42 protein-coding genes, 1 tRNA gene and 2 pseudogenes are annotated in these 47,516 nt (G+C 59.1%); 15 read left to right on the top strand and 30 right to left on the bottom strand.

The window, feature by feature from the left end; translation table 11 throughout:
* Positions 1–290 precede the first annotated feature (290 nt).
* A complete protein-coding gene (locus KBY85_RS08200; protein ID WP_254961010.1) occupies positions 291–1,169 on the bottom strand; it encodes a LysR family transcriptional regulator substrate-binding protein in 879 nt (292 codons plus the stop codon).
* Between the two features lie 231 nt (positions 1,170–1,400).
* On the opposite strand from KBY85_RS08200, the gene KBY85_RS08195 reads away from it, so the two are divergent.
* On the top strand, positions 1,401–1,946 hold the full coding sequence (locus KBY85_RS08195) for a hypothetical protein (protein ID WP_254961009.1): 546 nt from the start codon (positions 1,401–1,403) through the stop codon (positions 1,944–1,946).
* On the opposite strand, the gene KBY85_RS08190 is transcribed toward KBY85_RS08195, so the two are convergent.
* The 9 genes and pseudogenes from KBY85_RS08190 to KBY85_RS08150 form a co-directional block, all read right to left on the bottom strand.
* Positions 1,943–2,176, bottom strand: a complete 234-nt coding sequence (locus KBY85_RS08190; protein ID WP_254961008.1) for a DUF3136 domain-containing protein — start codon at positions 2,174–2,176, stop codon at positions 1,943–1,945. The genes KBY85_RS08195 and KBY85_RS08190 overlap by 4 nt on opposite strands.
* A 113-nt stretch (positions 2,177–2,289) precedes the next feature.
* The gene (locus tag KBY85_RS08185) at positions 2,290–2,976 is read right to left on the bottom strand and encodes a response regulator transcription factor (RefSeq protein ID WP_254961007.1); all 687 of its coding nucleotides are present in this window, start codon (positions 2,974–2,976) and stop codon (positions 2,290–2,292) included.
* 53 nt (positions 2,977–3,029) lie between these two features.
* A complete protein-coding gene (gene hypE / locus KBY85_RS08180; RefSeq protein ID WP_254961006.1) occupies positions 3,030–4,025 on the bottom strand; it encodes a hydrogenase expression/formation protein HypE in 996 nt (331 codons plus the stop codon).
* Positions 4,022–4,120: pseudogene (locus KBY85_RS08175) on the bottom strand (hypothetical protein); the annotation flags it as partial. The pseudogene KBY85_RS08175 and the gene hypE, both read right to left, overlap by 4 nt.
* Positions 4,121–4,165: 45 nt before the next feature.
* Positions 4,166–4,699: pseudogene (locus tag KBY85_RS08170) on the bottom strand (acylphosphatase); the annotation flags it as partial.
* Between the two features lie 16 nt (positions 4,700–4,715).
* Entirely contained in the window at positions 4,716–5,285 is a 570-nt protein-coding gene (hypB, locus tag KBY85_RS08165) for a hydrogenase nickel incorporation protein HypB (protein WP_254961014.1), read from the bottom strand.
* Between the two features lie 229 nt (positions 5,286–5,514).
* Entirely contained in the window at positions 5,515–6,327 is an 813-nt protein-coding gene (locus tag KBY85_RS08160; RefSeq protein WP_254929941.1) for an SDR family NAD(P)-dependent oxidoreductase, read from the bottom strand.
* A 242-nt stretch (positions 6,328–6,569) separates the two neighbouring features.
* Positions 6,570–6,797, bottom strand: coding sequence for a hydrogenase maturation nickel metallochaperone HypA (locus tag KBY85_RS08155; RefSeq protein ID WP_254929942.1), 228 nt, complete (start codon positions 6,795–6,797; stop codon positions 6,570–6,572).
* Positions 6,798–7,459: 662 nt separating this feature from the next.
* Complete coding sequence (locus KBY85_RS08150; protein WP_254929944.1) at positions 7,460–8,203, bottom strand: carbonic anhydrase; 744 nt, start codon at positions 8,201–8,203, stop codon at positions 7,460–7,462.
* Positions 8,204–8,512: 309 nt separating this feature from the next.
* On the opposite strand from KBY85_RS08150, the gene KBY85_RS08145 reads away from it, so the two are divergent.
* A complete protein-coding gene (locus tag KBY85_RS08145; RefSeq protein ID WP_254929945.1) occupies positions 8,513–8,833 on the top strand; it encodes a hypothetical protein in 321 nt (106 codons plus the stop codon).
* 271 nt (positions 8,834–9,104) lie between these two features.
* Here the strand turns inward: KBY85_RS08145 and KBY85_RS08140 are convergent, their stop codons facing one another.
* From KBY85_RS08140 to KBY85_RS08115, 6 genes are all read right to left on the bottom strand, one after another.
* Positions 9,105–9,443, bottom strand: coding sequence for an NAD(P)H-dependent oxidoreductase subunit E (locus tag KBY85_RS08140; protein WP_254961005.1), 339 nt, complete (start codon positions 9,441–9,443; stop codon positions 9,105–9,107).
* Positions 9,427–9,693, bottom strand: coding sequence for a hypothetical protein (locus tag KBY85_RS08135; RefSeq protein ID WP_241518144.1), 267 nt, complete (start codon positions 9,691–9,693; stop codon positions 9,427–9,429). The genes KBY85_RS08140 and KBY85_RS08135 overlap by 17 nt, the downstream gene beginning before the upstream one ends.
* Positions 9,694–9,851: 158 nt before the next feature.
* Entirely contained in the window at positions 9,852–10,007 is a 156-nt protein-coding gene (locus KBY85_RS08130) for a hypothetical protein (RefSeq protein WP_254961004.1), read from the bottom strand.
* Positions 10,008–10,162: 155 nt separating this feature from the next.
* On the bottom strand, positions 10,163–11,131 hold the full coding sequence (gene gluQRS, locus KBY85_RS08125; RefSeq protein ID WP_396121832.1) for a tRNA glutamyl-Q(34) synthetase GluQRS: 969 nt from the start codon (positions 11,129–11,131) through the stop codon (positions 10,163–10,165).
* A gap of 90 nt (positions 11,132–11,221) precedes the next feature.
* Positions 11,222–11,497 (bottom strand): HU family DNA-binding protein, encoded by a 276-nt coding sequence (locus KBY85_RS08120; RefSeq protein WP_006911342.1) that lies wholly within the window; start codon positions 11,495–11,497, stop codon positions 11,222–11,224.
* A gap of 192 nt (positions 11,498–11,689) precedes the next feature.
* Positions 11,690–12,361, bottom strand: a complete 672-nt coding sequence (locus KBY85_RS08115) for an MBL fold metallo-hydrolase (protein WP_254961003.1) — start codon at positions 12,359–12,361, stop codon at positions 11,690–11,692.
* A gap of 202 nt (positions 12,362–12,563) precedes the next feature.
* Here KBY85_RS08115 and KBY85_RS08110 point away from each other — a divergent pair, with 202 nt between their 5' ends.
* Entirely contained in the window at positions 12,564–14,630 is a 2,067-nt protein-coding gene (locus KBY85_RS08110) for a glycogen-debranching protein (protein WP_254961012.1), read from the top strand.
* Between the two features lie 101 nt (positions 14,631–14,731).
* Complete coding sequence (locus KBY85_RS08105; RefSeq protein WP_254961002.1) at positions 14,732–16,741, top strand: tetratricopeptide repeat-containing sulfotransferase family protein; 2,010 nt, start codon at positions 14,732–14,734, stop codon at positions 16,739–16,741.
* Between the two features lie 175 nt (positions 16,742–16,916).
* Here KBY85_RS08105 and KBY85_RS08100 read toward each other — a convergent pair whose 3' ends face one another.
* Complete coding sequence (locus KBY85_RS08100; protein ID WP_254961001.1) at positions 16,917–17,180, bottom strand: hypothetical protein; 264 nt, start codon at positions 17,178–17,180, stop codon at positions 16,917–16,919.
* Positions 17,181–17,384: 204 nt separating this feature from the next.
* Here KBY85_RS08100 and KBY85_RS08095 point away from each other — a divergent pair, with 204 nt between their 5' ends.
* Positions 17,385–19,838, top strand: coding sequence for a hypothetical protein (locus tag KBY85_RS08095; RefSeq protein WP_254961000.1), 2,454 nt, complete (start codon positions 17,385–17,387; stop codon positions 19,836–19,838).
* Here KBY85_RS08095 and KBY85_RS08090 read toward each other — a convergent pair.
* Genes KBY85_RS08090 through KBY85_RS08080 form a run of 3 tightly spaced genes read right to left on the bottom strand, consistent with a single transcriptional unit; the run spans position 19,835 to position 25,134 of the window.
* Positions 19,835–21,211, bottom strand: coding sequence for an HlyD family secretion protein (locus KBY85_RS08090; RefSeq protein WP_254960999.1), 1,377 nt, complete (start codon positions 21,209–21,211; stop codon positions 19,835–19,837). The genes KBY85_RS08095 and KBY85_RS08090 overlap by 4 nt on opposite strands.
* Before the next feature lie 6 nt (positions 21,212–21,217).
* Entirely contained in the window at positions 21,218–24,367 is a 3,150-nt protein-coding gene (locus KBY85_RS08085) for an ABC transporter transmembrane domain-containing protein (protein WP_254960998.1), read from the bottom strand.
* On the bottom strand, positions 24,364–25,134 hold the full coding sequence (locus KBY85_RS08080) for a peptidylprolyl isomerase (RefSeq protein WP_254960997.1): 771 nt from the start codon (positions 25,132–25,134) through the stop codon (positions 24,364–24,366). Before KBY85_RS08080 ends, KBY85_RS08085 begins: the two co-directional genes overlap by 4 nt.
* A gap of 7 nt (positions 25,135–25,141) precedes the next feature.
* On the opposite strand from KBY85_RS08080, the gene KBY85_RS08075 reads away from it, so the two are divergent.
* The gene (locus KBY85_RS08075; RefSeq protein WP_254960996.1) at positions 25,142–25,675 is read left to right on the top strand and encodes a hypothetical protein; all 534 of its coding nucleotides are present in this window, start codon (positions 25,142–25,144) and stop codon (positions 25,673–25,675) included.
* Positions 25,676–25,692: 17 nt separating this feature from the next.
* Here KBY85_RS08075 and KBY85_RS08070 read toward each other — a convergent pair whose 3' ends face one another.
* Both KBY85_RS08070 and KBY85_RS08065 read right to left on the bottom strand, forming a co-directional pair.
* Positions 25,693–28,188, bottom strand: coding sequence for a hypothetical protein (locus tag KBY85_RS08070; RefSeq protein ID WP_254960995.1), 2,496 nt, complete (start codon positions 28,186–28,188; stop codon positions 25,693–25,695).
* 205 nt (positions 28,189–28,393) lie between these two features.
* The gene (locus KBY85_RS08065; protein WP_254960994.1) at positions 28,394–33,067 is read right to left on the bottom strand and encodes a hypothetical protein; all 4,674 of its coding nucleotides are present in this window, start codon (positions 33,065–33,067) and stop codon (positions 28,394–28,396) included.
* Positions 33,068–33,291: 224 nt separating this feature from the next.
* Between KBY85_RS08065 and KBY85_RS08060 the strand changes: the two genes are divergently transcribed.
* Positions 33,292–33,507: a DUF6447 family protein gene (locus tag KBY85_RS08060; protein WP_254960993.1), complete on the top strand. Its 216-nt coding sequence runs from the start codon at positions 33,292–33,294 to the stop codon at positions 33,505–33,507.
* A gap of 447 nt (positions 33,508–33,954) precedes the next feature.
* A complete protein-coding gene (locus KBY85_RS08055; protein ID WP_254960992.1) occupies positions 33,955–35,562 on the top strand; it encodes a Calx-beta domain-containing protein in 1,608 nt (535 codons plus the stop codon).
* A gap of 554 nt (positions 35,563–36,116) precedes the next feature.
* On the opposite strand, the gene KBY85_RS08050 is transcribed toward KBY85_RS08055, so the two are convergent.
* Positions 36,117–36,187: transfer RNA gene (locus tag KBY85_RS08050), tRNA-Gly, on the bottom strand.
* A 97-nt stretch (positions 36,188–36,284) separates the two neighbouring features.
* On the opposite strand from KBY85_RS08050, the gene KBY85_RS08045 reads away from it, so the two are divergent.
* From KBY85_RS08045 to KBY85_RS08020, 6 genes are all read left to right on the top strand, one after another.
* The gene (locus KBY85_RS08045; protein ID WP_254960991.1) at positions 36,285–37,649 is read left to right on the top strand and encodes an MFS transporter; all 1,365 of its coding nucleotides are present in this window, start codon (positions 36,285–36,287) and stop codon (positions 37,647–37,649) included.
* Between the two features lie 14 nt (positions 37,650–37,663).
* Positions 37,664–38,410 (top strand): ABC transporter permease, encoded by a 747-nt coding sequence (locus KBY85_RS08040; protein WP_254961011.1) that lies wholly within the window; start codon positions 37,664–37,666, stop codon positions 38,408–38,410.
* On the top strand, positions 38,410–38,844 hold the full coding sequence (locus KBY85_RS08035; protein WP_254960990.1) for a DUF3119 family protein: 435 nt from the start codon (positions 38,410–38,412) through the stop codon (positions 38,842–38,844). The genes KBY85_RS08040 and KBY85_RS08035 overlap by 1 nt, the downstream gene beginning before the upstream one ends.
* Positions 38,837–39,751 (top strand): DUF3086 domain-containing protein, encoded by a 915-nt coding sequence (locus tag KBY85_RS08030; RefSeq protein WP_254929950.1) that lies wholly within the window; start codon positions 38,837–38,839, stop codon positions 39,749–39,751. The genes KBY85_RS08035 and KBY85_RS08030 overlap by 8 nt, the downstream gene beginning before the upstream one ends.
* Positions 39,752–39,762: 11 nt before the next feature.
* A complete protein-coding gene (plsY, locus tag KBY85_RS08025) occupies positions 39,763–40,446 on the top strand; it encodes a glycerol-3-phosphate 1-O-acyltransferase PlsY (RefSeq protein WP_254960989.1) in 684 nt (227 codons plus the stop codon).
* Between the two features lie 84 nt (positions 40,447–40,530).
* Complete coding sequence (locus KBY85_RS08020; protein WP_254960988.1) at positions 40,531–41,940, top strand: hypothetical protein; 1,410 nt, start codon at positions 40,531–40,533, stop codon at positions 41,938–41,940.
* 13 nt (positions 41,941–41,953) lie between these two features.
* On the opposite strand, the gene proC is transcribed toward KBY85_RS08020, so the two are convergent.
* From proC to KBY85_RS07985, 7 genes are all read right to left on the bottom strand, one after another.
* Positions 41,954–42,769, bottom strand: a complete 816-nt coding sequence (gene proC / locus KBY85_RS08015; protein ID WP_254929954.1) for a pyrroline-5-carboxylate reductase — start codon at positions 42,767–42,769, stop codon at positions 41,954–41,956.
* Positions 42,753–43,304 (bottom strand): cell division protein SepF, encoded by a 552-nt coding sequence (locus tag KBY85_RS08010; protein WP_254929955.1) that lies wholly within the window; start codon positions 43,302–43,304, stop codon positions 42,753–42,755. Before KBY85_RS08010 ends, proC begins: the two co-directional genes overlap by 17 nt.
* A gap of 93 nt (positions 43,305–43,397) precedes the next feature.
* Entirely contained in the window at positions 43,398–44,036 is a 639-nt protein-coding gene (locus KBY85_RS08005; RefSeq protein ID WP_254929956.1) for a YggS family pyridoxal phosphate-dependent enzyme, read from the bottom strand.
* 4 nt (positions 44,037–44,040) lie between these two features.
* Entirely contained in the window at positions 44,041–44,307 is a 267-nt protein-coding gene (locus KBY85_RS08000) for a PipX family protein (RefSeq protein WP_254929973.1), read from the bottom strand.
* 51 nt (positions 44,308–44,358) lie between these two features.
* Entirely contained in the window at positions 44,359–45,297 is a 939-nt protein-coding gene (locus KBY85_RS07995; protein ID WP_254960987.1) for a CbiQ family ECF transporter T component, read from the bottom strand.
* A gap of 13 nt (positions 45,298–45,310) precedes the next feature.
* Complete coding sequence (gene der / locus KBY85_RS07990) at positions 45,311–46,675, bottom strand: ribosome biogenesis GTPase Der (protein WP_106502008.1); 1,365 nt, start codon at positions 46,673–46,675, stop codon at positions 45,311–45,313.
* A 59-nt stretch (positions 46,676–46,734) separates the two neighbouring features.
* Entirely contained in the window at positions 46,735–47,214 is a 480-nt protein-coding gene (locus KBY85_RS07985) for a DUF1823 family protein (RefSeq protein WP_254960986.1), read from the bottom strand.
* A 28-nt stretch (positions 47,215–47,242) separates the two neighbouring features.
* Here KBY85_RS07985 and KBY85_RS07980 point away from each other — a divergent pair.
* Positions 47,243–47,516: tRNA-dihydrouridine synthase (locus tag KBY85_RS07980; protein ID WP_254960985.1), on the top strand; the 274-nt coding region annotated here is incomplete at its 3' end.

The following is a 47,516-nucleotide window of genomic DNA, read 5'->3' as shown; positions in this document are numbered from 1 at the left end:
TGCGACTCAAGCGACTCACACTGGACTGACCGATCTGAAGCCTGGCCTCAACCTGATGGCCAGTGCGCAGCCAAATCAGACCGTCTAAGGCAGCTAGCCAATCAAGCTCAACCACCCCCGCCCCAGCAAACCGGGATAAATTTAACGCAAAAAAGCAAAAACACCAAGTGGGGGATAGCAAATCACGCAGAGTTCTGCAGTTTTTGCATAATTAATCATTTGCGGCCTCACTGTGCAGCCGGCAACAACTCAGCACGTCAGCAATTGCGCCAGCCACGAAAACAGAAAAACTAGTAATTGTTGAGCAGCTGAATACCGCCGTGTCGCTCAGCTATGCCAGCGAGACGGGAAAGCAGCAAAGCCTGTAAGGAAAGCAAACGAGGATGATCAATAAAATCCCGGCGACATACAAGCACCTCCCCAGAGGCAAATGGCAACTCCAGGGGCAGCTTGACTAAATCACCCCCAGAAACTTCCATACTGAGCGAAGTGGCATAGCCGATAGTGAGCTCCGCCTCCGTTTTGCCCTCCCAATTTTCGCGCTTATAGCGAAACATTCGCACATGATCGTTCCAGAAGCCGAGCTTCTTTAAGCAAGCCTCAACCCTGGGATAGGAGCCTAGCTGCAGACCAAGGGTTGGATATTGGGCAATATCATCAAAAGACAGCTGGGCTTGATTAATCAAAGGATGACCCGGCCTAACAACAAAAAATATAGGCATCTTCGACAGGGTAATCGAGGTCAGCTCGGGGTCATCGGCAGGGGGGTAATCAGGTAAGCCGGTGAGGCAGACATCAACAATCCTCTCCCTAACTAGCTGAAAATTACGCGGCACTCCAACAATATTGGCAAGGCCAAGAATCCAATTGTCTGGCACAGGAGTGCACAACAAGGGGCCTGACCAATAGGTCGCCTCCAGGCGCAGGGGCCTACGCCCCTGCCACCTAGCCACTTGATGAACGCAGCGCTCCAGCGCCAAGATCGTCGAATCGCCAACGGTGTTCCACTCGCCCTGGATGCGCTGGAGGTCAAGGCCAAAAAGATCCAGACATTTTCGCGATTGCCTGCTGACGGTGGTCTGACTTAGGCCGAAGCGCTTAGAGACCTCTTCACACGTACGCAGCCACTGCAGGGCATCGAGCGCCGTAAGCGCATCAAGATCAACCAATTCCGCGAAAACTGACGGTTGATTTTAGGCCAGGCCTGAGCCATGAAGCGCAATCTCATTCCCTTCGCCATTACCACCCGCTCTTACCTCCGTACTGCCGATGGGGTTTTCAGACGATTCCCTTCAGACCTACTTGGGCATGAAATTCGAGTTGCCAACTGAGCTACCACCAGGCATCTTTTTAGAGCGCTACCTCAAGGCCAACTTCGACGTCTGATGCCCAGTAGCAAAATGCCTACTAGCGAAATTCTCAGTGGCAAGCAGGCGCTGGCACTTGAGCAGCTCAGCCGTCGCCAGGGCTCCGCGATTACGGCAGAGCAGCTGTTTGGCCGCTGGCGGCTCCAGCTGCTCTGGAGCAAGGGCAGGGCCCAACCCAACCCGGCCACGGCAGCCCTGCTGCGGGGCCTGCAGGCAAGTCTGAGCATCGCCACAGGAGACGTCACTCCAGACGCCCCTTCGCTGGAAAGGGGTGATCTCAAGGTGGTGAACAGCGTTCAGCTCGGGGCGTTGCAGCTGCGCTTCAGCGGCAGCGGCAATCTGCGGGGCCGCAGGCCGTTATTGGAGTTTTGGTTTGACCAACTGGAATTGCGGCTCGGCCGCCAAAGCCTCTGGCGCCAAGCGATCAGCCAGCAGCCGGAGCCACGCCGGCGCCCATTTTTCGCCCTGATCGCTCGCTCCGGCGCCGCCGATAACGGCTGGCTGCTGGCCAGGGGGCGGGGCGGCGGATTAGCCCTGTGGGTTCTCGATCCCCAGCTGGAAAAAGCAAGCGACGCCTAGAGGCAAGCGCTCAACTCCCGCTGCAGCAAGGCGAATAAATAATCGGGCTCGCGGTATTGAGTCGGCAGGCAATTGTGCAGGATCTCCAGCCGCTGCCAGCAAACGGTGCGGCGCACCTTGGCGATCGTCTTACCCTCGCGAATCAACAGGCGCATGGCCTTGCAATAAAGCGGATAGTTCGCTTCCAATTCACCAATGGTGAGACCTGGCGCGGGGAGGGAGGTGGTCATGGCACTCCGGCTGGGCGGCCGCAAAGAACCCGATCGGGCCTAGCTCGAGTGTGCGCTTCTGGACAGGATTACCGAGCCCCCCATACGGGGACAATTTTTATTGGTAGTGGTGCTCAGAGCTGCACCATGCCGCAACGCATGCCCTTGAGCACGGCCTGCAACCTGTTATTGACGTCGAGGGTCTTAAGCAGTCGCTTGGTGTAGGTCTTGGCGGTTTCCTCGCTCACCACCATTCGCTCAGCAATCTCCCGATCGGTGAGGCCGCTGGCCAGCAGATCCAGCACTTCGTATTCGCGCTTAGTGAGCCGCGGGCAGCTCAGGTAGGGCAGGGTGCCGGAACGCAGCGAGGGGCTGCGGTAGGAGTGCTGCCCCATCACCGCCAGCACCGCTGCCTGCAGGGGCCGCTGATCGCCGATGAAATCGGCTTCCGCCACTACGGCCTCCAGCCAGGAAGCCTCAACGTATTGGGCCGGGATCACATCCCCCAGGGCCAGCACTACCACCCGCAAGGCCTGATGGGCGCTGCGCGCCTTGCGGGCTAGCTCGAAGCCATTGCCGTCCTCTAAGTAGTCGGTGCAGATCAACAGCGCGTAGGGCTCCCGCACCAGATAGGCCAGGCAGGTGGCCTCATCGGTGACGGCACAGCCGATGCGGGTGCGGTCTTGAAAGCTCTCGCACACTGATCGCAACAGAAAGCGGCCTTTCATGGCGATCGCCACCTTGCCGCTGATAGCCACCGACAACAGCACCTGGTCGAGGGTGGTGCCCTCCAGGCTGCTCAGAAAGGGGGTGAGATCCATCGACCCACAACTCTTGGCAGGGGCGTAAAACCAGCCTAAGACAGATGGCGGGTTCAGCAAATGCGCGGCAGCAGCTCGCCGCTGAGGGGCAGCAGCAGGCGCTCGGTGCCAAAAGAGGTGGTGAGCAGCACCCGCGCTCCCTTGCTGGCCGGCCGCACGCTGCCAATCCAGACTCCGCCACTGGCCGCCAGCAGGGCCTGGGCCTGATCGCGGGCCTGAGGCAGCACCACCACCACAAAGCGACCCTCATTGGCCAGGTGCAAGGGCTCAAAGCCCAGCAGCTCACAGGTGCGCGCCACGGGCTCCAGCACCGGCAGGCGCGCCTCCTCAATCGCCAGCTCCACCGCGGCCGCCTCCGCTAGCTCATCCAGGGCACTGGCCAGGCCGCCGCGGGTGAGGTCGCGCAGGCAGTGAATCCGAACCCCGGCCTCCAGCAGGACCCGCACCTGGGGCCAGAGCGGCGCGCAGTCGCTGAGCACGGGCGGCACCAGGGCCAAGCCATGGCGGGCGGCCAGGATTGCAACGCCATGGCGGCCTAGGTCCCCGCTCAGTAGCAGCTGATAGCCCGGGCGTATCGCCGTGGGGTGGATCGGCGTCGGCGCCTGTACCGCCCCGATGCCACTGGTAGTCATAACTATGCCGTCGGGCTTGCCCCGTTCCACCACCTTGGTGTCGCCGGTAACGATCGTGAGCTCGCAGGCTCGGGCCGCCGCAGCCATCGAGGCCACCAGGCGCAGCAGCAGCGCCAGCGGCAAGCCCTCCTCCAGCAGCAGCGCCACACTCAGATGCAGGGGCCGGGCGCCCGCCATCGCTAAATCATTGGCGGTGCCGATCACCGCCAGGCTGCCAATATCACCACCGGGGAATTCCAGCGGCTGCACCACGTAGCCGTCGGTGCTGAAAGCGAGCGGGCCGGGCGGCAATTCGAGCCGGGCCGCATCGTGCAGCACCTGGGCCGGATCGGTGTAGAGGGCCCGCAGCTCCTGGTTGATCAGCTGCTGCATCAGGGTGCCGCCGCCGCCATGGGCCAGCTGGATGCAGTCGCTCATGGGGCCGGGCGCCGGTAGCGGTGATAGGCGGCGCAGGCCCCTTTGCTCGACACCATCGGTGCTCCCAGCGGCCGCTCCGGGGTGCAGGCCGCCCCGCCGTCAGCCGCACCCCAGTCCCATGCCCCCTGCCACTGCAACTGGGGCCCACAGGTGGGGCAGCCGATCGTTTCGGCGTGGAAGCGGCGATCTGTGGGGTCGTCAAACTCCCGCTGGCACTGGGCACACAGCGGAAAGCCCGCCAGGCTGGTGTGGGCGCGGGCGTAGGGCTCGGCCGTGGCGATCGAATAGCGCGGCCCGCACTGGCTGCAGCTGATGAACGGGTAGCGGTGGCGGCGGTTGGCAGGATCGTGGAGCTCCGCCAGACAGGTGGGGCAGGGGGCCAAATCGGCGACGAGAGACGGGGCAAGCAGGCCAGGCGGCGCCGGAACGAGGGGCGGGAGCCACTCGGGCGCCAGTGGCTCCAGAGCGCCGGGGGGCTGCAACTCCTCGGGCAAGCGCCGCACCAGCAGCTCCAGTGAGCGGCACTCCCCCTGCAACTCCAGCCTTACGGCGCCAGCGACGTTTTCCACCTCGCCCACCAGTTGCAACTCAGCGGCGAGGCGATGCACCAACGGCCGGAAGCCCACGCCCTGCACCACCCCGCGGCACCAGAGGCGCAGCCGGGCCGCGCTCATCGCGCCAGGGCGTTGATCAGGGCATCGAGGCCGGCGCCGCTGCGGGCCGAGGTTTCCAGCACGCGGGCGTGGGGGGCACCCGGGCGATGGCGGCGTGGGCGGCGGCGCGATCGAAGCCCACCGCTTCGGCCAGGTCGCTCTTGGTGATCAGCACCAGATCGGCGCCGTGGAAGATCGGCGCGTATTTGAGCGGCTTGTCTTCTCCCTCGGTGGTGGAGAGCAGCACCACCCGCAGGCTCTCGCCGAGGTCGTAGGCGCCTGGGCACACCAGGTTGCCCACGTTCTCGATCACCAGCAGTTCAAACTGCTCAAGGCTGATGCCTTGGTGGTGGAGGCGATGCAGACCCTCGGCCACCATTGGCGCCTCCAGGTGGCAGGCCTGGCCGGTGGTGATCTGCACCGACGTAAGCCCGGCAGCCTGCAGGCGGCGGGAGTCGTTGTCGGTGGCCAGATCGCCCACGATCACTGCCAAGCCGGTGGGATCGAGGCGCTGGGCCAGGGCTTCGAGCAGGGCGGTTTTGCCCGAGCCGGGCGAGGAGAGCAGATTCACCACCGTGACGCCTGCGGCTTCGAAGCGCTGGCGCAGGCCGGCCGCCTGGGCATCGTTGCGCTGCAGCAGGGCCGTGTGCAGGGGTAGCTGGCGGGTTGGTTATGGGAGCGGCTGAGGCGCCGGCTGTCCGCAGGAGCAGTCGCTGCACATGTCGGTAATCGGCAGAGGCCAGTTCCAGGCTAGGCACCACGCGGAACCCTTCCGGAATGAGGGTCATGGGGCTCCGTGCCTGCAAGGTTCAGAGCACCACGAGTGCAGACGGTGATCAGGTCATCTGAATGCGAATCAGGCTGTCCCACAGTCGCGTTGGCAGGATCCGGCTGGCGATCACTGAGGCCGACTGGTGACCGCAGAGGTAACGAGCTGATGGGCTGGGGTCGGTGAGGGCTCGCTCGATTGTTAGTGCCACCTCTAGCGGCTGGGAGGCACCCCGGTAGACCGCATCCCAGCTCTTGCGAACGGCACGCATCATGTTGCCGTAGGTGCTGCAAGACAAAGCCCCCTCGATCGAGGGGGCAGCCACATTGGCAAAGTCGGTAGCTATCACGCCCGGCTCAACCACCACCACGTTGACGCCAAAGGCCTTGAGCTCGAGTCGCAAGGCATCACTCAGGGCCTCCAGCGCAAACTTGCTGGCCCCATACCACCCCGATCCGGGTGAAACCCAGCGACCGGCAATAGAGGAGATATTGACGATGCGACCACGACCTCGCTCGCGCATGGCAGGTAACAACTGCTGGGTGAGCCCCATCAGCCCAAAGACGTTGACTTCGAAAATCGCCCGGGCTCGATCCAGGGGCAATGTCTCGAGCGGACCCACTTCACCGAAGCCGGCGTTATTGACCAGCGCATCGAGCGCACCCACCTTGGCGGTGAGCTGCTCAGCGAGCTCGCGGCGTGAGTGCTCATCGCTGAGATCCAACGCCATCACCTCGGCACCCAAGGCTGCCAAGGGCTCCATTGCTTCCAGCCGCCGAGCAGCGGCAAACACACGCCAGCCGCGCTCTAGCAAAAGGCGAGCTGTCTCCGCACCAATTCCGCTGGAGGCTCCGGTTACAAGAACGGTTGGGGCTGGCATTACAAGCTCTGAATTGAAATCACAAAACGAAGATCCCGATGGAAAAAACCTTTCCTAAACTAATCGCACTTCAAATTGGGATTCTTACTAGACGCTGTCGTCCCGCTTAAAGCATGTTGTCGACACGCTTAAAGCTGTTGCCATTTTACTCGACGACGCAGCAGCTCGTTATTTGATGCCCAGCTTGATGCATCCGCAGGTTCCCAAGGGCGCACCTATGTCGGACCATGCCAACGCCGCCTTCAGCTGAGCTCCAGCGAGGACAGCTCCAGCTCGCGGCCTTGCAGAAGCCGGCGGCTGAAGCTATCGCAGCGGAAACAAAGGCAATCGCCCTGTTCGCTATCGAAGCCCTGCTGACAGGACTCACAAAAAAAGCTGGCGATCACAACCTCAATGCGCAGCTCGGCGCCAGAGGCGATCGTGCCGGCCATCACCACCGTGTGCGCGAAGCGCAACGCCTCCGGTTCCACCCCGGCCAGGCTGCCGATGCGCAGGCTGATCGCGCACAGCCTCCATCAGACTGAGTTCATGCATGGCGCAGCAGGGTCAGGGCCTGCGTGGGGGCGGGGGCGCGGGCGCACGGGGGCACGGGGGCGCAGCTTGACTACCAAAACTCCAGCGTGAAAGTCTGCCTCAATTCATCAACCATACGTGTCCGCGCTTATATCTTGAGGCCCAGCTCCCTGGCAATACTGGGGCGGCGATCCACCAACTCCTTAGCCGCTTCAGGGATGATCAAGATCATCTCAAGGTCTTGAGTGGCATGGATAGCCACAGGATTGGGCCGATGACCTGAACCATCGAGAGCCGAGGCATCAGCATTAGCCGCGATAATGGAATAAAGAACCATTAGCCTTGTAGCAGGCAAAATCTACAATTTTTACAAGCCCCTTTGCTTTTGTATTAATAGCCGCATTGGCGATATCTGCGATGCTTAATATCGCAACAGGGCCCAGTCACCAGACCCATGCCAAAGCCAACCTCCTTCTCAATCGAGCAAATAATTACACCGCTTTCGGGGGCCTACCAGGAATAAGTGATTGCAGTCCAATAGATCATAATGTTTTTGACAGGCGAGGAGGGAGCTGATCTTTGCAATAGCTATTAATGGAATTTAACCAGACCCCTGGAATTAACTAGGCAGCAAGCTCACAACTCCAGTGCCAATATCACAATAGGAACTATGTATAGCCAGCTTCCCTTCTGCTTCTGCGAATTTCAGCACATCGCTGCGTCTGGTGAGCTCGGTTGCTGAATGGCGAGCGTTGGCCTGAACAGCTTTGCTCAGATCATCACCACTTTGAAGACTTGCCTTGATCGGTGCCACTAGCTGCTCGAGCAAGGGCGTCAGCGGTGCCGTGTCCATGGCCGCCTTAACCGCGCCACAGCCACTGTGACCCATAACCAGTATCAATGGAGTACCGAGAACGGACACGGCATATTCCAAGGAAGCAATGGCCTCATCAAAAGCTGTGTTTCCTGCAGATCGCACTTCGAAGAGCTCACCGGAACCACAGGCAAACAACCAGCTGGGATCTACCCGGGAATCCGCACAAGACAATGTGGCCGCAAACGGCTTCTGCCCCTGGGCAAGCGCCGCAGGATCAATCTGACATTCGTTTTGCCAGATCCTGTTGAGCACCTGCATGCGCTCGACCGGTGTGGCGATGTCACTGGCCGCTGCCCAAGCCTTGGCGAAGCGCCCATTGCCGCTCATCAGGCGATCCAAAGCATCCTTTGGGGTGCACACCTGAAGGCTGGCCAGCAACTGGGCATCGATCGGATCGGAGGCCCAGGCACGCTGGGCCCCGATCATGGACCAGGCTGCCGTTGCCACACTGAACGCCGTGCCCGCCAGGAGATCGCGCCGGTTCATCCCCATAAGACCTGGCCAGCTGCTGGCACGTTAATCAACACCCCTCAGACAACACTAAAAGCGCAAATAAAGCAGGAAAAAATTTAGGAAGCTGAGCCCACCAGGCCATCTTTCCGTATTGAAGAAAACAAATTAAGGAGCCACTTCCACTCCAAAGAGCGCAGGTATGGGGCTCAGCTCATGCATGGCGCCTCAGCCAGCCCTGCATGAGCGCCTGGGCACGAGGCAGGGCTGGCTGGATCTCAACCGACAGAGTGTTGCCGTGCTCAAAAGCATGGGCCTGGAGGAGGAGCAGGCAGGCTGCAGGAGGTGCTGCTCCATGGCAAACCAAAAGAGGGGGGAGGCGAGCTCCTAATTGTTGGCGGCGATGACCTGATCCGCAGCAAGGCGTTGCTTAGCCAGGACCTAGTAAATCCTGCGAGCAGCTTCCGCAGCCCCTCCAGCAGCGACCATTTGCGCCGCCAGCGCCTGGGCTGCGGCCCGATAGGACGGGTCGGTGAGCACCTCCTGCACCGCAGCACGAATAGCGGTGGGCTGGGGGTGAGCCGTGCCGAGATCCAAGGAATCTCCGGTGCGTCGGAGACGAGCACATACCTCCGGCTTGTCCTCGCCGGCACCGGCCGTCACTAAGGGGCACCCCGAAGCTCAAGGCGGCCTGCACGCCCCGATAGCCGCCGTTGGCGATCATCAGGGCCACCTTGATTAGCAGGAACCCGTAAGGGATATAACCAGCCGCTCGCACGTTCGCAGGCAACGCGCCAAGCGCCTCAATGGATCCATCTGGCCGGCCGGTGGAGACCACCAGCTCAATACGCAGCGGCGTCTGGCCCGCCGCGTGGGTGGAGCAGGAGAGGCAGGGGTCAAAGCAGCGGATTCGGCCTGCAGCCGGTTGAGTAGGGACTCAGGAATTTCGGCCCCCTCGGCCAGCGGTGCCTCGCTCCACCCCGTGCTGGGCCACCAAGCTTTGCCGCAGGCCCACCTCCAGCCGCTCCGCCCCCCGCACAAAGCAGGAGGTACCACGACACACCACACAACGGTGCAATGGCGGAGGAACAAGCCGAAACAGGTGATAAAAACTGGCCACCCCCATCACATCGCTAAGGGGTCGCTGCATGGCAACCGCCAGCTGCTGCAGCTCAGCTCGCGGCAGGTAGCCATGCCGCTGCTGCACAGCATGCAGGCGTTCGATCAGCGATGCATCCAGGGCATGGCAGCCGGGGCGATCAGGTGTCGTTGCCACCAAGGTCGTCCTCAAAGCCCTGATCGGGATCAAACTCGCTCCAGCCGGGGCTGGCGTCGTTAAAGAGTCCATAGCGGGCCGCCTCGTCATCCATCTGGGTATTGCCGGTGGGACGGGTGTCGCAGCTGATGCCGCCATCGGCGGTGGGCTGGCAGTTGTCAAACTCCACCCCAGCCCGGCCTGGCTGCCCCACGAGCAAACCAGTGCTGATGACCCCCACTGCAAGGGCTGATCGAAATATCAGAGCCATGGGAAATATCCGTGCCATGGGGATCGTCAACCAGAACGGCTTACTGGGATGATGGATCCGGTTTGGCCTCTGAGCGATGTACACGGACTGGACTGCCGTGATTTTGCTGCTGTTAACTGCGGCGCCCCTAGCCGTGGTAGTGGCTACCGCAGCCTTCTTCATTTGGCGGAAGAAGAAGCAGACAGGCTGACCTGAAGCCCAGCCTGTCCTTTGAGAATGGCGGCGACGGTGGTAGCACCAATTGCCTGAAGCACCTTGCCCTGCCCTAAGCAATCAAGGCAGGTGCGGTAGCGCTGATCGTCCAGCCGCAGCATGCCGCTGCCTCCGCATTGCTGACAGCGGCAGGAATTTGCGTGGCTTGCCCGCTGCAGGGGCCCATCGGAATAGGTCATCGAAATGTCCCCATTCGAGGACTTAGAGCTATCCACCAGTGTGATCTGCTTTTCCCCACTTGATCCCGAAACCTTCCTTAAGCCTGGGCGCCCCGGAGCACTTGGTCCAGCCGCTCTGAGCTGAGTTGCTGCAGTAATTCAGCGGCTGAAAGGCGGCTGCCAGCTGGCACCAAAGCCGCACTGGCAGCTAGCTGGCCCACCACTGCCGCTGCGTCCATGCCGAGCTGGTGGTAGCCCGCTAGCCCCTCGGCGCCCTCTCGCTTGCTGAGCCTCCGCCCGCTGCCATCGCACCAGAGCGGCACATGGCCGTAGCGGGGCGGGGGCGCGCCCAGAGCCGCCATCACTGCCACCTGGGCCCCCGTGGCTCCCCAGAGATCGTCACCGCGCACCACATCGCTAATTCCCAAAACCAGCTCATCCACCGCTGTGGCCAGGTGGTACGCGAGGTAACCATCAGCCCGGCGCAACACCACATCACCAACAGCAGCTGGCCCATCGAGCTCCCCAGGAGCGCAATAGCTCTCCAGCCAATGCAGGCTCCCGGGCTCCAGCCGCAAGCGCCAGCTGGGCAGTCGCCCCTGCACCGGCCCCCAGCCGCCACTGGCTGCCCGGCAGGTGCCCGGATACACAGCACCAGCACCGTGGGGCGCAGAGATATCGGCGAGCAGGCGGCGACTGCAGCGGCAGGGATAGAGCAAGCCATGGCGCCACAGGGCTGACAAGGCCGTGGCGTAGAACCCACGCCGCTCGCTCTGACGCAGCACCGGGCCGTCCCAATTGAGGCCCAGCCAGGCCAGATCGGTCAGGATGGAAGTCTCAGCACCGGCCCGATTGCGGGGCGTGTCGAGGTCGTCGAGGCGCAGCAACCAGGCGCCCCCCCGCAGCCGGGCGTGCAACCAACTCAGCAGGGCCGTGCGCAGGTTGCCGCGGTGCAGAGCGCCGGTGGGGGATGGGGCGAAACGGCCGCGATACCCCAGCTGGCGCTGGGCCAGACCGGCCTCAACCAGGGCCTGCAGGTGGGATGGCAGCGGCGCAGCAGCCAGCAGGGGGAAGCATCAGTGAGGGGCCCACTTTGCCCTGGGCACAAAAAAAGCGGCCCCTAGGGGCCGCCGTGGCAGGAATTACTTGCAACCAGATCAGCCCTGGACGCGGTCTTTGAACATCTTGCCGGCGGTGAAGGCAGGCACCCGCTTGGCGGGGATCTTGATCTTCTCGCCGGTCTTGGGGTTCAGACCCTGGCGGGCAGAGCGCTCACGGGGCTCAAAGGAGCCGAAGCCCAGGATTGACACCTTCTTCCCTTCTACGACCGAGTCGATGATGGTTTCGATGGCGGCGTCGACGACTTGGGAGACGTCGGTCTTGGTGAGCTCGGTGCGGGCGGCAACGAGGTTGACGAGATCAGCTTTGTTCATGGGAATAGGAAGCCTCGGGGGTGGCGGTCGTGTTGCGACGAAAGGTGGCGAGTCGGAAAACCCCGACCGGCCCTGAGATGAGCGCGCCAATGGTATGGGGCTCTGGCCGCTGCTGCAACACAGAAGTGCTCCGGCGCAACGGTTTTCGTGACAATTTCCCCACATGGGGGGTCCAAGGAGGCTCCAAATGGCTCAAAAGACGAGCCCAGACAGCAGCTCCGCACCCCCATTGACGAGTTTGTCGCCGCGCAGGGCACCAAGCCCACCACCACTGGCGATCCAGTCGGGAGAGCCGGCCGGCAACCAGCTGCGCAGCCGCTCCAAACTGGCCAGCTGGCGGGGCCAATGGAAGGTGCGCGCCGTGCGCAAGGGCGCCAAAGCCGCTGGTCCGGTTGGCAACAGCAATCGCCCACAAAACAGGCCATCGACTGCTCCAGCACGCACCAGCAGCACGCAGGAGCCCGGCGTGGGCCCTGGGGTCCAGAGCAGTTGGACCCCAGGCGCCAGGGTCAGCTGCTCGCCAAAGCTGGTGCACCCCTGCACACCCGGCAGCAGGTAGGCCTCCTGCTCCTGCACCAGCACAGACCAACCCAGGGCCTCCTGCCAGCGCCGGCAGCGGCCGTGGCCCTCGCGGCTAGTGAGCACAAGCCTGCCTGGCCCCACCAGCTCAGTGCGCTGGCGCAACATGGCCAAATTTGCCTCAGTGAATCCCGGACAATCCACCAGCAGATCTCCGCCACCTCCATAAGCAGCGGCCTCCAGCAGCCAGCTGCTTCCCCCCTGGCTATCGCGGCTGGGGGCGAACAGCCACAGACCAGGGCGCACCTGCTGGGGCGGCCGGCCGGATTCGGGGGGTTGGGTCAACTGGGTCAACTTGTTTATGCAGCGGGAGCGGGCAAAAACAGGGCAAGGAGTGGAGCGCGATCCGTCCGGAGACGGGCACCTCAGGCGACTGCCTGCTGCCCCGGCCAATATTCGCGCTTAGCGTCACCGCAGCAAGCTCGGCCCCTTGACGGTCCAATTCAACAGTCCTGAGCTAGCTCCACCCCCGAATCACCACCAAGGGATTCACATCGGCCATCCCTGGCCGCTGGGGGCAAGCCTCACCAGCCGGGGTGTCAACTTTTCGGTGGTGGCCCCTCTGGCCACCCGGATCGAGCTGCTGCTGTTCGCCGACGGTGAGGCGAGCGAGCCAGCGCGGGTGGTGGAACTGGACCAGCGGCACCGCTCTGCTGATCACTGGCATGTGGAGGTGGAGGGTCTGGGCCTGGGCAGCTGTTACGGCTACCGGGCATTTGGGCCGCTGCAGCCGGGCGGCCATGGCTTTAATCCGTCCAAGGTGCTGCTCGACCCTTGCGCCCGAGCGATCGCCGGCTGGCAGAGCTATGAGCGTGGCGGCGCCGTTGGGGCGGCACCCAACACTGGCCACTGCCTCAAGGGAGTGGTAACTGAGCGCGACCGCTTTGATTTCAGCCACGCCCCCCGGCCGCGCCACAGCTGGCAGAAGAGCGTCATATATGAACTGCACGTGGGTGGCTTCACCCAGGGACCGGGTTGTCCTGTGCCAGCGCAGCTGCACGGCAGCTTGCTTGGGCTGATTCCCACCATTCCCTACCTGAAGGATCTGGGCATCACCACCATCGAGCTGCTGCCGGTGATGGCCTTCGATCCCAACGACGCCCCGGCCGGACGCCACAACTATTGGGGCTACAGCCCCTTGAGCTGGATGGCGCCCCATCCCGACTATCTGGTGGGCGATGACCCGCTCAGCGGCCGCGACCAGGTGCGTCAACTGGTGACCGCCTGCCACCGGGCCGGCATCGAAGTACTGCTGGATGTGGTCTACAACCACACCACTGAGGGCAATCAGGATGGGCCCACCCTCAGCTGGCGCGGCTTCAGCGACCGCCTCTACTACCAGCAGAGCGCCAAAGGCGATTACCAAGATGTGAGCGGCTGCGGCAACACCATTGCGGCCAATCGGCCGCTGGTGCGGCGGCTGATCCTGGAATCGCTGCGCTGCTGGGCCACGGAGCTGGGAATTGATGGCTTCCGCTTCGACCTGGGCATCGCCCTCAGCCGCGGCGACAACCTGGCCCCCCTAGACGCGCCGCCCCTATTTGAGGAGATGGAAGCCGATCCAGATCTCGGCGACCTGAAACTGATCAGCGAACCCTGGGATTGCGGTGGCCTCTATCGCCTCGCCGACTTCCCAGCCCGCCGGGTGGCCACCTGGAATGGCCGCTTCCGAGACGACCTGCGTCGCTTTTGGAAGGGTGATGAAAAAACCTGCTGGACCATGGCCCAGCGCCTGAGCGGCAGCCCAGACCTTTTCGCCAACACACCGGTGCATCCGGGTCAATGCATCACCTTCTTGACCGCCCACGACGGCTTCACCATGGCCGATCTGGTGAGCTTCAACGGCAAGCACAACCTGGCCAACGGTGAGGACAACCGAGACGGCGATAATCACAACAACACCTGGAACCACGGTGTAGAGGGTCCCAGCTCCGATCCAGCCATCACGGCCCTGCGCGAGCGCCAGCTGCGCAATCTGCTCACAAGCCTGCTGCTCGCACCGGGAGTGCCGATGCTGTTGATGGGTGATGAGGTGCGCCGCAGCCAGGGCGGCAACAACAACACCTGGTGCCAGGACAACCCCCTCGGCTGGATGCACTGGCAACCCGATACGGGCGACCTGGCCCTGCGCCTGTTTCTGCAACGCCTGCTGCATTTACGGGCCCATCTGGCCGGGCTGTTCAACCCCGAGCTACCCCTTGATGACAAACCCATAAGGCGCAGCGGCGATCGGGGCCACCTCTGGCGCCAGTGGCACGGTGTCGAATTAGCCAGCCCGGACTGGGCGAGCTGGTCCCACACCCTGGCCTGGAGCCTCAATGACAGTCACCAGGGGCCCTTGGTTTGGTGCGGCATGAACGCCTACAGCAAAGCGATGCACTTTGAGCTGCCCAGCTGCAGCCAGGGCTGGCTGCGGGTGATTGACACGGCCCTACCCCCCGGCGAAGACCTGCCTTCCGAGCCTGAGGCCTGGCTGCCCACCGGCGCACCCCTGCAAAGCCGCAGCCTGATGCTGCTGGTGGCTGCCCCCCTGCTGGAAGGCCGAAAGCTTTAAAGAGCGGGCGGCGGGAATCGAACCCGCATCATCAGCTTGGAAGGTGTCGACCCCGTGCCGTCCAGTTGAGTTACGACGCCTAAACGTATAGTCGGGCTAAAATGAAAATAGAGCTTAGAGGACAGGTGGCGAATCAAAGGTTTGGCCCAGCTGGCTTTGGTAGCAAGGAAGAAAAAGAGCAGCATTCCAAGAAGACCAATAAGCAGGCTGAGTTAGGACATTTTCTCTACCAGCAAGGAAGGCTTGAGGAGGCAGTAGCGATTTACGAAGCCCTCATTCAGGGGAAGGCAAAAAGCACCTTAATATTGGGTAATTTGGCAGCTATTTACGCACAAAAAGGGAGGTATAGCGAGGCAGAAAAGCTGCTTGAAGAAGCGCTTTCTGTAGATCAAGGTTTTTCAGAGGGGTGGGCAACCCTCGGCTTCGTTCAAAAAGCCCAAGACAATATCCACGGGGCCATCCGAGCTTATACAATATCCTTGTCATTGGCACCGGACAATTGTTATTGTCATTACAATCTTGGTAACGCACTAAGCCAAGTAGGTCGCTTTAACGAAGCGATTGAGGCCTATGGTCAAGCGCTGGCGCTAAATTCCCAATTCCCAGAGGCCCTTACCAATTTGGGATCGGCATTCCTTGAGGTTGGCAAGTATCAAGAGGCTGCTAGAAGTTGTGTTGATGCTTTGTCCATTACTCCAAACCATTTTGCAGCCCTGAACAACCTCGGCAAGGCCCAGCAAGCGCTGGGCGACAGCCGTTCTGCCATCGATACCTTTAAGAGAGCCATTGCATGTAATGCAACGTCGCCAGATCCTTTCTTTAATCTCGGCAGTGCTTTAAAGAGTATTAATGAGATTAAGGATGCAGCGGATGCCTATCAAGAAGCTCTTCGCTTGAAGCCCGAGTTTGCCGAAGCCCATTTAAACCTAGGGGCTCTCTATGCCCAGCTTGGAAGGGCACCTGAGGCCATCGCCTGCTACGAACAGGCACTGATCATTAAACCCCAACTTGTGGAGGCTCTTTTTAATCTTGCCAAGGCTTATGCCACTTTAAACAGACAAAAAGAGGCAATTATAGCCTATAACAAAGTTCTACTTATCAGCCCAAAACTTGCCGAAGCAGAACGGCAGTTATCCTTGCTTGTGGATGCGAAGGTTGATCTAGCTCCAATGCAGCGAGCGCAGGGGTGCTTAACAACCACCGACTACCCCGGGGAACGGGCCCAATTGTATTTCGCCATAGCTAAATACAAGGATGACTTGGATGATACATCAGCCTTCGACTGCTATCAGAAAGGCAATCAAGAGATGAACAAGACGTTGCTCTGGGAGCGTCCAAACATTCAGCAGTTAATCGCAACCAACGCAGCAATCGCAGATACAAAGTCAACGTGGCAGGATGAGCATGAACCAATTTTCTTGGTTGGGATTCCATGTTGCGGAGCCGATCTAGCCCAATTAGTTCTATCACAAAACCCTAAACTTGGAAAACTTGGGAAGACAGAGTTTCTAAATATAGCATCAAATTATATACTTGACTCAAATATTAATTCTATGTCCGAAGATGTGATTTCCTCTATTAAGGCCATCCACCGTGATTTTGATGTGGCCAAGCCCATCGATGATCATGACCTATTTGGATTCCAGTATTGTTCTGCGATCGCCAGTTTATTTCCACGCGCCAAGATTATCCACTGTTTTCGCAATCCAGTCGATAATTTACTTGCAATTTACACTACTTATTTAGGGACTGAGAATCCGTGGGCCTACGACTTGGATGCGATTATTGAATATTATGACTTTTATCGCCAGATCATGGCCTATCACCAGGCAAGCGCTCCAGCTGCCATGATTCACCTCAATATGGATGAAATGCGAGCAAATCCTTGGATGGAGATTCCAAATCTTATTGAGACCTGCGGGTTCGAATGGTCTAATTGCTATCTAAACATTGAGATTCTCACTCAATGCGATAAACCAGATAGCTCTTTTGCAAGTTGTGGCGGGCTAGCCAGCAAAAAGAAATCTTCTTGGCTATGGCGATCTCAACTGATAAATACATTATCGAAGAAGCTCGAATCACAAGGCTACATGGCCAGTAATTGGGCTTAAGGGATCGCTTACTAGCAGTTATCGCTTTTAAGTTTAGTTATCAGCGGGGCATTTTTCAACACAAAATCCCTTAGGGCCTTTGACGCTGTCTGGGAAAAAGTAAGATCCTGGAATGCGCAATACAGCTTGAGATCCCTATACAGCTCATCAGAAATCTGTACAGTCAAGCGCCTTGTCATTTATCGTTGGCAATGTAATGACGAAGGGCTTTAAGAACAACATCAGTAATTGTGAGGTCTTTTCTTGCGCAATAGAGGCGAAGATCTTTGTGAAACGACTTGGGAACCATTACTGAAAGCTTTTTAGTCTCTTCCTCGGGAAAGGACACTCCGGGCTGGCCAAGCTGCTGAGTGGCGTTGGGGGAGACCAAGCACAGCACTGGGGTTGGGGCGCTGGCCTCGAGGATTGAGTCATGCCAATCGTTGATCTCAATGTTCATTGATGACAGTTGGGAACCGTTGAGCTTGAACCAATCTACGTCACCAATTTAGGGACATGCAACCCCCCTTGTGGGTAGGGTTCTGAGCCCGTCTCCTGCGATAACATCGGGCTTGTGTAAGCCAATAGCAGGAGCTTCACAGGCCCGGCAACAGCCCTTGATGAACCAGATGGATCCTGTAGGATAGGGTGAGAGGTCCCTCTTATGGCCACACCTCTTGAACTGATTGGGGACAAGGTTCCCCTTAAGGACGACAAATCCCGCGTCTCCATTGAAGGAGGCCTTGCGGGAGCATCTCTTGCTGTCATCCTTTCAGTTCTGATGCCTGAGTTGGTGGAGGCCGCAGAATGGGCCGCAAAGCTCTTGGATGGACCAAGACCGGTTGAGGGTAATCCCCTAGAGGATGGTGGCCGACTGTCTTCATTCAAAGATCAAATCTCCATCGCTCCACTCAATCCGGCCCCAATCACGGGGGTAGATCAGGTTGATTTGGAAGAGGCGGGAAGGAGGGCTAATCCTCCAACCATCAGGCCTGCCACTCAAGCAATATGGGATGACCAAAGCCCGTTTGTTGGGGATTCCATCCAAGCATCACAATTAACATTACCATCAGCATCATCATCACCAGTAGGATCCGGCATAGGTAGAGAATACGGTGATTACAGTAACAATCCCGAGTACCAACCTGCAAGCTTTAGACTGGTTGAAGACGATCGTTATATCAAAGTTGATGTTAATAGCCCTGTAAGGGCGATCAGCTCTAGTGTGGATGGGTTGGGCAATGCGATTGCCAAGGCTGATTTGGCTGGCCTGGATGGTACGGCTATCAACATCAGTCCTTTGAATTATCTCGGAAGGGCTATTTCCTATAATGAAGGAAGGATACTAAAAGATACGAGTAATTTGGTCGTCAGGGCCAGTTCGATGCTCGGCCAGGGGAACCTGCTTGGCAGTGGGTTAGATATTGGCGAAACTCCCACGGTTGGCCTGGCAACAACAGGGGTTGTTGGATCGGTTGCTCGGTCCGTGCACGCTGATGCAACTGCGAGCCTGGAGGGACAAAATAGTGGCACGCGAAATAGTCAAATTTCGAGCTTCCGCGATGCCGCTGAGTTCATCAGTGTGAAGGCCAGGGACTTCATCGACCTCCTGACCCAGGCCGGAAAGCTTGCCGTAGGTCAAATTGTCAATACGACTACGGGCCTATCGAATACGATCCTGCGCACGGGTGATCGCAGTGATTCAATCCTGGTGTCAGCGAATACCCAAAGCGATGTGCTTGCTCGGCAAGGCACGGATGGGCTTTCTCTTGATATTGGCGTGAATACCATTGGCTTGGATGGAAGCACGATACGATCGAATAAGGGAGACGACGAAATTCAGGTAATGGCGAAGATGGAAAACATGAATGATTCCAATCTTCCAGGCTTTAGTATTACGATTGAGCAGGGCCTTGAGCCTACCAAGGGCGATATCAGGATCAATCTCAATTCAACGGGTCTAAGGAAGAGCACCATCGACTCCGGGCCTGGCAATGACCGTATCTTTGTCGATGCAGGCATTGACGAATATTTGGCAGCCCAAATCAGTTCTATGGCTGTCGATGCCAATCATGACCTAAATATTGATGCTTCCAAGAGCATCACAAGTCTCAATGAATCGATTATTAACACAGGCTCTGGTGATGACATAGTGCTTCTCAGGGGGGACGTGGTGGATTCCACGGTTGATCTCGGCCCCGGTCGCAATCAACTGGTGATTCAGGGCGACGTGAATGCAGGTTCTTCGATCAAGCTCAATGATGGAGATACCTATATCAACATTCCGTTGTACGGGCGCACCCAGGTGCTCACCAATGGCGATGATAACTGGCTTGCCAAGGATTCTTCCGATGTATCCTTGGTGCTTGGTGGGGATGGAAACGATACGCTTTCAAGCCGTGGTGAGTTTAAGGATCGGGTCGAAGTGATTGGTCGTGATGTTGGCAAGCTTTATAACACCGCTTTTGTCTCTGTAGAGAATGTGCAATTGGGAGGTGGCAACGATGTTGTGCTGTTCAAGGATTATGGAGCTCTATCGGGTCAGCTGGATAGTGGCAACGGCCTAGATACAGTTTCCTATGAAGATTCCAAGAACGCCCTTCTCTATTCAGGTCAGGGCGAGAATCTGTTAGACCCTGGCACCACCAGCACTGGCGGACTGGGAGGATTCGAAACTGTAATCGGTAGCAACAATGGTGATGTTTTTGTTCTTAGTAACGATCTTGCTGGTGCAGCCGATCCCCTGCGAACAATTCGCCTTGGTACCGGCAAGGATCTGATTGCTTTCAATGATGTTGGTGCATTGACCGCAGCCTGGGATGGCATTGGCGGTGCACCAGTGATTGACAACTTAAATCTTGCCACAGGCGATCAAATTGCCTATCGCTACGGTGGAGCCAATGATGCTTGGATTATCCAGAAGGATATTCCTTCCCTGCCGAATGACCTGTTCAGCTCTGGTATTGGTGAAGCTGGTTTTGGCCTGGCTATTGGTGTTTCCAATGACAACCTCTCCAGCGTCTCCCTGTATCTCACGGGTCAGCAAAGCGGCAATGTGGAACTGGCCAAGCTTAGGAATGTAACACTACCCAGTAGCTCGAATTTTGCTTCGAGTTAACGGATCGTTCTGGTGTTGTCAAAGAACATGTTGAACTTGTCGGTTACGATGGATATGACGGGCCGTTTGCTCACAATGATCAGGGCAGCCACCGACATGCCCGCGCGCAGGGTGAAGGACCGGCCTTTCTTGGTTTCGAGCACATTAGATCGAATTTCCACGGTGGCTGGAAATCGGGTGAACGGATAGGCCTGATCGGGGGGCAGGGAATATTGGCCAATGCTGGTGAGCTTGCCTTTGATTGCTCCGTATTCCGTAAACGGATAGGAGTCGATTCGGATTTCGGCAGGCATGCCCACTTTCACAAAGCCTATCTCAGAATCCTTGATAAATATTTTAACCCGCAGCTTACCATCTGAAATCAATGAAAGGCTAGGCCTATTGGGAGTAGCCAATTCACCATTGGCAATAGATAGGTTGTGGACGTAGCCATCAATGGGTGCTCGAACAACCTGCAGGGTCAGCCGATATTGCTGATCGGCGATGCGGTTTTCTACCTGGAGAAACTCTTGGGCTGCTGTCAGGTAGCGAGTAAATGTCTGCTTCCTGTCTAGGGCTGAGATGTATGAGCCTTGAATAGTTGTCTGCTTCGATTTGCGTTCAGCGCTGAGGATTTCAAGGCGCTGACGATCTTGTTGAGCCCTGAGCTTTTCAACGTTATCGGCTTGGCGAAGAGCCTCTATTTCGGCAATGGCTCCCTGAGAATAGAGTTGTTGATAGCGACTAAGAATATTTTGATTGGTTTTAAGCTGGGTCGTCGTGCCCCTGAGATCAGCCTCAGCTTGCTTTGTCTCAAAGTTAGAACGCTGGATATCCTGAATTGATGAAAGTTTTTTCAGAAGTGTTTCCTGTTGGGATACCGCCAGGTTTAATTCCGCTAGGGGGGGGATTTTATCTGGGGTTTTGAGGCCAAGGATGCGTTGGGAGACGACCAATTCGGACGACCAGAAGGTGCGGATCTTTTGGAGGTTATCGAGTACGGCAGCCGTGGATTCATCCGTGAGGTTAAAGAGGGCTTTCCCCTTGGTGACATATTCTCCATCTTTGATAAAGATTGTCTTGACGATTCCATTGACGGCGGGTGAGATTTCGCGCTTTCCTTTTGTGGGAACGAGTTCTCCGCGGGCATTAATGGAGCTGTCAATCTTGTTGAGGAAGCCGTAAATGATGGCAAAGCTCGTTAGGCCAATTAAGGCCCAAACGATTCCCCTTCCCCAGGCCCGGGTGGAGCGGGGCAAGGTGGTGCGGCGTTTGACATAGCGAGCTGAAAAGAGTTCGTTTTCATCCCCACCGTTTGATGGGGGTGCTTCCTGTTGGCCGGCTGGTACTTGGGGGCTGAGGCTTTTGGGTTTCTCAGCAGAGGAATTTGCCATCGCTGCTTAGGCCAGGACCAGCCCTGCCGGCGGCTTGCCGGGTGATGAACTACTCGACTTACTTTGCTGGCGGAAGAGGGTGAAATAGGCACCCTTGAGTGACATCAATTCCATATGGGTGCCCGATTCTAGAATCCTGCCTTCACCCATCATGATGATTCTGTCGGCCGAGGTGATTGAACTCAGGCGGTGGGTGATGAAGATGGTTGTGCGGCCCTGTAGCTCCCGCATTAGATTGTCGCAAACAACCCGTTCTGTTTGGTAGTCGAGGGCGGACGTTGCTTCGTCCATGATGAGCATTCTGGGCCGTTGCAGGATCGTTCTGGCGATTGCGATCCTTTGGCGTTGACCACCGGAAAGATTTGATCCTTTTTCACCCACTTGGTTGGAGTAGCCGGCGGGCAAGGACATGATGAAGTCGTGGGCACAGGCGACCTTGGCGGCTTCGATCACATCTTCTGTGGTGGCCTCAGGTGATGTGAGTGCAATATTTTGCTCAATCGAGCCGTCGTAGAGGATACTCTCCTGGGGCACCACGCCAAATTGGCGGCGAAGGCTGTAGAGCTCCACTTTGGTGATGTCGACATTGTCGAGAAGGATCAAGCCAGCTTCAGGGTTGTAGAGCCTTGTGAGCAACTTGGTGATCGTACTTTTGCCCGATCCAGAGAGGCCAACAACTGCCACAAATTGACCGGGTTCGATTTTCATCGAAATCGATTTTAGGAGTAGCGGAGAGGTGCGTTGGTAGCGGAAATCGATATCGCGGAATTCAACAAAGCCATTGATCGGGGGCATGCTGATGCGGGTGGCGTTGTCTTCCGGGGCTTCGACTGGCGTATCGATCACGTCGCTGAGTCGTTCGAGGGAGAGTGCCGTTTCTTGGACGCTTTGCCACACACTGGTCATACGCAGCAGGGGTGTGGTGACATAGCCTGCGATCACCCGAAAGGCGATTAGTTCTCCCAGGGTGAGTTCGCCAGCCAGTACCAGGTGGGCCCCACCCCAGATGACGAGCAGGCCAGAGAGTTTGTTGAGGAAGTCGTTGATGCTGCTTGCTGTGGTGCTAATCAGGGTGACATCGAAGCCTTCTGCGATGAAATCCGTGTAGAGCTCTTGCCACTTCCAGCGGCTTCTGAGCTCAATATTTTGGGCCTTCACGGTGATCATGCTGCCGATGACTTCAAGCAGGTGGCTTTGGGTTTTAGCGCTGGCCAGGGCCCTTTTTTGCAGCCGAGAACGTACCAGGGGAGATACAAAAATGGTGAGACCCACTAGTATGGGAATAACGGCCAGGGCAATGAGGGTGAGTTGCCAGCTGTAGATCAACATCACAACCACGTAGATCAAGGCAAAGACAGCATCGAGAATTGTGGTGAGGGCAGTGCCGGTGAGGAAGGAGCGCACCTTTTCCATTTCCCCAATCCTGCTACTCACCTCACCCACTGGCCTGCGATCGAAGTAGCTCAGTGGCAACCTGAGTAGGTGGTCCATGATTTCGGTGCCGAGGCTGAGGTCGAGGCGGTTCGTGGTGTCGTTGAACAGGAAAGTGCGCAGGCAGAGCAGCAAGCCTTCAAAGATGGCGAAGACCACTAGCAGCAGCCCGAGGATGCCGAGGGCATCGGGACTGGAGTTGATGATTGCTTTGTCAATCACCTGCTGAATCAGGAGGGGATTGATCAGGCCGAACAACTGCATGAAGAAGCTGGCCAGCAGCACTTCCGTGAGGACACCGCGATACTTCGTGAGGGCTGGAATGAACCACTTAAAGCCAAAGCGCCTGGTGGGGGTTGTGTCGAGTTTGCGGAGCAGCAGTAGTTCGCCGCTGGGCCCCCATTGCTCCTTGAGGTCTTCCGGGCTGAGTTCCACCAGGCCCACCGATGGGATGCCCACCAGAAACTTCTCTTTGGCGTAGCGGTAGATCACAGCCAGGCCATCGCCCCAAAGCAGCAGCAGGGGAAATTCCAGCCGGGAAATCGACTCGGCTTCCAATTCGAGCAGCTGGGTTTGGAGGCCAATCGATTCGGCAATGGCCCCGCAAAGGGCCAGGGAGACAACGCCGTGGCGGCTGACCTGATCACCAAAGATGCGTCGAAACAGCTCTTTGCGAAAGGGAATGGAGAGGTGATCGGCCAGCATGCGAAAGGCGGCGATCTGGGAATCGAGGGAGCCAATGCCCTTGTGGAAGGGGAAGGAGCTGACTGGCCTGGTTTGGATCTCCGCAACGTGAATCGGTTCTGGATCGGGCAGTTGGGGAGCTTCTGATGCGAGGGCCAGTTCGCTATCGGTGTCTTTGCCGCCGTTTTGGGTGGGGCCAACCCTGGTGGCACGAACCGATTCCTGGTGGTCTTTCCAGCGTTGGAACAGTTGGGCTTCTAGGTTGGTTGTTGTTGGGCTACTGGCCTGTTGTTCTGGATCTTCAAGCAGTGTTTCTAATTTTTTCGAGTCGATTCCCACGAAGCGTGTGAGTAACCCTTCAATCGATTCATCGGCTGCCTGTTTCCTGAGGTAGGGCTCCGCTTCTTCGATGGGACAGCCCGGCGGCAGGGAGCCTGCAGAGGCAATCCAGGTTTTGCCTTCCGGTAGTTTGGCCATCAGCTCTGTTGTGCCAATGCTCAAATACTGAGAAATACTGACGGAGAGAACCTGGGAATCTTTCGAGAGCTGGCGCGACGTTTCCAGCAGTTTTTCGCCAACGACGAAGGGATATTTGCTTAAGTAAGCATCCAGGATGTAGAAGACTTCGCTGGGGTTAACACTTTGGCGAATGCGGTTCGCAAAGCCTGCATTCATGGCCATTGCCGATTGGATGGCCGTGTAGGGAACGGCAATCACCACCGTTTCGGAGGCAGCGATGAGGGTTTCGAGGCAGCGGCCACAGCTGAGGGGGGTCCAACCAACCAGGGAGCCGGGCTGGAACTTCTGAAGCGTGGCCAGCTGTTTGGGCAGGCTTTTGGAATAGACGACGGAACGAACGGAGCCTTGAATCAGAAAGAAGAGGTATTGGGGCGGCTGGTTGAGCCTGGCAAGGCTATCGCCGAGTTTGTATTTAATGTAGCGGGCATCTTTTGATAGCTCATCAACAACGTCTGCCGGCTGGTCGGCCAGGAAGGGAAAGAGGAGAAGGGTATCCCTGACGGAGGTGTTGGCTTCGCTCATGCGGCTTGGACGAGGGTCTCCACGCAGTTTTTAATGGTGGCCTCGAGATCTTTTTCATAGAGTTCCCGCATCAGTTGCATGCGGGTTTCATCGGTCATCCGGGCTGGCTGGGTGTGCACCAGGCTGAGGATGAGATACCACTGGTCCACTTGGATCGGAGGGTGGACCTCTTCAACGGCGAGGGCCGTGAGGGCTTTTTGGATGGCGGGGTGTACTTGCAGCACAGGTACGGGGCCGACGAGGCCTTTGGTGTAGCGTTCATCGCCTTCTGAATAGCGCTGGGCTACTTCTCCAAAGGTTTCGTCGCCATCGATGAGCCGTAGGTAGAGCTCGTCTGCGACGCCCGGGGATGAGACTCGGATGACGGCATAGACCACCTTTTCGAGGGCTGCCCGGCGTTCGAGGAAATAGGGATCGATCAGATCTTGATAGGTATCGAGGATGAGTTTTCTCAGTTGCATCTCGCGATAGCGACCGGTCATGATGGGCTTCAGGTTGTCTGGAGCCTGGTTGATCGTATCGATTGGGTTTGCAAGTATGGTCTCTGGTGGTATGGGCAGACCTTGGCTGATTTGCTTATTGACCATGTCTAGGTCTTGCTGCCCAAAGGCAACTTGATTGATAATTAGCTGGCTGGCTATGTTTCTGATGATTTGTGGTAGCAGCTGCAGTTCTGCCAGGAGTACGGCGAGGCTCTTTTCTTGCATTGCAGCGAGCTGGGCTGTCATCGCCGCTTCCAGGGCTTCTTTGGGGATCAGCTCAGCCATTCTTTGATTGTATGAGCGCCAGGAGCCCAAGCAAGGTCTTGCTTGCTTTTATGCTGGACCCATTATGGCCCATACGGCAGGCATGGGACTGGTTGCTGCGATTCTGGCTTCCGTGGGGGTGATCGCACTCGCCATTGTGCTTGCTCGAGCGGCATGGCGGGTTTTTTTGGTGCTGGCTTCTAAAAGTATCGACGGTGTGCGCGATAGGGGCCAGGTTGACCAGGTGAGGATGAATTACAACCGCCTGTTGTATTTGATCGAGCAGGAGCGTAGGCGTAAGGAAACAGAGCAAAAAGCTCGCTTTACTGATCTCAACGGCCAACCCGTTTATTTAACCTTGGTTGAGCAGGGTTTGTTTCGGCGGGAGTGTTTGGTGTCTTTGGGGCTGGTTCCTGCTGAGAAACCCAAAAAGAAGCAGGTGCGCAGTCATTGGCGCAAAAATGTGATTCGGTGGCACCCGGACCAGGGGGGAGATGGCCAGCAATGGCTTGTGAGGCTAAGGGCCTATGAAGCCCTGATGGCGATGGAGGAAGCGGTTTGAGAGATTTTTGGGGTTATTTATAACGCGATCGGCACACCCATGCCTTCGCCGGTGGCGCTGCCAAAGCGCACGTTGGAGTGGTTGAAACCAGCACCGTTGTTGATATTGATGATCCCCATGCTGATGGAACCTGAGCTCCAATCGCCATCGGCATCGTAGAGAAGTTGGCGGGTATCGCTGGCATAGGCAATGGATGGCATGGCTTTGCCCAGATTGTTAATATCTTTCAGGGATCCCACAATCACGCCGATGCGATTGGGGTGGTTGGCTGAAGTTTCGACGGCATCGAGTTCACCATCAGAACCAATTTTAAAGAGAGTTCCTTCTGATTTCCAGGTGGTTTCGTCGAGGTTGGCAAGGGCGGCATTGAGTTCGACGGTGTCGCGCCAGGGACCAGCTTCGAAGCTGCTGATCACATCGATGTTGCGAACGGCGCCGGTGCCATTGGCAGTGAGGGAGCCATCAGCACCTCTGTTGGCAAGGATTGAATTTTGGACGGCAACGGTTTGGGCACCAAGCAGAACGCCTTCTTTCCAGAGGAGATTTTTTTCATCTGGGTTGAGTTTGGCCCAGAAGGCAGGATCGGTGAGGGCCGTATTCACCTGTTTGCTGGATGTGGCCATCAAGGAGGCACCACCATTGCCCATCAGGAAGTTGTCGACGCTTTCAGCATTGCCGACCAGGATGTCTTGGCCGTAGCCGCCATCGAGGGTTTGGAGATTGAAGATGCTGTCTGCTTGCTTACCGGAAATCAGCATGTCATTGCCGATGTCACCCCAGAGGTTGATATCACCACGTACGTTGCCCGTGATTTGTAGATAGTCGTCGTCTGCACCACCCCAGAGGGCCGTATCTTTGGCGCGATCGAGGATGATGCTGTCGTTGCCAAGCGAGCCGTAGAAGGTGGCCACATTGGAGGCCCCTCGAATGACGTCACTGCCCATGCCGGAATCGACTTTGGTATTGCGGAAGCCGTTGTAGCCATTGAGTTCGTAGGGATCGCGGGCCCCTTGGTCGAGGTAGACGGTGCTGGAGAGGACGCCATCGCCATTGGCATCAAGACCGGCATCGGTTTCGCTCATTACAACACCGAGGATGCGATCGTCGCCTTCGTTGGCGTAGATGGTGACGTTGTCGAAGCCTGCGGCATCGAGCACACCGGCGAGGTGGTTGAAGCGGTTGCCGTAATAGATGCCGTCGTCGATGACGCCACCGGTTGCGACGATCAGATCAGCGCCGCGGTGGGTGTAGATCTCGGTATCGCGGATACCAATACCCACGACGTTGATGCGATCAACTTCTGTTGGGCTAATGATGTGATTGTTGCGGCTCAATAGATCGACGGTGGCAAGACCACTGCCGGTAATGGTGGAATTGAGGGTAGGTGCGCCGTAGAGGGTGGAGCTATCAACACCGATGGCTTGGGAAATGATTTGGAGGTTTGGATTGGGCTCTGGGGTGAAGACAACCCGGCCGGCATCGGCGGGATCAAGACGATCCCAGCCGCTGCCAACAATCATTGAGGCCTTGGCTGTGGCCGAACCACCCATGGTGGCGACGCCATTGCCACTGCCATTGGGTACGTTGTAAACAACGGCATTCTCTAAGCCCTTGGCATCGGCGGTGATGTAGGTGGTTTTGATCAGGTCGGATTCGACCCTGTGATCAACCTGGGCGTCGGCGGCTACGTTGGCGAGGGGTTGGCCATAGATCAGGTTGCCGGTGTAGAGGGTGTTCCCGTAGGCGGGATCAACCTTGCCCGTGGTGGGATTGATGACATCGTTGCCGCCACCTTCCAGGCCTCGAACAATCGCCGTGCTTTTGATATTGGCTTGGGTGATGCCACCGCGGACATCACCGAGAAGGCTGTCGTCGATTGTTAACGACTTTGCTGTTAGGGGCGATGCCTGGGTACCGATTTGGAGCAAGCGCCCAAAACGGTCGGTGAAGTTGATGTTGGCCAGACCAATTTGAATGGCCTCGGCGTTGGTGTAGGTGTTACCGCGCCCTGATGTATAAGCAATGGCATCGGATGTGCCGGTGATGGTGCCGCCACCACCTTTGATCGTTAGGTTTGGAGAGTTGTAGAGACTGGCATCATCAACGGTTGCCGGATCACTAAAAGCAATCGGTTGGCCGGTTTGGGGGTCAACACCGTCGGTTTTGACTGGTGTTCCAGTTGGGTAATCTTCTTTGACAATGCCTGTGAAAAGACCTGTATCGGTCTCTGCTAGTTCACCTACCGCTTCAACTTGTTTAACAGTGCCCGTGAACCTCCCGGTGGGAAGGATCAGGACGGGCAGATCGCCGTGCTCGGTTTCGTAGTGGTTGAGGGGTTGGGCGGAAGGAGCGGTGAGCTCGATGCCAACATCGGAGAGGAAACGACTGTTACCAGCACCGATACCACGGGCAAAGGCCTGGGCATCGGTAGCGAGCTCCCCGCCGGCAAGGCTGGTATCGCGAAGGACCTGTAGCTCACGGGTGGTGGCCTTGGCGGTTGGGTTGATGCCCAAGACCAGGTTGTCGCCAGCAGTGAGGATTTCTCCTGGTTGAAAGACTAGGGCTATAGCCCTGGATAGTGCACCCACTCTTCGACCTCTATTCTTCCGAGAATTCTAGTACGTTTGACGCCCAAAAAAAAGGGCCCGAAGGCCCCCCGTTTGAGTAGTTTTGATTGGTTGATCGCTGGATCGGCTTGATTGTCCCAGGCTTTGTGGCCTATGAGGAAGCGCGACCAGCAACGGAGCTGGCGGTGGATTCGGCAAGGCCGGTGGCGTTGGCAGTGAGGGTCCCCGATCCGAGGATGGTGACGTTGTAGTTGCCAAGGCCGACGGCCGTGGTGGTGGCGGTTGCTGTTGCACTACCGGCAACAGAGCTTGCTACAACTGTGTTGAGCAAGTTGGAGATGGCTTGGATGTTGCCAGAGGTGGTGATGTTGCCGGTACCACTTGTGTCGTAGATGCCGTAACCGGTTACGGTGCCCACTGCCAAGGCATCACCCTTGATTGAGATTGCAGTCGAGTCGTAGTCACCGGTTGAGGTGCCTTTGATGAGGTTGGTGCCGACCTGGCCGCCCAGGATGTCAACGTTCTGCAAACCGCCGATGGTTGCAATCATCGAGCTGCTTGCGTCATCAATGTTTACTTCGTCACCGATGGTGTTGGCCAGCACAGCCATGCCAGAGATGGTTTGACCGATCACATTGCCACCAGCTGGGCCAGCAGTGAGAAGGCTTTGGGCGTTTCCTGGAGTGGCTGAAGCAGATGAACTAGCACCTTCTCCAAAGATACCTGCCGCGTTCACTGTACCCACTGCATTGGCTGTTCCATCTGTAGTGGTACCTGTCACGAGGATTTGATCCTTTAGCGTTCCAGTGGAAGTGAGGGTTCCGGCAATAGCCAGCCCTGTGATGTTGCCAGTTTGCCCGATCGTGATGTCAGTTGATGATGTTTGGAGATTGGTGCCGTAGACGTCAATATCGGCTATCGCGTAGGCACCTGCAGAATTACTTGGAGCCGTTGTGGTTCCGGTTGCTACCCCATTCACATTCTGGGCAAAAGCACTACCACTTGCTTGTGCTTGGGATGCCACGGTGCCATCAGCACCAATTACTATTGTGCTTGTGTTTTGGTCGAGACCCTGAACATCCAATGTCAGTGATGCACTTGCAGTATCTGTTTCTGTGGAGATGACGTTACCAATATTTGTGGCCCTTGCGTTGCCTACTGATGTGGCCACGTTAGTTACGTTGCCATCATTGCCAATGGTGAGGGCTGAGTCGAAGGTGCCTGCAGCTTTTTGATCAATGGTCGCAGTTGCTGCGTCAGCTCCAACTAAGGTGCCCGATGTGGCAGCAGTGGCTGTCAGGATGTTGGTAGAAGAGGCATAAATAGTTTCCGCATCCCTGCCCACGGAGATGTTGACCTGATCGTTGCCGTAGGAGGTCGAGCTGTTAGTGCCGATGGTTGCTGTTGCAGTCTCAGCTACTGTGTTGGCTAGAGCAAGCAGGGTGGTGGTTGCGGCCATGTTGACACCACCGATTGCATCTTGACCGATGGTCAGCGTGTCTAATGTAGATGTATTGACGTTGTCTGTTGTCATGCCAGATACGGTTGAACCATAACCGGTTTGTGCCGTTGCATCTCCGTAGGTAGTGTTAGCAGTGGCACTGCCGCTGAGGTTTGCCGTGGCTGTAAATGGCGTTGTGTTCGTACCAGCAGTTACTTTTGTTGATTCAATACCGGAGATGCTGTCCTGATAACCGACAGTAGCGTTGGCATCATTTTTTATGCTAGTTCCTGATGTCCCAACGTTGCTCGCATTAGCGGTTTGGGTGCTCGTTGCAGAAGCGGCCATCGTCAGGGTCGTTCCTGATGTAATGGTTCCTGCGTCTACACCATAAACACTGTCGTTATTGACTGTTGCATCTGCACCGCTCGTAGCGGCTGTCAAGGTGGCGGGGTATTCGTCTCCGGAGACGCTGAATGCTGTTGTTGGTGCGGTAATGCCGGAACCTGTAGAAGATGTATCTAGTTTCAGGGTATATGTACTCGCGCCGGTCGCTTTTCCTACGATGTAATATGTCCCTGCCGGTAAACCGCTTCCACCCTCGGTTAATACAACTCTATCTCCGTTCGCGTAGTTAGCAAAATCTGCGGATGGAACTGTGATGACTCCCCCACTGGCGACAGTTCCCGTGAATGGTGTCGAACCACTGCCTGAGGTTGTTGTTGCTGTGGCTGTGTTGATTTGGCTGGCTGTCGCATTAATTGCTGCTGCTGTGCCAGAAGTTATTGTTCCGGCGGAAGTCCCTGCCAATGCAACTGCTACATTGACATCAATGTTGGTTGTGGCATCAGCCCCTACTGAGGTTGCGCTTGCCGTGTTAGTTCCGCTGCTATTTGCTGTGATCGCAGCTGTAGTGCCAGTCGTTAATGTTTTCGCGCCTACCGTAATGCCGTCTTGATTGTCCTGGTAGATGTTGGCTTTTGCATCTGCAAGAGTTGATGTTGCTGCCGCTGTGTTTGCGGTAGTGGCGCTGCCGCCAATGGACCCACTTGTACCGATTGTTGTATTGGCACCACTTAAATCGAGGCCGTAGGCATTTTGGGTGGGTGCGCCGCTCGTTGCATCGCCAACTGTTGCTGTTGCAGAGTTGCTTGTATTAATTCCGGTAGTAGCTGCAGTTGCTGATTGGATCAGTGCAGCAGTACCGCTTAGTGAAGCGGATGTGCCAACAGTGAAGGTTCCAGCTGCGGTACCTGTTGTAACGCCAGTAGCATTACTTGTTAGTGCTGTTGCGGTTGCATCCTTATCTGTAGAAGTTGCTGTTGCTGCAACCGTACTGTTGCTAGTGCCAGCTACTGCGGCGGTCGTGCCAGCAGTGAACGTATTCAGAAGAATACCATCTGCATTTGTATTAGTAGCCGTTGCTCTAGAAGCGGCATCTACTGAAGTTGATGTAGCGCTTAGGCTGATGTTGTCTGTGCCAGTGATGCTTGCAGTTGTGCCAGCGGTAAAGGTTGTTCCCCCGTTGACACCAGTTGCATTTGTTGCAATTGCATCAGATATGGCAGTTGCATTTGTGGAACTTGCCGCTGCTGTGATCCCGCTAGTATTTGTACCTGTTACGGTTGCTGTTGTTCCTGATGTGAAGGTTGTTACTTCTACTGCGTCAGAGTTGAAGTTTGTACCGACGGCATTGGCTGTACCAACAACCGACGTTGCAGTGACGCTTTGGTTCGCGGTACTGGTGCCAGTGAGAGTTGCACTTGTGCCGGCAGAGACAACCCCAATTTCAGTGCCGCTTGTTTCTGTTAAATATGAATCTGCTGTTGCTGCAGCAGCGCTTGCGCTCGCAGCTGTCACCGACGACGCAACAACCGTGCTCGACGTGTTGGCGGTGCCTGTTACGACTGCGGCCTGACCTGTAACCAGTTTTGCACCCGTAGCCATGTCAACGCCAGAGGCATTTGCGATTAGGGCGTCAGCGTCAGCAAGACCCTTGGTTGTTGTCGCACTGGCGTTTGTCGCGTTAAATGCGTTGGCAGTAATCGTTCCATTTGTGCCGACCTGGATAACTCCAGTGTTACCCTCCGATATACCGATGTTGCTGGTCAGTTCAGAATCGGCAACAGAATTACCAGTAGCCGTGGTGGCTGCGGTGCTAACGGTTACGCGGTCTGCCGCGCTGCCGACGTTTGCTGTGATCGTTGCTGTAGTTCCAAAGCTGAAGTCGGAGATGCTGCTTGTGTAATCACCAACATCGTCGATACCGATGACGCTTCCTGCTGTTGCAATTGCTGTCGCATCCCCACCAGTGCTCGGGGTGCCAGTTGTGGTTGCACTGGCGATTGCATCACCATCAACGTTTACGGTGATGGTTCCTTCTTTGCCTGCGGTAACGCCCGTATTTTGGAGGCCGACGCTTTCGGCTAAGTTTGCATTAGCAAGTGCGTCACTTTCAATGTTGGTTGCAGTTGCAGATGCTGTGTTGTTTGCTGTTGCAGCAATGTTGAGCACTGCTCCTGCGGTGATATCAACATCGGTTGCGTTGGTACCGGATGTCGTGTCGGTTATGGCTCCAGCGTCACTAGTGAAGTATGCAGAGGCGGTTGATTCTTGCGTCTGAAATGTATATGTATTTGTTGTAAGAGTGTTTGCTGGGGCTCCGCCTGGTGTTGCTGAAAGGATATAGCCAGTGGTGCTCGCACCATTAACAGAAATAACGTAGTAGGGGGTTGGGTTTCCTGAAACCGAAATAAGAACAGCATCTCCAACCTGTAGGTTCGAGCTTGGCGTCGAAAAGGCTAATGCTGATGTCCCAGAATTACTGTTGTACGAACCGGACGTTCCAAAAGTCAGGCTTGTGTAAACACCACTCACACCAGTAACTACTGGGTCAGAGGGGATGGGGGTGGTTGCTACGCTAGTTGCATTCGCACGTAATGTGAAGGTATTTGCATCTACCACATCTACATAATACTGATTTGCTGATGTGGTGGTTAGACCCGCGCCGCCGGTAGCAGCAGAAAATCGAATGATATTGCCTGTGCTAAGCCCGTGACCTGCCGAATAGAAGTAATCTAGTGATGAGTCCGTAGAAGTTGCCGTTCCACTCAAGTTTGCGCCTGAGTTGGCCACCCCAATCGATCCGGCCGTGGCCGTTACGGTCGCGTCTTCTGTGGCGGTGATCGTTTGGTTTTGACCAGCCGTAATGGTGGAATCCTGAATGCCGGTGGCTTCAGTGGCCTTGGCATTGGCGGCTGCAATGCCGTCTACGGATGTGGCGCTTGAGGTTGCGGTTGCGTTGGTTACTGCGGCTGTGATGCCGTCAAGACCAGTGTTGATTGTTGAGTTGTCAACCGCAACTGAGTTGATGGTGTCAGGCATTGGTGCTTAGGGAGGGCCCTGGCGTTATTTCACTCATTTTGCAAGCACAGCTCGCTGCATGGCCCCTTAGCGCTGCTAAGTCGGCAAGCCGCTGCCAAGGCTATGCGCGATGCCGGTCTCGGCTTTTTGAGGGGGCCGGGTTTTGCGCTTTTGCGCTTTTGCGCCTCCCTCCATCGCCGAGTTACCGGTTTCTTGGTAGGCTTGCATGCTGCATTTTTGTTCTGATGCCAGCTAGCGACGGGCCAGTCCTTACCTTCGGTGATCAGCGCTATGCCATTCAGGACCTGCCTGATACGGCGAAGGCTGCGATCCAGAACCTGCAGTGGGCAGATGCCCAGATCCGCCACCACGAAGAAGCTCTGCGCGTGAGCACCTACGCCCGTCAGGCCATGGTTCAAGAACTCACCACCATCCTGGCTACTGTCCCGGCCCTGCCCTAGGCCCCTTTGCCTAGCCGAAGGCTTCTGCGAAGCAGTAGCGACACTGTCAGGCGCCACCTTCTTGTACCTGTTCACCAAAGCCCACTTGCAGCGGCTCGGTGAGGTGCTCCAGGCTTGGATAATCAACCAGATCCCCGGCCGCACATAGGGTCTGGACCAACAGAGGCAACCAGCGCAGCCTGCACCGCCGCGACGGCTAGCACCCAATCCGCCAAGGGGTTCGCGAGCTGGACTACAACATCCAAGGGATGCTGGCCTTGGGAGGAATGGCAATCGCACCCGGAGGCCCTTGGGCCGACATTGAGTCAACCCTGCCTAGGGTGGGTATTGACAGAGCCTCCATGGGCCTCCTATTCCTAGGGCTAGGAGCTTATGGCGGTAATTTGCTAATTTTAGCATTAAGTTTCTTCCAAAGCAGCGTTTTCTTCGTCTTCCGGGTGGTCCATCATGGCTAATTCTCCGTTGATCTCGCCAAGCGGTGCTCCGCTTTTGGACCTTACCGGCTATGCAGGTCAAAGGGTTTCTCTAGCATTCAGCGTCAGTCGTGCCGCAGCTGACAATAGCTCGATTGGTTTTTATAAAGTTTTAGATCGCGAGGGATCCGTTTCCCTTAATTCTTCTTCTGTTCTGCCTGGCCAGAAAAACTATGCATCGGCAGCTCTGGCTCCAGGCAATCTTTTAAGCGCCGGCGGCCAGAATGTCTCTCTAGGAGCGCCTAATAACGCATCGTCAAATTTATCGTTTGATGTTTCTGGTGGGGAGCTTTGGGCTCCTTATGCCAGAAACTCATCTAAAGGCATTACCTTCTTTTCGTGGCCTGCTCAAAACCCCTCCAAATTCTCGAATGTTAGAAATGATGGGGGAAATTCTTTTTCCCTCGAGGATTTGCCTCGCGGTGGAGATCGTGATTTTGACGATTTAAAGGTTTCCGCTTCGGTAACCAATACCAGTGGCGGTGGCAGCGGCAGCGGCAGCGGTAGCGGTAGCGGTAGCGGTAGCGGTAGCGGCGGTGGTAGCGGCAGCGGTGGCGGTGGCGGTGGCGGTGGCGGTGGCGGTAGCGGCAACGCTCCAGTGGCTCCTGTCTCTTATTTCTCTCTTTCCGATGCCAAGGCGTTGGAGGGAGATACCGCCAAAGTATTAATAACTCGTTCTGGAGATCTCAGCACAGAGCAGCATCTGTTATTGCAGTCGTTCGGCGGCACAGCCACCCTCGGGCAAGACTACAACAAAGTGGGGGAAGAGATCACGTTTGCTAAGGGTCAGAACACCCATACTTCACTTGTGCCCACCTTAAAAGATAGCCGCGCAGAGCCCACTGAGTTTATCAGCCTACATCTAACTCCTAATTCCAGTAAATCTGATTCTCCTGCTCCTTCTATTACCCGACAGATTGGCTACGTCTCGATCCTCGATGGTGATGACGACAACCGCGGTACTTTTGGCCCGGGTTCATCGGGTTTTGGTGCCTCTAACCCAGTCGCTGTTTCCGGTGGCATTCAGGCGTCCGGTGGTTCCACGGTGAATGTGCCAGCTGGTGGGTCTTACGCCTACGGCACTTCTTACAGTGCTTTTCCTTATGGTTCGGCCTATTACGGTGCCTCAGCCGTGGGCCCGGCCTATTACGTAAGTTCGCCTTACTACACACCCTATTCGACTCCAGCCGTTTATTTTCCTGGCTACGGACCAGCTCTATATGCAGATCCCTCCCCCCAAACCATTGCCATATCAGGCGGAGTGAGTGCTAGTGAAGGATCCACGATCTCGATTGGTGTTGACACCATCGCACCTGGCGTGAATGTGGGTACCACGGTGATTGGTGCTGGTGTTGCTCCCCACGCTTTTGTTGTCCAGACGCCATTCAATGCTATTTCGGCCACCTCCGTCGATATTCTTCATTTTCTACAGTCCCCCTCACTTCAATCCTTTGGTGTTGCCGTTCCAGTTGCCACCTATCCAGGCACCTATGCACCCATTGCTCCCTCCCAACTCGTTCCCGTAATGGTGACCCCTCAGCAGATGGGAATCCTGCAAAGCGGATCCCTTCCTGTGGCTTAGGCCTGAATAAATTCCGTGCTTTCTGCCTTGGTCAGCACCGCCCCGCCAAGTCCAAAGGCGGCATGAATTGCATTGATGGCAGTAACGGCTTGATCTCGCAACTGATCAGCTTGTGTTCCCTAAACGCTGCGATCAACGCATCCCAGTCCCTAGGAGGGTGAAACGCCGCACCACCTCGATGCCTGGAGCGGCCCACATCTCTATCTGCGTCATGGTCCAGAGCACGAGACATCTGGGCAACGTAGGCATCAGGCTCGATGTCCTGCTGGAAAACGCGGTGATTCAGAACCGTCCAGCCCCTGCGGCAGCCCCTTGGGGACAGCCCCTTGGGGACAGCGCGTGAAACACGACAGCCCTGCGTGAAACACGACAGCCCTGATCGTCACCTCCCAATCGCGGGCCGCCGGCATGTGAGACGTTTGGTGAGATAGACGTTTGGTGAGATATTTCATCTGACAGCCCGAGACGAAGCAAACAGACGCTGGAGATGACTAGCAGACCGAAAGCCAGTCGCAGCAAGGGCTTTAGGCCGAAAACCCCTATTGAGAAAAGTAAGCGGGCGGCGGGAATCGAACCCGCATCATCAGCTTGGAAGGCTGAGGTTTTACCACTAAACTACGCCCGCGGCAGTACATGCGTACGAGTCACATGCCTGTTGCTGTTACCGAAGTAATCCAGCTCAGACATTATGGCCTGCCCACCCCAAGTCCTAAGCGGCCCCGATGATTACAGCTGAAGAACAGAGCTTGGGGCAGGCAGCCCGGCGTCGCCTGCTGTGGAGCTATGGGCTCGGCGACATCGGCACCGGCATGGCTGCCACCCAGCTGGGCTTCTACCTATTTGTTTTTTACACCGGTGTGGCCGGGCTGCCGGCCTGGATGGCGGGCCTGGTGCTGATGGTGCTGAAGGTGTGGGATGGCATCAACGACCCCCTAGTGGGCTGGCTCAGCGACCACACCAAGCACCCCTGGGGCCCGCGGCTGCCCTGGATGGCTGGCAGCGCCATTCCCCTAGGCCTGGCGCTGGTAGCGATGTGGTGGGTGCCTCCGGGGGGGGACTGGCAGAAGTTCGCAATTTTGGTGGTGATCCAGCTGGTGGCTATGGCGCTGTACACCTGCGTCAACCTGCCCTACTCGGCCCTAGCCGCCGAGCTCACCAGCTCCACCCAGCTGCGCACCCAGCTGAATGCCAGCCGCTTCACCGGATCGATCCTGGCTGGATTGGCCGGCTTGGTGCTGGGGGCCCTGCTGGTGGGCCAGGGCGCGGAGGGCTACCTACGTATGGGCTGGGTGTCCGGACTAACCCTCACGGTGTTCACCCTGCTGTGCTGCTGGGGACTAGCCCCCTTCGCCCGCAACTGCCAGCGCCCTACGGGCCACCCGGAACCGATCCGGCGCCAACTACAGCGCATCTCAGCCAACCCTCGCTTTCTCAAAGTGCTGGGGCTTTACCTGCTGCTCTGGTGTGCCCTGCAGCTGATGCAGCCGGTGTCGCTGATTTTCCTGGCCGTGGTTATGCAACTGCCGGAGAGCTGGAGCACTTGGATCCTGATTCCCTTCCAGCTCAGTGCCCTGGCGGGGCTGCAGCTATGGAGCCGGGTGGCAGGGCGCCACGGCCGTGTCTGCGCCCTGCGCTGGGGCACCGGGCTATGGATTGCCGGCTGCCTGGGGGCAAGCCTGCTGGTGCCCCTCGATGGCAGCACTGCTCCCCTGGGCAGCTTCAGCAATGGCATCTCCCTGGGCCTACTGGTGCTCACGATCATGGTTACGGGCCTGGGAGCCTCCACCGCCTACCTGATCCCCTGGGCCCTGTTGCCCGACGCGATCGATGCCGACCCCGACAAACCAGCCGGGCTGTACACCGCCTGGATGGTGGTGACTCAGAAACTGGGCATCGGTGTGGCCGTGTTTGCCCTTGGTAATGGGCTGAGCCTCAGCGGCTACCAGGCCTCCCTGGAACTGGCCCAGCCGACTACTGCCCTCACGACCATCCGCCTATGCATGGGCCTGATTCCGGCCGTGCTGATCGCCGCTGGCCTGCTGGTGATGCGACGCTGGCCGGAGAAAGGCCTGCACCGCCAGCCATGAAGCGCCCCGCCTGGCTGACAACACCGCGCTGGCTGCGGCGCCTGGGAGCCAGCCTTCTGGTTGGCGGGCAGGCGGTGAGCGCCATCGCCAAGGGGCGCATCGGCTTCAACGATCTGATGCAAGAGCTGATGGAAGCCGGCCCCGGCAGCTTCCTGATCGTGCTGATCACGGCCTTGGCTGCGGGCACCGTGTTCAACATCCAGGTGGCAGCGGAACTCTCCAAACAGGGCGCCAGCGCCACGGTGGGCGGTCTATTGGCCCTGGGGCTGTCACGGGAGATCGCGCCCCTGCTCACCGCCACCCTGCTCACCGGCAAGGTGGCCACGGCCTATGCGGCCCAGATCGGCACCATGAAGGTGACCGAGCAGATCGACGCGATCACGATGCTGCGCACCGATCCCGTGGAGTACTTGGTGGTGCCCCGGGTAATAGCCATGGTGATCATGGCGCCGGTGCAATGCCTGCTCTTCTTCTGGGTGGGGATCTGGTCGGGCCAGGTGAGCAGCACGCTGCTCTACAAGATCCCCCCGGCGGTGTTCTGGAACTCGGTGCGCACCTGGATGGAGCCCGACGACCTGCCCTCGATGCTGCTCAAAGCTCTGGTATTCGGGCTGCAGATCGCCGTGATCGCCTGCGGCTGGGGACTCACCACCCGGGGGGGGCCCAAGGAGGTGGGCACCAGCACCACCGGTGCCGTGGTCATGATTCTGGTCACAGTCGCCCTGATGGACGCCCTGCTCACCTCGCTGCTGTTCACCTGATGACCTCCCCTGCTCCCGGAACTAGCGGCGTGGTGCTCGACCCCGCCTACGGCGTATCCCTTGGCGTGATTGGCCTGGGACTGGCAGCCCTGGCCCTATCACCACTGTGGGCTGGGGCCATCTGGCTCAGCCTGGTCGTAGCGGTGTTCGGTTTGTTTCTGCTGCTGCAAACCCGCCTGCTGCGGCTGGAGTTTGGCGGCGATGCCCTGCTGGTATGGCGTCAGCAGACCCTGCTGCGCCGCTTCCCATACCAGGAGTGGCTGAGCTGGACAATCTTTTGGCCGGGGCTGCCAGTGCTGTTTTATTTCCGTGAACAGGCCAGCATCCACTTCCTGCCAGTGCTCTTTGATGCAACCAGCCTGCGCCAGCAACTGGAGCAGCACCTGAGCCAGCTCCCCCCCGCAGCACCTCTCGATTCCCCAAGCGATGTCTGACGACCCCAGCCAGGCTTCCCCTACCCCTGACACCCCTGAGATCCCTTCACCAGCCCCCTGGCAGGAGCTGGCCCTTACGGAGCTGCAGCAGCAGCGCACAGCCCTGCTTGAGGAGATCCGCCAGCTGGAAGCTCGCCGCGGCCAGATCCAAAAGGAGATCGAAGCGAGCTTTGCTGGCCAGGCTGATGGGGTGGCCAGGCGGCTCAAGGGCTTCCAGGACTACCTGGTGGGAGCCCTGCAGGACCTCGCCGTGGCCGCCGAGCAGGTGGAGCTGGTGCCCCAGCAGGTGCTGGTGCAGCCCTCCCCCCTCGACCAGATCAGCAGCACAGCAGAAGCCAGCCAACCCTTAGCGGCTGTAGCGGCCGCAGGGCTGTTCGGCCCTGACGAAGTCCTGATTCGCGAGCGTCTGGCCGGCTTTGGCGGCCAGCCCGACTTCTACGCCGATCCCTGGCAGCTGCGCCGCACCCTGGATGCCAGCGGAGCCGCCCTGCTCGACGACTGGTTCCTGGGCCAGGGCGGCCGGGGTGCCCAGCCCAGCTGCGGTAGCCGCAGCCGCAATGCCCTGGTGGCCGCCGCCGCCATCGCCATCCTCGGCGAGCTCTATGGCGAACGCTTCCAAACCCTGGTGCTGGCCAGCCAACCGGAGCGCCTGGGGGAATGGCGCCGCGGCCTGCAGGACTGCCTGGGCCTTTCCCGCGAGGATTTCGGACCCAGCAGCGGCATCGTGCTGTTTGAGCGGGCCGATGCCCTGGTGGAGCGGGCCGACCGCCTCGAAGAGCGGGGCGAGCTGCCCTTCATCGTGGTGGATGCGGGCGAGCCGGTGATCGAGATCCCGATCCTGCAGTTTCCGCTCTGGCTGGTTTTCGCGGCCGGCCCCGGCGAACTTATGGCCGACGAAACCTATTAAGCCCAACCACCGTGACCCTGCCTGCAGCCGTGACCCTGCCAACAGCCGTGATCCTGCTCACCCTTGCCATGCTGATCGCCGGCTACCTGCTCGGCTCAATCCCCAGCGGTTACCTGGCAGGGCGCTGGCTGGCTGGCCTCGACATCCGCCTCGAAGGTTCCGGCTCCACCGGTGCCACCAACGTGCTGCGGGTGGTCGGCAAGGGGCCGGCCCTAGCGGTGTTCCTGGTGGATGTGCTCAAAGGAGCCGCCGCCGTGCTGCTGGCCAAGGCGCTGCTGCAGCCCCCTGGAGCACCGCTATTGGGCACCGGCACGAGTGTGACTGACACAGGTGTGGTCGCGGCGGGCTTAGCGGCCCTGGCCGGCCACATTTGGCCCATCTGGCTCAACTGGAAGGGGGGCAAGGCCGTGGCCACCGGGCTGGGGGTATTGCTAGGCCTGGTACCGGCGGTGGGCATGGCCTGTTTTGGCATCTTCCTCACCGTGTTGAGTTCCACCCGGCTGGTGTCTCTCGCCAGCGTGGTGGCGGCAATCAGCCTGCCACTTCTGATGGTGGGGGCCCATGGCATGCGGCTTGCTTATCTAGCCCTTGCCGTGCTCACTACTCTTGTGGTGGTATTGCGGCATCGCAGCAACATCCAACGCCTTCGCGCGGGCACCGAACCGCGCCTGGGCCATGCAAAGCCGGAATCCTGACCAATACCCTGCCCCAAACAACCCAATCCGCCCCTGGCTTCCTCCCTGTCGACCCTCTCCTCAGCCAACGTTTCACAAGCCAGGGTGACCCCGCGCTCCCTGGCATTGGTTCTGCTGCTTGCGAGCCTCTTGACCCAGGCCACCAGCCTGTGGACTGGCCACAGGGCCCTCAACAGCCAAGCCCAGCTTGCCCGGGAGCGAGCGAGATCAGAAGCCCTCGACCAACTCCAGGCTCAGCAGAACCACCTTGCCCTTGCAGAGCGCCTCCTGGGCAACCCTCTGGCCAATGAGAAAGTCCGAAGGGGTCTGATTTCCCAGATGGTCCAGGGGCAGCGTGCCCGCGATCAGTCCCTCCGCGACCTGCTGCGAGCCGACACGACGGAAAAACCCGCCGGCGTCGCCCATCAGCCCTTGTCGTATGCCCAACTGGAGCAGGCCCTCCAGCAATGGGACCGGGGCCATCACGCTCTGCTCAAAACCCAGGCACCCTTGCTGAACACGGGTTGGCCCCTAACCCCCCAGGAGCGAATCAGCCTGCCCGCCTTTCAGGCCATGCAACGCCTGGCCCAAGGCCGCCTACAAGCCCAGTGGACAGTGGCGGAGGCCCTGAAGCGAGCCCAGGAAGAAGAGCACAACAGCCAACAAATGACCCTGGCCAGTGTCAACGCCGACCTGAGCACCAGCCAGTCCTCTGGCCTGATAGCCCTGCTTCTTCTGCTGACAGGCGGGGGACTACTTCTGCTGAAGACCGCCACTACATCCGCAGCCGCCACCAACTGCACCACCGACAGCGACGCCAACGCCCAGCCTACACGAAAGGCGGACCATGAAGCGCCCGGCCGCCTGGCGGGAGCTTCCACGGAACCGACGGCTGCCCCAACCCAGCCAGGAGCGCCAGCCCAACCGAGCACAGATGTAGCAGATCTCGCAGGGCGATCAGCAGCTGTCAACGCCGTCACTGCTCCAACCACCGCATCGCCCAATGCGGTCTCATCATCTCTGGGGCCGACCATTCAGCCCCCAGGCCCCGGATCCCCCGGCACGGAGCTGGCGGTGGTGATCCAACAGCTGCTCGCCCTAGCGCCCGGCGTCGAAGCACTTCACGGGGCCCTCGTCCAGCTAAGCCAGGGCTCCACCTCCCAGCCCACCGCTGGCCTGCTCGCCGCAGCTCAGCAAGCCAGCGCACCGGCTGACGGACCAGCTAAGACCACCATCGATCCCACCGCGGCAGAGCTTCCAACCTGGACTGCCCTGCAGCAGACCCTCGAGGATTTGCTGCGCAATCCCTTCAAGCTGGAGGACCGGCAGCGACTCAGGACCCTGCTCCACCACCTACTCAAGACCGCCGGCCCCCAAGGCGACCCAGAGTTGGAACAGGCCTTCGCCAAGCTGATGAAGGAGAGCGGCGATGGTCGCCTGCCGGTGCCCTCCAGGGAGCTCCTGCACGAACTGCTGGGACTGGTGCAACGGCCGAGAACAAGCGGTGGAACTTAGTCCCGCATGGGGCTCAGGCCAGCTGTCGGCTCCGTTCGGCGGCCGCCAGCACCGCCTCCAGCAGAGCCGAACGCACACCACCAGCCTCAAGGCGCCGCAGGCCAGCGATGGTGGTTCCGCCGGGACTGCTCACCATGTCCTTGAGCTGACCGGGATGCAGATCCTGCTCGTGTAGCAGAGCGGCGGTGCCCGCCAGGGTGCGGTGGGCCAGGCGGTGGGCCAGGGCCCGCGGCAGGCCGGCCGCCACGGCACCATCGGCCATCGCCTCCGACACCACCGCCACAAAGGCGGGCCCAGATGAAGTGAGGGCCAGAAAGGCATCGAGCTGGGCTTCAGGCAGCTCGTGCACCTCTCCCACCTGGGCGAAGAGCTGCTGCACCCAGCGGCGTTTGTCTGGGGGCACGTCGACGCCAAAGGCCAGGCCCGTGAGCCCCGCCCGCACCAGGGCCGGGGTATTCGGTACGGCGCGCACGCACTGCCAGCCAGGAAACAAACGCTGCAGCCGCGCCAGGGTGACACCGGCGAGCACGGAGATCAGCAGCCCGCCCGAACCAGCCGCCGCCGCCGGTGCTACGGCCTCGAGCTGCTGGGGCTTAACCGCCAGCAAAACCACCGGCGCAGACCAGGCTGCAGCTGCATCAGTAGCCACAGTCAAACCGTGGGTTTGGGCCAGGCCGGTGGCGGAGGCTTCGCTGGCAACAACGGCTCGCACACCCTCGCGCTGCACCAGGCCTGCTTCCAGCAGGGGAAACAGCAAAGCCTGGGCCATACGGCCCAGGCCCACTACGCCGAAGGTTGGCGTCACAGCCGGCCTAAATGACGGCGTCATGCCGGCCCCAGGCCGGGCTGGGGGCCGCGTCCTGCTGGGGCTCGCTGATCTCACGGTTCACGATCGTGGGCGAAGAGGCTTCGTCGCTGGCGGCGGTGGTCACCGTGACGCAGCTAGGCGCAAACAGAAAAATGCTTTCACCCACCCGCTCCTGGTGGCCGTCGATAGCAAAGGTGCCGCCTGCCACAAAATCCACGGCGCGCTGGGCCTGATCCGGCTCCATCATCGTGAGGTTGAGGATCACGGTCTTGCGGTCGCGCAAGGCCTGGATGGCGCGGGGCATTTCATCGAAGCTGCGCGGCTCCATCAGGGTCACCTCGGCAGAGGCCGTGGAAAGGCCGGGCATGCCGATCACGTTGGTGCCGGCAAAAGGATCGTCAGCACCGAAATCGGAGCTCAGGGCTAGGGCGCTGGAGCGACTGGTGTAGCTCGGCTCAGGCTGCTCGCCGCCGTCGTAATCGAGCTCATCGTCGTAGTCGCCATCGAGATAGTCGTCTCCTGAGACAACGGCACGCAGGCGGGAAAACAACGACACGAACCAAACCTCGCAAGTTTCTTTCCACCTGAATAGCGTCCCACACCAATCGCGGCAAGGCTTTCAAGCGGAGATTGGCACCTTGTGGGGAAACTATTGAATTTGGCGCGGCCCAAACAGGCCGCTACCAATGCGCAACCAGGTGCTGCCAGCTGCGGCAGCCTCGGGCCAATCGCCACTCATGCCCATCGAACGCTCCGGCAGGCCCAGCTGCGTCGCCAGGGCGTCGCACTCGCCAAACAGGGCCCGACGCTCGGCCTCGTCCAGGCCCAGGGGGGCCAGGGTCATCAGGCCCAGGGGCCGCAGGGGCGCCAGGCCACCCAACTCAGGCCAGTGTTGGCAGAGCTCAGCGGGCTCAAAGCCGGTCTTGGCGGGATCGGGGCGAAATTTCACCTGAAAAAAGACCGCTGGCTGGCGCTGCTCCTCGGCGGCGATGCGGGCAAGGCGTCTAGCCAGATCAAGGCTGTCGAGGGAGTGGATCGTGCCGAAGTGGCGCACCACACCCCGGGCCTTATTGGCCTGCAGCCGGCCGATGAAATGCCAGTCGAGGGGCGCCAGATCGGCCAGCTCGGCCTGCTTGAGCACCGCCTCCTGCAGGCGACTTTCACCAAAGCTGCGCTGGCCGGCGGCCACCGCTTCACGGATCCGATCAGCGGGCTGACCCTTGCTCACCGCCAGCAGGCGACAGCCTGGCGGCAGCTCGGCCTGGAGGGCGGCCAGTCGCCCGGCCAAGGATTCAGATGAAGGTCTGGTCAAACAACTGACGCCAATGGGCGTGGGCCTCGGGACCGTCGCGGCGGGAGCGCGCCAGATTTTGCTCAGCAAAGTGGCGAGCATCCATCAGCGGCACCACCTCAAAGGTGGCGCCACGGGGCTGCAGGGTGACGACGAAAAAAATGCGCTGGGCGTAGAGGGTGGCGAACAGATCCCGGCCTTCGGACACCGCCGCCACCCGATAGAGCATCCCGAAGGTGGGATGGTTTAGGTAGCGCTCCGGACTCACAAATGCGCTGCTCGTCAATGCGCTGCTCACCGATGCAATCGAACTTGGCCATTAAAGGTCACCGACTTTCCAACGCAGCAGGAGCATCAGCAGCAACAACCCCGCCGCCGTGGCGTTGAGCAGGCCCAGGCCCAGGCCCCGCCCCGCAACCGCTGGTCGCAGCAGCTGGTTGGGCGGCAGCCAGACCCCGCCGCGGGCCAGCAGCGCCTCAGCTCCCTGCTCGGCGCGCAGCAACACGTTGGCCAGCAGCCGCTCTCCCAGGGCCAGCACCAAGGCCAAGCCCCCCTTCCAGCCCAGCCGCTTGAAATTCACCGCCCGGGTTGCAATAGATCGCAACAGGTTTTGCAGCTCCTCCTGCACCAGGGGCAGGAAGCGCAGGGAAAGCAGCAGGGTGAAGCCAAGCCGCTCCACCGGCAGACCCAGCCGGGCCAAGGGCGCCAGCAGCCAGCTGATCGCCCACACCAACTGTTCGGGGGAGGTGCTGAGCAGCAGCAGGTTGGCGCTGTGCACCAGGGTGAATAGCAGCGTGGCGCCGTTGAGGCCCAGCTCAGCTGAACGGCGGGTCACCACCAGGGGGCCAGCGCGCAGCAGCACCCAGGGGGTGCCCGAGCGCTCTGGCGGCGGGCTGCCGGGGGGGGCGGGCTGGAGCCGCAACTCCGCCGGCGGCCGCTGCAGGGCTGCGGATGCCGCCGTGCCCGCCGGCAGCAGGGCCGCCAGGGCACCCACCAATAGGGCAAGGGCCAGTAGCAGCGGCACGCTGCGGCGCCATAGCCGCCAGCTGAGCCCGCTAGCGGCGGTGATCAGCAGCAATAAGCCCACCAGACTGAGACGCCAGAGCGGTCCTGCCAGGATCGGCGTTACTAGAAAAATCAGGCTCCAGGCCAGCTTCAGGCGCGGATCAAGCCGGCGCAACCAGCTGCCGCCTGTGGCCGCCTCCGCCGGATCCGGGGCGGCAAATTGGCCGATGGGGATCTGGCGTAAAAAATCCACCTAAGCGCAGGCCCTAGCGCCCACGAGTCTGGCTGCGGGCCAGCTCCTTCTCGGCATCGCGCTGCTGCTTGCCCCGCCAGAACAACTTGATCGGCGTGCCCTCAAAGCCCAGGCCCTCGCGGATCTGACGCTCCACATAGCGGCGATAGGTTTCACCGAACAGCCTCGGCTCATTGACAAACAACGTGAAGCTAGGGGGCCGCACCGCCACCTGGGTGCCGTAGTAAAGGCGGCCCTGGCGGCCACCACGGCTGGTGGGCGGTGTGCGCCAGCTGAGCGCCTCGGTGAGCACCTCGTTCACCACCGAAGTGGTGACACGGCGGCGGTGCTGCTCCACCGCCAGCAGGGCCAGGGGGAAGATCGCCTGCACCCGCTGGCCGCTGAGGGCAGAGGTGAACAGCATCGGCGCCCAGTCGAGGAAATAGAGCTTTGCGCGGAGCTCCTTCTCCATCGCCGGCATGGTGTGGCTGTCTTTTTCAATGGCATCCCACTTATTCACCACCACCACGCAGGCTCGGCCGTCCTCTTCGATGCGGCCAGCCAGGCGCTGGTCTTGCTCGGTGACGCCATCGAGGGCGTCAATTACTAGTACGCACACATCGGAGCGCTCGATCGCCTTGAAGCTGCGACTGATGCCGAAGTATTCGGGGCCGTAGCTCACCGAACGGCGGCGACGGATGCCGGCCGTATCGAGCAGCTTCCAGGTTTTGCCCTCCCGCTCGATCGTGGTGTCGATCGTGTCGCGGGTGGTGCCACGAATCGGGCTGACGATCGCCCGGTTTTCACCGCACACCGCATTGAGCAGGCTGGATTTACCCACGTTGGGCCTGCCGATGATCGCCAGCTGAATCGGCTCTTCGCCCTCGTCTTCTTCGGTAGGGGGCAGATAGCTCACCACCTTGTCGAGCAGGTCGCCGGTGCCGGCACCGTGAATCGCCGAAATCGGGAAGGGCTCGCCCAGGCCCAGGCCCCAAAACTCGGCCGCCATGGCCAGGCCCGCATCGGGCGACTCGCACTTATTCACTGCGAGCATGGTGGGAACCCCCTGGCCCCGCAGCCACTCGGCAATCGACTGGTCGGCGGCGGTGCATCCCTGCTGACCATCAACAACAACCAGGGCCACGGCCGCCTCGGCCAGGGCCAGGTTTGCCTGCTCGCGAATCTCCGGCAGAAACTCGCTGTCGTCGTCAAACACCAAGCCGCCGGTGTCGACCACCCGGAAGGTGCGATCAGCCCAGTAACCCTCTTGATAGGTGCGATCCCGAGTCACGCCGGGCGTGTCGTGCACGATCGCTTCGCGGCTGCGGCAGAGCCGGTTCACCAGGGTGGATTTGCCCACGTTGGGGCGTCCGATAATTGCAACGACCGGTAAGGCCAAGGGAGGTATTCCTACGTCTGTCCTGTATTGACCCTACAGAGAGACCTAAACCCCAGCAATTAGCTAATGGGCAGGTCACCTGGATGCCCCAGCACCGGATCGGCCGGCGCCACCAACAGCAGCGGCAGTGGCCCGCTCTCCGGCAGGGCTTTATCTCGCTCGGCCAGATAGGCCAGCAACCAGTTCACGGCGGTAGCGCGGCGGGTGCGGCGCGGGTAGAGCTCGCCGATCGTGTAGCCCGCAAAACCCAACTGCTGCTTGAGCAGTTGCTTGTGCACCTTGGCGATCGAGCGGGTGAGGGCCACCGAGGCGGGCCGCTCAGCGATGAACTGGGGTTCGATCGGGAAGGACTCCCGCCAGGCAGCGCTGGTGGCCGGGCCGGCGCTCCAGGTGCCGGAGCCATTCAGCTCGTATCCCAGGCGCGGCCAGATCAGCTCACACACGAAGCGATCGCTGGTGCGGTCGGCGAGCACCGCCTCCAGCAACTCTCGGCTTAAGGGGTAGGGCACGGCAGCGGGGGCGGCCTGAGCGGAAGCCATCGGCCTGAAGCATCACAATCGATTCACCATGATCACTGGTTCACCGATCACCGCTCTGCCCCTGCAGCTCTCTGGCAACGGCACGCCCCGCGCCCTGCGCTGCCGCGTCTTGCAGTCGCCGCTGGCGGGGGTGAGCGATCGGATTTTTCGCGGCCTGGTGCGGCGCTGGGCGCCCGATGCCCTGCTGTTCACCGAGATGGTGAACGCCACCAGCCTGGAGCTGGGCTTCGGGCTGCAGAAGGTGGAGGAGCTGGGCAGCGAGGCCGGCCCGATCGGTGTGCAGCTGTTTGATTACCGGCCCG

The sequence above is a fragment of the Cyanobium sp. BA5m-10 genome, from assembly GCF_024346255.1.
Classification (GTDB): domain Bacteria; phylum Cyanobacteriota; class Cyanobacteriia; order PCC-6307; family Cyanobiaceae; genus Cyanobium_A; species Cyanobium_A usitatum.
Note: the sequence above shows the minus strand (reverse complement) of the source record. Positions and strands in the feature narration are given on the sequence as shown.

Excerpts from the sequence above, each read along its gene's own strand:
- KBY85_RS08195 (WP_254961009.1), top strand. The coding sequence starts at position 1,401 with ATGCCTACTAGCGAAATTCTCAGTGGCAAGCAGGCGCTGGCACTTGAG.
- KBY85_RS08190 (WP_254961008.1), bottom strand. The coding sequence starts at position 2,176 with ATGACCACCTCCCTCCCCGCGCCAGGTCTCACCATTGGTGAATTGGAA.
- KBY85_RS08185 (WP_254961007.1), bottom strand. The coding sequence starts at position 2,976 with ATGGATCTCACCCCCTTTCTGAGCAGCCTGGAGGGCACCACCCTCGAC.
- hypE (WP_254961006.1), bottom strand. The coding sequence starts at position 4,025 with ATGAGCGACTGCATCCAGCTGGCCCATGGCGGCGGCGGCACCCTGATG.
- KBY85_RS08160 (WP_254929941.1), bottom strand. The coding sequence starts at position 6,327 with ATGCCAGCCCCAACCGTTCTTGTAACCGGAGCCTCCAGCGGAATTGGT.
- KBY85_RS08150 (WP_254929944.1), bottom strand. The coding sequence starts at position 8,203 with ATGAACCGGCGCGATCTCCTGGCGGGCACGGCGTTCAGTGTGGCAACG.
- KBY85_RS08135 (WP_241518144.1), bottom strand. The coding sequence starts at position 9,693 with ATGGCTCTGATATTTCGATCAGCCCTTGCAGTGGGGGTCATCAGCACT.
- KBY85_RS08130 (WP_254961004.1), bottom strand. The coding sequence starts at position 10,007 with ATGCTGCGGCTGGACGATCAGCGCTACCGCACCTGCCTTGATTGCTTA.
- KBY85_RS08120 (WP_006911342.1), bottom strand. The coding sequence starts at position 11,497 with ATGAACAAAGCTGATCTCGTCAACCTCGTTGCCGCCCGCACCGAGCTC.
- KBY85_RS08105 (WP_254961002.1), top strand. The coding sequence starts at position 14,732 with ATGAAAATAGAGCTTAGAGGACAGGTGGCGAATCAAAGGTTTGGCCCA.
- KBY85_RS08100 (WP_254961001.1), bottom strand. The coding sequence starts at position 17,180 with ATGAACATTGAGATCAACGATTGGCATGACTCAATCCTCGAGGCCAGC.
- KBY85_RS08095 (WP_254961000.1), top strand. The coding sequence starts at position 17,385 with ATGGCCACACCTCTTGAACTGATTGGGGACAAGGTTCCCCTTAAGGAC.
- KBY85_RS08090 (WP_254960999.1), bottom strand. The coding sequence starts at position 21,211 with ATGGCAAATTCCTCTGCTGAGAAACCCAAAAGCCTCAGCCCCCAAGTA.
- KBY85_RS08085 (WP_254960998.1), bottom strand. The coding sequence starts at position 24,367 with ATGAGCGAAGCCAACACCTCCGTCAGGGATACCCTTCTCCTCTTTCCC.
- KBY85_RS08080 (WP_254960997.1), bottom strand. The coding sequence starts at position 25,134 with ATGGCTGAGCTGATCCCCAAAGAAGCCCTGGAAGCGGCGATGACAGCC.
- KBY85_RS08065 (WP_254960994.1), bottom strand. The coding sequence starts at position 33,067 with ATGCCTGACACCATCAACTCAGTTGCGGTTGACAACTCAACAATCAAC.
- KBY85_RS08060 (WP_254960993.1), top strand. The coding sequence starts at position 33,292 with ATGCCAGCTAGCGACGGGCCAGTCCTTACCTTCGGTGATCAGCGCTAT.
- KBY85_RS08055 (WP_254960992.1), top strand. The coding sequence starts at position 33,955 with ATGGCTAATTCTCCGTTGATCTCGCCAAGCGGTGCTCCGCTTTTGGAC.
- KBY85_RS08045 (WP_254960991.1), top strand. The coding sequence starts at position 36,285 with ATGATTACAGCTGAAGAACAGAGCTTGGGGCAGGCAGCCCGGCGTCGC.
- KBY85_RS08035 (WP_254960990.1), top strand. The coding sequence starts at position 38,410 with ATGACCTCCCCTGCTCCCGGAACTAGCGGCGTGGTGCTCGACCCCGCC.
- KBY85_RS08030 (WP_254929950.1), top strand. The coding sequence starts at position 38,837 with ATGTCTGACGACCCCAGCCAGGCTTCCCCTACCCCTGACACCCCTGAG.
- proC (WP_254929954.1), bottom strand. The coding sequence starts at position 42,769 with ATGACGCCGTCATTTAGGCCGGCTGTGACGCCAACCTTCGGCGTAGTG.
- KBY85_RS07985 (WP_254960986.1), bottom strand. The coding sequence starts at position 47,214 with ATGGCTTCCGCTCAGGCCGCCCCCGCTGCCGTGCCCTACCCCTTAAGC.